The sequence below is a fragment of the Alistipes sp. Marseille-P2263 genome (genome assembly GCF_018101075.1).
Classification (GTDB): domain Bacteria; phylum Bacteroidota; class Bacteroidia; order Bacteroidales; family Rikenellaceae; genus Alistipes; species Alistipes dispar.
Map to the genome: position 1 here is coordinate 115,344 of NZ_JAGQEJ010000001.1, position 57,671 is coordinate 173,014.

Annotated in this window: 36 protein-coding genes, 1 tRNA gene and 1 other RNA gene (2 of these 38 cut by a window edge); 22 read left to right on the forward strand and 16 right to left on the reverse strand. The window is 60.5% G+C overall.

Annotated features, from left to right (window positions below; translation table 11 throughout):
• The 7 genes from KB554_RS00490 to purT all read left to right on the forward strand — a co-directional run.
• A protein-coding gene (locus KB554_RS00490; protein ID WP_211034605.1) for an efflux RND transporter permease subunit crosses the window boundary here: on the forward strand, positions 1 to 1,233 show its 3' end. It extends 1,905 nt beyond the left edge of the window; 1,233 of the gene's 3,138 nt are visible here — the last part of the coding sequence; its start codon lies off the left edge, out of view; the stop codon is at positions 1,231 to 1,233.
• Complete coding sequence (locus KB554_RS00495; protein ID WP_211034606.1) at positions 1,230 to 2,729, forward strand: efflux transporter outer membrane subunit; 1,500 nt, start codon at positions 1,230 to 1,232, stop codon at positions 2,727 to 2,729. Before KB554_RS00490 ends, KB554_RS00495 begins: the two co-directional genes overlap by 4 nt.
• Positions 2,730 to 2,789: 60 nt before the next feature.
• A complete protein-coding gene (gene feoB, locus KB554_RS00500) occupies positions 2,790 to 5,354 on the forward strand; it encodes a ferrous iron transport protein B (RefSeq protein ID WP_211034607.1) in 2,565 nt (854 codons plus the stop codon).
• A gap of 293 nt (positions 5,355 to 5,647) precedes the next feature.
• Positions 5,648 to 6,019, forward strand: a complete 372-nt coding sequence (locus tag KB554_RS00505; protein ID WP_211034608.1) for a CidA/LrgA family protein — start codon at positions 5,648 to 5,650, stop codon at positions 6,017 to 6,019.
• The gene (locus KB554_RS00510) at positions 6,009 to 6,704 is read left to right on the forward strand and encodes an LrgB family protein (protein WP_141429690.1); all 696 of its coding nucleotides are present in this window, start codon (positions 6,009 to 6,011) and stop codon (positions 6,702 to 6,704) included. Before KB554_RS00505 ends, KB554_RS00510 begins: the two co-directional genes overlap by 11 nt.
• A 129-nt stretch (positions 6,705 to 6,833) precedes the next feature.
• Positions 6,834 to 8,498 (forward strand): putative transporter, encoded by a 1,665-nt coding sequence (locus tag KB554_RS00515; protein ID WP_211034609.1) that lies wholly within the window; start codon positions 6,834 to 6,836, stop codon positions 8,496 to 8,498.
• Between the two features lie 22 nt (positions 8,499 to 8,520).
• Entirely contained in the window at positions 8,521 to 9,702 is a 1,182-nt protein-coding gene (gene purT, locus KB554_RS00520) for a formate-dependent phosphoribosylglycinamide formyltransferase (RefSeq protein ID WP_211034610.1), read from the forward strand.
• A 111-nt stretch (positions 9,703 to 9,813) separates the two neighbouring features.
• Here the strand turns inward: purT and KB554_RS00525 are convergent, their stop codons facing one another.
• On the reverse strand, positions 9,814 to 11,001 hold the full coding sequence (locus KB554_RS00525; RefSeq protein ID WP_141429687.1) for an aminotransferase class I/II-fold pyridoxal phosphate-dependent enzyme: 1,188 nt from the start codon (positions 10,999 to 11,001) through the stop codon (positions 9,814 to 9,816).
• A gap of 372 nt (positions 11,002 to 11,373) precedes the next feature.
• Here KB554_RS00525 and KB554_RS00530 point away from each other — a divergent pair, with 372 nt between their 5' ends.
• Positions 11,374 to 13,560, forward strand: coding sequence for a GH92 family glycosyl hydrolase (locus KB554_RS00530; protein ID WP_211034611.1), 2,187 nt, complete (start codon positions 11,374 to 11,376; stop codon positions 13,558 to 13,560).
• 138 nt (positions 13,561 to 13,698) lie between these two features.
• On the opposite strand, the gene ssrA is transcribed toward KB554_RS00530, so the two are convergent.
• Positions 13,699 to 14,102: a transfer-messenger RNA gene (ssrA, locus tag KB554_RS00535) on the reverse strand.
• A gap of 235 nt (positions 14,103 to 14,337) precedes the next feature.
• Between ssrA and KB554_RS00540 the strand changes: the two genes are divergently transcribed.
• The 3 genes from KB554_RS00540 (at position 14,338) to udk (ending at position 17,895) form a co-directional block, all read left to right on the forward strand.
• A complete protein-coding gene (locus KB554_RS00540; protein WP_141429685.1) occupies positions 14,338 to 15,078 on the forward strand; it encodes an ATP-binding cassette domain-containing protein in 741 nt (246 codons plus the stop codon).
• 100 nt (positions 15,079 to 15,178) lie between these two features.
• Positions 15,179 to 17,134, forward strand: coding sequence for a DNA topoisomerase (ATP-hydrolyzing) subunit B (gyrB, locus tag KB554_RS00545; protein WP_141429684.1), 1,956 nt, complete (start codon positions 15,179 to 15,181; stop codon positions 17,132 to 17,134).
• 140 nt (positions 17,135 to 17,274) lie between these two features.
• Positions 17,275 to 17,895 (forward strand): uridine kinase, encoded by a 621-nt coding sequence (gene udk / locus KB554_RS00550; RefSeq protein ID WP_141429683.1) that lies wholly within the window; start codon positions 17,275 to 17,277, stop codon positions 17,893 to 17,895.
• 101 nt (positions 17,896 to 17,996) lie between these two features.
• Here udk and mutS read toward each other — a convergent pair whose 3' ends face one another.
• The 3 genes from mutS to KB554_RS00565 all read right to left on the reverse strand — a co-directional run bounded on the left by mutS (position 17,997) and on the right by KB554_RS00565 (position 22,898).
• Positions 17,997 to 20,630, reverse strand: coding sequence for a DNA mismatch repair protein MutS (gene mutS / locus KB554_RS00555; RefSeq protein ID WP_211034612.1), 2,634 nt, complete (start codon positions 20,628 to 20,630; stop codon positions 17,997 to 17,999).
• Positions 20,631 to 20,917: 287 nt separating this feature from the next.
• A complete protein-coding gene (locus KB554_RS00560; RefSeq protein WP_211034613.1) occupies positions 20,918 to 21,493 on the reverse strand; it encodes a uracil-DNA glycosylase family protein in 576 nt (191 codons plus the stop codon).
• Entirely contained in the window at positions 21,486 to 22,898 is a 1,413-nt protein-coding gene (locus tag KB554_RS00565) for an AAA family ATPase (protein WP_211034614.1), read from the reverse strand. The genes KB554_RS00560 and KB554_RS00565 overlap by 8 nt, the downstream gene beginning before the upstream one ends.
• 50 nt (positions 22,899 to 22,948) lie before the next feature.
• Between KB554_RS00565 and KB554_RS00570 the strand changes: the two genes are divergently transcribed.
• The 4 genes from KB554_RS00570 to KB554_RS00585 all read left to right on the forward strand — a co-directional run bounded on the left by KB554_RS00570 (position 22,949) and on the right by KB554_RS00585 (position 24,836).
• Positions 22,949 to 23,584 (forward strand): hypothetical protein, encoded by a 636-nt coding sequence (locus KB554_RS00570; RefSeq protein WP_141429679.1) that lies wholly within the window; start codon positions 22,949 to 22,951, stop codon positions 23,582 to 23,584.
• 40 nt (positions 23,585 to 23,624) lie between these two features.
• A complete protein-coding gene (locus KB554_RS00575; protein WP_211034615.1) occupies positions 23,625 to 24,179 on the forward strand; it encodes a hypothetical protein in 555 nt (184 codons plus the stop codon).
• Positions 24,170 to 24,706, forward strand: coding sequence for an RsmD family RNA methyltransferase (locus KB554_RS00580; RefSeq protein WP_141429677.1), 537 nt, complete (start codon positions 24,170 to 24,172; stop codon positions 24,704 to 24,706). The genes KB554_RS00575 and KB554_RS00580 overlap by 10 nt, the downstream gene beginning before the upstream one ends.
• A gap of 56 nt (positions 24,707 to 24,762) precedes the next feature.
• Positions 24,763 to 24,836, forward strand: a tRNA-Asp gene (locus KB554_RS00585).
• Between the two features lie 416 nt (positions 24,837 to 25,252).
• Here KB554_RS00585 and KB554_RS00590 read toward each other — a convergent pair.
• The 11 genes from KB554_RS00590 to KB554_RS00640 form a co-directional block, all read right to left on the reverse strand.
• Entirely contained in the window at positions 25,253 to 27,151 is a 1,899-nt protein-coding gene (locus KB554_RS00590; protein ID WP_211034616.1) for a hypothetical protein, read from the reverse strand.
• Positions 27,152 to 27,235: 84 nt separating this feature from the next.
• Positions 27,236 to 27,736, reverse strand: coding sequence for a lipocalin family protein (locus KB554_RS00595; protein WP_141429675.1), 501 nt, complete (start codon positions 27,734 to 27,736; stop codon positions 27,236 to 27,238).
• Between the two features lie 5 nt (positions 27,737 to 27,741).
• Entirely contained in the window at positions 27,742 to 28,569 is an 828-nt protein-coding gene (locus tag KB554_RS00600; RefSeq protein ID WP_242116194.1) for a DUF1573 domain-containing protein, read from the reverse strand.
• A gap of 13 nt (positions 28,570 to 28,582) precedes the next feature.
• On the reverse strand, positions 28,583 to 30,712 hold the full coding sequence (locus tag KB554_RS13370) for a S8 family serine peptidase (protein WP_211034617.1): 2,130 nt from the start codon (positions 30,710 to 30,712) through the stop codon (positions 28,583 to 28,585).
• 26 nt (positions 30,713 to 30,738) lie between these two features.
• Positions 30,739 to 32,703 carry a BACON domain-containing carbohydrate-binding protein gene (locus KB554_RS00610; protein ID WP_211034618.1) on the reverse strand — a complete coding sequence of 655 codons (1,965 nt, stop codon included), beginning with the start codon at positions 32,701 to 32,703 and terminating at the stop codon, positions 30,739 to 30,741.
• Positions 32,704 to 32,730: 27 nt separating this feature from the next.
• Positions 32,731 to 35,517: a DUF4458 domain-containing protein gene (locus KB554_RS00615; protein WP_211034619.1), complete on the reverse strand. Its 2,787-nt coding sequence runs from the start codon at positions 35,515 to 35,517 to the stop codon at positions 32,731 to 32,733.
• Positions 35,518 to 35,552: 35 nt separating this feature from the next.
• Entirely contained in the window at positions 35,553 to 37,292 is a 1,740-nt protein-coding gene (locus KB554_RS00620; protein ID WP_211034620.1) for a DUF5003 domain-containing protein, read from the reverse strand.
• Between the two features lie 19 nt (positions 37,293 to 37,311).
• Positions 37,312 to 38,226: a DUF4984 domain-containing protein gene (locus KB554_RS00625; protein ID WP_242116196.1), complete on the reverse strand. Its 915-nt coding sequence runs from the start codon at positions 38,224 to 38,226 to the stop codon at positions 37,312 to 37,314.
• An 11-nt stretch (positions 38,227 to 38,237) separates the two neighbouring features.
• Positions 38,238 to 39,773 carry a RagB/SusD family nutrient uptake outer membrane protein gene (locus tag KB554_RS00630; RefSeq protein WP_211034942.1) on the reverse strand — a complete coding sequence of 512 codons (1,536 nt, stop codon included), beginning with the start codon at positions 39,771 to 39,773 and terminating at the stop codon, positions 38,238 to 38,240.
• A gap of 16 nt (positions 39,774 to 39,789) precedes the next feature.
• The gene (locus KB554_RS00635; RefSeq protein WP_211034621.1) at positions 39,790 to 42,750 is read right to left on the reverse strand and encodes a TonB-dependent receptor; all 2,961 of its coding nucleotides are present in this window, start codon (positions 42,748 to 42,750) and stop codon (positions 39,790 to 39,792) included.
• A 748-nt stretch (positions 42,751 to 43,498) separates the two neighbouring features.
• Complete coding sequence (locus KB554_RS00640) at positions 43,499 to 43,657, reverse strand: hypothetical protein (protein WP_211034622.1); 159 nt, start codon at positions 43,655 to 43,657, stop codon at positions 43,499 to 43,501.
• A 464-nt stretch (positions 43,658 to 44,121) separates the two neighbouring features.
• On the opposite strand from KB554_RS00640, the gene KB554_RS00645 reads away from it, so the two are divergent.
• From KB554_RS00645 to KB554_RS00675, 7 genes are all read left to right on the forward strand, one after another.
• Positions 44,122 to 45,903, forward strand: coding sequence for a right-handed parallel beta-helix repeat-containing protein (locus KB554_RS00645; RefSeq protein WP_211034623.1), 1,782 nt, complete (start codon positions 44,122 to 44,124; stop codon positions 45,901 to 45,903).
• 154 nt (positions 45,904 to 46,057) lie between these two features.
• Positions 46,058 to 46,612, forward strand: coding sequence for an RNA polymerase sigma-70 factor (locus KB554_RS00650; RefSeq protein WP_162852165.1), 555 nt, complete (start codon positions 46,058 to 46,060; stop codon positions 46,610 to 46,612).
• Between the two features lie 57 nt (positions 46,613 to 46,669).
• Positions 46,670 to 47,701 carry a FecR domain-containing protein gene (locus tag KB554_RS00655; RefSeq protein WP_211034624.1) on the forward strand — a complete coding sequence of 344 codons (1,032 nt, stop codon included), beginning with the start codon at positions 46,670 to 46,672 and terminating at the stop codon, positions 47,699 to 47,701.
• A gap of 92 nt (positions 47,702 to 47,793) precedes the next feature.
• A complete protein-coding gene (locus KB554_RS00660) occupies positions 47,794 to 51,270 on the forward strand; it encodes a TonB-dependent receptor (protein ID WP_242116199.1) in 3,477 nt (1,158 codons plus the stop codon).
• A gap of 13 nt (positions 51,271 to 51,283) precedes the next feature.
• Positions 51,284 to 53,071: a RagB/SusD family nutrient uptake outer membrane protein gene (locus KB554_RS00665; protein WP_211034625.1), complete on the forward strand. Its 1,788-nt coding sequence runs from the start codon at positions 51,284 to 51,286 to the stop codon at positions 53,069 to 53,071.
• A gap of 83 nt (positions 53,072 to 53,154) precedes the next feature.
• Entirely contained in the window at positions 53,155 to 54,063 is a 909-nt protein-coding gene (locus KB554_RS00670; RefSeq protein WP_211034626.1) for an endonuclease/exonuclease/phosphatase family protein, read from the forward strand.
• 1 nt (position 54,064) lies between these two features.
• Positions 54,065 to 57,671 carry the 5' portion of an alpha-N-acetylglucosaminidase TIM-barrel domain-containing protein gene (locus tag KB554_RS00675; protein ID WP_211034627.1) on the forward strand. The gene runs 1,085 nt beyond the window's last position, so only the first 3,607 of its 4,692 coding nucleotides appear in the window; its start codon is at positions 54,065 to 54,067; its stop codon lies off the right edge, out of view.

Genomic DNA, 57,671 nt, shown 5'->3' on the forward strand with positions numbered 1-57,671 from the left:
GCCCGAATCGCGCAGCAGCTCACCGGAACGCTCTACGTCGCCGTCCCGGGCGCCGAGTGCTACGCCTTCATCCCGCCGGCCATCCCGGGACTGGGCGTCACGTCGGGCATCTCGCTCGAGGTGCAGGACCTCGAAGGGCGCGGCACGGCCTACCTGCTCGAGCACGCCGAACGGTTGTTGGATTCGCTGCGCGCCCTGCCTTCCGTCGCCTCGGCGACCACCCCCTTCGACGCGGACGTGCCCCAACGGCGGCTGCGCATCGACCGGGAACAGGCGCTGGCCGCGGAGGTGGACCTCGGCACGCTCTACGGCGAGCTGACCACGCTGCTCGGCGGCACGTACATCAACAACTTCACGCGCTTCGGAAAGCTCTACCAGACCTACATGCAGGCCGCGCCCGACTACCGGCGCGACGAACGTTCGCTGAACAACTACTACGTCGCTTCGGCTTCGGGCGAAAGCGTTCCCGTGGCCTCTCTCGCCGAGGTGATCGACACGGTGGGCACGGCCTACGTCTCGCAGTTCAACCTCTACCGATCGGTCTCGCTCACCGTCTCGCCCGCTGCCGGCGCCTCCACGGGCGCAGTCATGCAGCAGATCGAACGGACCGCGGAGACCGTGCTGCCCGACGACATCGGCACGGCGTGGAGCGGCGTCTCGTACCAGGAAGCCAACGCCTCGAAACGGGGCGGAACGGTCTATCTGCTGGCGGTGGTCTTCGTTTTTCTCGCCCTGGCGGCGCTCTACGAATCGTGGGGGCTGCCGCTGGCGATCCTGATGAGCGTGCCGGCCGCCGTGCTGGGCGCGGTGTGCTTCATCGGAGGGGCGCACCTGCTCGACCCGCTCTTCATCAACGACATCTACATGCAGATTTCGCTGGTCATGCTCATCGGACTGGCGGCCAAGAACGCGATTCTGGTCGTCGAGTACGCCGACCGGCTCTTCCGCGAGAAGGGGCTGTCGCTGTTGGAAGCCGCCGTCGAAGCGGCCCGCATCCGTCTGCGGCCGATCATCATGACCGCCTTCTCGTTCATTCTGGGCGTCCTGCCGCTGGTCTTCGCCAGCGGCGTTTACTCCACCGCGCGCAACATCATGGGCGTCGCGCTCGTGGGCGGGATGCTTTTCGCCACGCTGCTGGGCATCTTCATCTATCCCGCGCTCTACTACCTCGTGGGACACATCGGAGGCTTCGAACGCCGCCGCACTCGATCTAAACAGGAGGAACAGGCATGAAACTGAAAATCGCAATGGCCGCGGCCCTGCTTGCGGGCGCCTGCTCGCCGCGGCTCTATCCGCCCGAAACCGCCGTCCCGGACCGTTACGTTTACTCCGAAGGCTTCTCGCAGGACACGACGGGCATCGGCAGCCGCTGGTGGGAAATGTTCGGCGATCCGACGCTCGACACCCTCGTCGCCCGCGCGCTGGAACGCAACCGCGATCTGGCGGCGGCCGCCGCGCGCGTCGAACAGGCCCGGGCCAATCTCGGGGTCGTGCGGGCGCAATACCTGCCGCAGATCGGGTTCGGTGTGCAGGCCGGAGGCAAATACGCCGAAGCCACGGGAATCGTGCAGTCCTACGCCGTCGAGCCGACCCTCTCGTGGGAGGTTTCGCTGTTCGGAGCGCTGCGGCGCGCCAAAGAAGCCGCCAAGGCCGAAATCGCCGCCTCGGCGTGGGCGCTCGAAGGAATGCGGCTCTCGCTGGCGGCCGAAGTGGCGACGACCTACTTCACGCTGCTCGAATACGAGCGCAACCTCTCGATTGCCCGGCGCACCCTCCAACTGCGGCGCGAGTCGGCAGCACTGATCGACTCCATGTTCCGCTACGGCATGTCGGACGGCGTGGCACTCGAGCAGGCCCGCAGTCTGGTCCGCACGGCCGAAGCGGACATCCCGCAATACCGGCGGGCCGTCGTGCAGACGGCCCTCTCGCTCGGCACGCTGCTCGGAGAGCTCCCGGCGCAGGACACGCTTCGGGGCGAAGGGCTGCCCCTGCGCACCGACACCTACCCCGCGGAGATTCCCGTGGGACTGCCCTCGGAGCTGCTGCGCAGACGACCCGACATCCGGGAAGCGCACTACGGCGTGGCGAAAGCCGCGGCACAGGCCGGACAGGCCCGGAGCGCGCGGTTTCCGTCGATCTCGCTGACGGCCGGCGGAGGTGCGGCGTCGGGTTCGATCAAAGGGCTGACCTCCGGCGACCCGTGGGTCTGGAATGCCGCCGGGGCGCTCGTCGAACCGCTCGTCGCCTTCGGAAAACTCCGGCGCGCCGAACAGGCGGCCGTGGCGGCCTACGACGAAGCGGCGAGGAACTACGAGCAGACCGTGCTGACGGCCTTCGCCGACGTCGAAAAGGCCCTGACGGCGATCACGACCTGCCGCGAGCAGACCGAACGCAGCCGCGAACTGGTCGAATCCAACGGACGTATCGCCACGATGACCCGCGCGCTCTACCGCAGCGGACTTTCCGACTACCTGGACGTGATCGACGCCGAGCGCAGTCTCTACCAGTCGCAGATGCAACTGGCGAGCCTCGTGGCGCAGCAGTACATCAATTACGTCGCGCTCTGCAAGGCGCTGGGCGGCGGATGGAAGCGACCGTCCGGACCGCCGGAGAAGGTCTCCGGCGGCGCGCCGCCGGGACGGAAGCCCGAAAGGGCCGCCACGAAGGCCGGCGCCGGAAAGGGCCCCGCTCCGGGGACGTCCGGCCAGGAGCCGGCGGATACCTACTAATGGGGATTGCGCGTGTTGCCGCAAAATCGTATATTTGCGGCCGAAATCATTTCTGGCAACATGCGTCTATCCGAACTGAAAACCGGCGAATCGGCGACGATCGTCAAAGTGACGGGACACGGAGGATTCCGCCGTCGCATCATGGAGATGGGGTTCGTCCGCGGCCAGCGCGTCGAGGTGATCCTGAACGCGCCCCTGAAGGACCCGATCGAATACAAAATCATGGGGTACGACATTTCGCTGCGGCGCAGCGAAGCCGACATGGTCGTCGTGCTCTCCGACGCCGAGGCCGGCGAGTATCTGGCTGCGCAGCGCGGCCGCGGCGAAGCCTCCGGTTGCGTCCGGAAATGCGGAGAGGGTACGACGCCCTGCGATTGCTCGGGCCGCGGCGGAAAGCCGTGCGCGACGGTGGACGAGGTGGTGGCGCGCAGCAGCCGCACGATCTCCGTGGCGCTGGTGGGCAATCCCAACAGCGGCAAGACGTCGCTGTTCAACGCCGTCTCGGGCGGCCACGAGCACGTGGGCAACTACGGCGGCGTGACCGTCGGCGCCAAGATCGGCTACCGCAACTACCGCGGTTACCGTTTCGAGGTGACGGACCTGCCCGGAACCTATGCCCTGACGGCCTACACGCCCGAGGAACGGTATGTCCGCAGCCATATCGCCGAGAAGACGCCCGACGTGGTGATCAACACGGTCGTGGCGTCGAATCTGGAACGCAACCTCTACCTGACCACCGAACTGATCGACATCAATCCGCGGATGGTCGTGGCGCTCAACATGTACGACGAGCTGGAGCGGAGCGGAGCGAAGCTCGACTACGACAGCCTGGGCCGCATGCTGGGCGTGCCGATGGTTCCGGTCGAGGCGCGCAACAACCGCGGCATCGAGGCGCTGCTCGACACGGTGATCGACGTTTTCGAGAACCGCGACGACCGCGTGCGCCACATCCACATCAACATGGGCCCGGTGATCGAGGAGGGACTGCGGCGGCTCAACGGCGACATGAGCGACCACCGCGAGGAGCTGCCCAAGGCCTTCCCGCCCCGCTACTACGCCATGAAACTGCTCGAGGGCGACCGGCAGGCGGAGGAGATGCTGCACGGCTGCGCCCGCTACGGCGAATGGATCGAAATCCGCGACCGCGAGACGCGCCGCATCGCCGAGGCGTTGGGCGAGGATATCGAAACGGCGTTCGCCGACCAGAAATACGGCTTCATCCAGGGTGCGCTGCGCGAGACCTACATACCCGGGCAGCGCGAACAGGCGAAGGCCACGGCGCTCATCGACGCCTTCGTGACGCACAAGCTCTGGGGATTTCCGATCTTCTTCGCGCTCATGTGGCTCATGTTCTGGTGCACGTTCAGTCTCGGAGCCTATCCGCAGGACTGGCTCGACGCGCTGGTGGGATGGATCGGCGACGGAGTGAACTCCCTGCTGCCCGAAGGACCGCTGCGCGACATGCTCTCGGACGGCGTGATCGGCGGCGTGGGCGCGGTGATCGTCTTCCTGCCCCAGATCATGATCCTCTACCTGTTCATCTCGTTTCTGGAGGACTCGGGCTATCTGGCCCGCGCGGCCTTCATCATGGACCGCGTGATGCACCGCATCGGCCTGCACGGCAAGTCGTTCATTCCGATGATTATGGGGTTCGGCTGCAACGTGCCCGCCATCATGGCCTGCCGCACGATCGAAAGCCGCAGCAGCCGGCTCATCACCATCCTGATCCTCCCCTTCATGTCGTGCAGCGCACGCCTGCCGATCTATATCCTGCTCACGGGAACCTTCTTCTCGGCCCATGCCGGGCTGGTGATGACGGGGCTTTACGTGCTGGGAATCCTCGTGGCGGTGGTGACGGCGCGCCTCATGCGGCGGTTCTTCTACCCCGAGGACGAAACGCCGTTCGTCATGGAGCTGCCCCCCTACCGGATGCCGACATGGAAGACCACGCTGCTGCACATGTGGGACAAGTGCGCGCAATACCTGCGCAAGATGGGCGGCATGATCCTCATCGCCTCGATCGTCGTCTGGTTCCTGAGCTACTACCCGCGCGAACGCACGGACGATGCGGCCGTGACGAATTACGAGAACTCCTATCTGGGACGCATCGGGCAGGCCTGCGAGCCGGTCTTCACCCCGCTGGGACTGAACTGGAAGGCCGGCGTGGCGCTGATCTCGGGCATCTCGGCCAAGGAGATCGTCGTCTCTACGCTGGGTGTGCTCTATGCCGAGGAGACGCCCGCAGCGGCCGGAGGCGGTCCGGAAGGAACGGCCGACGCGACCCGACGCATAGCTTCCGGTGAAGCGTCACAATCCGCTGTCCAGAAAACGATTATCGGCGGAGCGGACGGTGAGACGGCGATCCGCGTGGCCGACGTTCCGGAGGAGGAGGCCGACGAGGAACGGACGCTCGGGCGGAAACTGCTCGCCAGCGGCGACTTCTCCGAAGCCGCGGTACTCGGGTTCCTCACCTTCATCCTGCTCTACATCCCCTGCATCGCCACGGTGGTGGCCATCGGTTCTGAGGCCGGATGGCGCTGGGCCGCGGCATCGGTGATCTACGACACGGCCGTGGCATGGCTCATGGCCTGGGCGGTCTATCACATAGCTTCGCTTTTCGCATGACGGGCTGGCAGGATTACGCGGTGTGGGCCGTCTGTCTCGCGGCCGTCGCGGAAGCGCTCCGGCGCACCGCAAGGCTGCTGCGCGGCCGGAGCCGCGGGTGTTCGTCGTGCGGATCGGCGAATTGTCCGCACAAAAGGACGAAGGAGTGAAAAAATCGCTATATTTGCCGCCCGAAAACGACGGCGACACATCCCGCTCCGGGGCCGAGTCGGCTCCGGAGCGTCGTTTCGGGGAGCGGACCGCCCGCAAACCCCGGCAGGAAGGGATGCCGCGTCGCCGAAACGAAACGACCGATGACCGGACTGTTCTACATTCTGTTTTTCTGGCTCGCGGGCAACGCCCTGAGCCTCGCCACGGGCGGGTACGTATCGGGCAACATCATCGGGATGATCCTGCTCTTCGCCTCGCTCTGTCTGCGGTGGGTCCCGGCCGACAGGGTGCGCCCCGCGGCGCGGTTCCTGCTCGGGTCGATGGCCCTCTTCTTCGTCCCCTACGGCGTGGGGCTGATGGTCTCCTACCGGGTGATACTCGAAAACCTCTGGGCCATACTCGTCTCGGGCGTGATCTCCACCGTCCTCGTGATCTTCGTCGCGGGCAAAACCTTCCAGAGTCTCAACCGCCGCGCCCGCATGCGGCATATCAGACACATGCGCCATGCCGAATGACTTTCTCAGCTCGGACCTCTTCCTGCTGACGCTCACCGTCGGCCTCTACTGCGCCGGAAGCGCCCTCTACCGCCGGGCGCGGACCCCGCTGCTCCACCCCGTGCTGCTCACGTTCGCCGCGGTGATCGTCTTCCTCAGTGCGACAGGCATCGGCTACGAACGCTACCGCGAGGCCACAGGCATTCTCAACTTCGCACTCGGCATGTCGGTCGTGGCGCTCGGCTACCTGCTCTACGAACAGATCGAACGCCTGCGCGGCAGCCTCCTGCCGGTCGGGGCCGCCACCCTTGCCGGATGTTTCGCCGGAGTGCTGAGCGTGGTCTATATCGCCATGGCCTTCGGCACGGAGCGCCGCATCCTCACCTCGATCGCCCCCAAGTCGGTCACCGTTCCGATCGCCGTGTCGGTCGTGGGACCGCTCGGCGGCGACGTCTCCGTCACCTCGGTGGTGGTCTTCTGCGTGGGAATATTCGGCAGCGTCTTCGGCGAGTGGATACTCAAACGCTGCGGCGTCCGCGATCCCGAGGCACGCGGATTCGCCCTGGGAGCCGCGGCACACGGCATCGGCACGGCGCGGGCCATCGAGATAGGCGCCGTGGAGGGAGCCCTGAGCGGTCTGGCGATGGCCCTGATGGGGCTGGCCACGGCGCTCTTCCTGCCCCTGATCGAAAAGTACCTCTATTAGAGCCTCGAGCGGCCCGGAGGAGAGGCGGCACGGCGGGCCGAAATCTTTTCGGACGAAAATTTTTAAAATTCTGCAATAAATGCTACTTTTGCGAAACCTTACGCCAAACGGCATCAAAATCGGTCTCTTATGGAGTGGCTCTATTCGCTCTTCTTCGGCAGCGGCATCGCCCATGCGGTGCTGATTTTCGCGCTGGTAATCACCGTCGGCATCCTTCTGGGGAAGGTCAAGATCGGCGGGGTCTCGCTCGGCATCACGTGGATACTCTTCGTGGGCATCCTCTTCAGCCATTTCGGCATGACGGTGGACGGCGAGGTGCGCCACTTCGTACAGGAGTTCGGATTGATTCTCTTCGTCTTCTCGATCGGCCTGCAGGTGGGTCCCGGCTTCTTCGCCTCGTTCAAGCACGGCGGCATGACGCTCGTGGGATGCGCCGTGGCGATCGTCCTGCTGGGCGTCGTGACGGCCTACGTGCTCCACGCCGCGACCGGAACCCCCATACCCACCATGGTGGGCATCCTCTCGGGCGCCGTGACGAACACCCCGGGACTGGGTGCCGCGCAGCAGGCCTACGCCGACGCCACGGGGTGCAACGACCCCTCGATCGCGTTGGGATACGCCGTGGCCTATCCGCTGGGCGTCGTGGGCATCATCTTCACGATGATCTTCGTCCGCTACGCCTTCCGCGTGAAGTTCGAAAAGGAGGACGAGGCGCTGGCCGAGCTCGCGCACGAACAGAAATTCGCCGACAAGGTCTCGGTGGAGTTCACCAACGGAATGCTCGACGGCCGCACGGTCGAATACATGCGCGATCTGGTGAACCGGCAGTTCGTCATCTCGCGCATCATGCACCCGGACGGAGAGATTTCGATGGCCGACGCCGACAGCAAGGTGCATGTGGGCGACCGCCTGTGGGTGATCTGCCAGGGCGAGGACACGGAGGCCGTGGTGGCCTTCTTCGGCCGGCGCGTGGAGCTGACGGACGAGGACTGGGGCAACAACACGCCCAACGCCGAGCTCATCTCGCGCCGCATCCTCATCACCAAGCCGTCGATCAACGGCAAGAAGTTCTCCGACCTGCGGCTGCGCACGAAATACGGCATCACCATCACGCGCGTCAATCGCGCCGGTATGGACCTGATTCCCTATCAGGGGCTCGAGTTGCAGGTGGGCGACCGCGTGATGGTCGTAGGCCCGGCGAAGTCCGTGGCGCAGGTGGCCGACGTGCTGGGCAACTCGCTCAAGAAACTCGACCATCCGAATCTGATCACCATTTTCGTCGGCATCGCGCTGGGCGTGCTGCTGGGCTCGATTCCGCTGCTCAACGTGCCGCAGCCCGTCAAGCTGGGCCTCGCGGGCGGACCGCTCATCGTGGCGATCCTCATCGGACGCTTCGGCACGCACTTCCATCTGGTGACCTACACCACGATGTCGGCCAACCTCATGCTGCGCGAAATCGGCATCGCCCTGTTCCTCGCGGCGGTGGGAATCGGCGCGGGAGACGGATTCATCGAAGCGATCGCCGACGGCGGATACCGCTGGATCGGCTACGGATTCATCATCACGGTCGTACCTCTGCTGATCGTTGCGGTAGTTGCCCGCAAATGGCTCAGGATGAACTACTACACATTGATGGGACTGATCGCCGGATCGACCACCGATCCCCCCGCGCTGGCCTATGCGAACGCCACGGCCGGAAACGACATGCCCGCCGTGGGATACTCGACCGTCTATCCCGTCGTGATGTTTCTCCGCGTGCTGACGGCGCAGATATTCATTCTCTTCGCTCTGTAACGAACCTTATCCGAATAAGACCATGACCAAAAAGATACTGCTTCTGGGCTCGGGAGAGCTGGGCAAGGAGTTCACGATCGCGGCGCAGCGACTGGGACAGACCGTCGTGGCGTGCGACGCATACGCGGGAGCGCCCGCCATGCAGGTCGCCGATGCGGCCGAAGTCTTCGACATGCTCGACGGCGCGGCGCTGGAGACCGTCGTCGAGAGACACCGCCCCGACATCATCGTTCCGGAAATCGAGGCCATCCGCACCGAACGGCTCTACGACTTCGAACGCGCCGGGATACAGGTCGTCCCGAGCGCCCGTGCGGTGAACTTCACGATGAACCGCAAGGCGATCCGCGACCTCGCGGCGAAAGAGCTGGGGCTGCGCACCGCACGGTACTTCTATGCCCGGACGCTCGACGAGCTGCGCGATGCGGCCGACAGAATCGGCTATCCGTGCGTCGTCAAGCCGCTGATGTCCTCCTCGGGCAAGGGGCAGTCGGTCGTCAAAAGCCCCGGCGACGTGGAGCACGCATGGCGTTACGGATGCGAGGGTTCGCGGGGAGACATACGCGAGCTGATCGTCGAGGAGTTCATCCGCTTCGACAGCGAAATCACGCTGCTCACCGTGACGCAACGGCACGGCCCCACCCTTTTCTGCCCGCCGATCGGCCACGTGCAGCAGGGCGGCGACTACCGCGAGAGTTTCCAGTCCCCGCGGATCACTCCCGAGCACCTGCAGGAAGCGCAGCGCATGGCGGCGGCCGTGACCGGGGCGCTGACGGGCGCCGGGCTGTGGGGCGTGGAATTCTTCCTGAGCCACGAGCACGGCGTCTACTTCTCGGAGCTGTCGCCCCGTCCGCACGACACGGGCATGGTGACGCTGGCCGGAACGCAGAATCTCAACGAGTTCGAGCTGCACCTGCGGGCCGTGCTGGGGATTCCGATTCCGGAAATCACCTTCGAACGTCCCGGTGCGAGCGCGGTGATCCTCTCTCCGGTAGCCTCCGCCTCGGCTCCCCGCTACGAGGGGATCGAACGGGCCGCGGCAGCGGATGCCCGTCTCGACGTGCGCATCTTCGGCAAACCCTCGGCCCGCGAGGGACGGCGTATGGGCGTCGTCGTGGGCTACGATGCCCCGGGCTGCGATCTGGAGGCGCTGCGCCGGAGGGTGAAGGCCGCGGCCGCCGAAGTGCGGGTGGAACTGCCGGAATAACCGGGCCCCGAACGATTCTTACCGAAAACAGACCGCCCCTGCCGTGAACGTGTACGGCAGGGGCGGTTTTCATACGGCGGCGGGACGGCTTGAGCCGGCCGCCGCAAAGGGTCACTTGCGGAACTTCGCCACGACGTTGTCCGTGGCTCGTCTGAGCAGCTCCTCGGGGCAGCAGAGCGTGATACGGATGTAGTTGCGGCCCTCCGAGCCGAAGATCCCGCCCGGGGTGAGGAAGACGTCGCATTTGTCGATCACCTCGTCCGAGAAGGCGAAGCTGTCGCCCTCGTAGCCTTCGGGCAGTTCGGCCCAGACGAACAGGCCGGCTTGGTTCTTCCGGTAGCGGCATCCCAACGCGTCGAGCAGCGCATAGGCCTGCTTCTCCCGGCCGTAGTAGATGGCGTTCAGCTCCCGGAACCAGTCCTCGCCCAGTGCCAGCGCCGTATCGGCCGCGGCTTGGATGGGATAGAACATGCCCGAATCCATGTTCGACTTGAAGGTGAGAATCGAGTCGATCCACTCTTTTTTGCCCACCACGACGCCCACGCGCCAGCCGGCCATCGAGTGCGCCTTCGACAGCGAGTTCATCTCCAGCGCCACCTCGCGCGCGCCGTCCGCCTCCATGATCGAAATCGGATGCGCAGCGTTGCGGATGAAGCTGTACGGGTTGTCGTGGACGATCAGGATGTTGTGCCTGGCGCCGAAGTCGATGATCCGCTGGAACAGTTCCGGCGTGGGGGTCTGTCCCGTCGGCATGTTGGGATAATTGACCAGCATCATCTTCACGCCGTCGAGTCCCGCCCGTTCGATGGCCTCGAAGTCGGGATAGAAATTCGTCTCCTTGTTGAGCGCATAGGGCAGCATCTCGCCTCCGGCCAGCCGCACGGCGGCCGAATAGGTCGGATAACCCGGGTTGGGGACCAGCACCTTGTCGCCCGGATCGAGGAACGTCATGCAGATATGCATGATGCCCTCCTTCGAACCGATCAGCGGCAGCACCTCCGAATTGTAGTCCAGCTCGGTGCGGTACCACTTCCCATACCAGTCGGCAAAAGCCTTGCGCAGAATCGGCTCGCCCTTGTAGGACATGTATTTGTGGACGTCGGGGCGCTGGGCTTCCTTCGCCAGCCGGTCGATGACCGACCGGTGGGGCGGCAGGTCGGGACTGCCCATGGCCAGCTTGATGATCTGGCGGCCCGTGGAGGCCTCGAGCTCCGAAAGTTCGCGCAGGCGGCGCGAGAAATAGTACTCCCCGATACCGTCCAGACGGTGCGAACGGGCGATGTTTACTGCTTTTGCCATAGTCTCTGTTGCGTGTTTGGGATTTGCTTCGGACAAAGATAGGGATTAATTAAATAATATTAAAATATTGCCGCGACAAAATGGCCGGAAAGCCTCTCCGCACCGCGGGAAGGAGCCGTCCGCTTTCGAATGCCGGCCTCCTCCGGGAACGGCCTGCCGGAAGATGCGTTCCGGCGGAGCCCCGGAGGAACGGGAAGCGAATTTGGAGATCGGGGGTATTTTGACTAATTTTACACGGATTTTGCGGCGGCGCGCCGCGGCGGCACCGGAAGGGCCGAAAAAACGGGATGTCCGTCCGGTTCCGCTCCGACGCCCCCCGGAAAAAGGTCCGCGCACCCGCCGCACCGGTCCCGGCTTAACCCGAACGAAAATATGATCCGAAAAAAACTACTACTCCTGTTCGCCCTCCTGCCGGCGTGTGCGCTCTGCGCGCAGAAGCAGCAGGACCTGACCGCGTATGTGAACACGATGCAGGGATCGCACAACACGCCCGAATTTTCCCACGGCCGCTGCACGCCGCTCGTCGCCCTGCCGCAGGGCGTGAACAGCTGGTCGCCCGTCGGATTCTCCTACGTCGGACGCTCGGCGGCAGGCGTAGGAGGCTGCGGCATCGTGCTCCGCCCGCTGACGGAGGCGCCGTCGCCGGAAACGGCCACGGCGACGGTGGACACCGCGTCGATCGTCGGCCGCCCCCACTACTTCCGGATGCGGACCTCGGACGGCATTCTCTCCGAAATGAGCCCCACGGAGCGCTGCGCCGTCTTCCGCTTCACCTACCCGCGCCGGAGCGAGGCGCTGCTCGCGCTCTCGGGCGAGGAGATGGACGGCGTGGAGGCCGATGCCGCGGCACGGTGCGTCACGGGCTATGTCATCCGCCGCTCGAACGTCAGTCAGGCGGCAGACAAGACGTGGTTCCTGCTCCGCTTCGACCGCGACTTCACCGTGGACGAGGACCGGAAGGGCGGGACTCTGCTGCTCCGCTTCGGGCGGAGCGGAACGGTCGGCGTGCAGGCCGCCGTGTCGAAGATCGACGCCCGGCAGGCCCGCGTGACGTTCGGCCGCGAGCTGGAGGGGAAACGCTTCGGGGAGGTCTGCGAGGCGGCCCGGGAGCGCTGGAACGGAATGCTCGGCCGGATCGAGGTCGAGGGCGGCACGCCGGAGCAGCGACGCACCTTCTACTCCTGCCTCTTCCGGACGATGCTGCGCCCGGCGCAGGACTACGAAACGGACGCCGAAGGCCGCGAACGCTTCGCCTACGACGGCGAGGTGTACGAGGGGCGCTATCACGTCAATCCGATTCTGTGGGACGCCTACCGCTCGCTCTTCGCGCTGCACAACATCATCAACCGCGCCGAGGAGGAGCGGTACGTGCAGTCGCTCATGCGCACCCAGGAACTCACCGGGTGGTGGCCCTCGGGGCACGTGATGATCGGCAACCACGCCATATCGGTCCTCGCCGACGCGTGGGCGAAGGGCATCCGCACGTTCGACCCCGAGGAGGCGCTCGGCCGCTACTACCGTGAGATCACTCGCTCGGCGGTCGATACGCTCAATAACGGCGACTACAACCGCGAGCACGTCCGCGGCTACGGCCGGCTGGGCTTCGAGGACTACTTCGCCATGGGCTACATCCCCTATCCGCAGGGAACCGACCGCGTGATGGAAACCACGTCGAAAACCATCGAATACAATTACGACGACTTCTGCGCCTGGCGGCTGGCGCGGATGACCGGAAACGACTTCTACGAGCGGATCTTCGCGCGCCACATCTACAACTACCGCAACGTGTTCGACCCGGCGGACGGCTTCTTCAAGGGCCGCGACCGCGAGGGACGCTTCGACGAGGACTTCAACCCCTACGAGTGGGGCGGTCCGTTCGTCGAGGGCAACGGCTGGCAGTGGCGCTTCTCGGTGCAGCAGGACGCCCGCGGCATGATCGGCCTCATGGGCGGCGAGGAGGCATTCCGGCGCAACCTCGACGAACTGTTCGCCGTGCGTGCCGACTCGGTGCTCCACGGCGGCTACGGCTACCGCATCCACGAGATCAACGAGGCCGTGGCGGGCAATCAGGGGCAGTATGCCCAGGGCAACGAGCCGTGCTTCCACGTGATCCACCTCTACAACCACGCCGGGCAGCCCTGGAAAGCGCAGCGACTGCTGCGCGAAAGCCTCACGCGGCTCTTCAACTCGGGACCCGAAGGATTCCCGGGCGACGAGGACGGCGGCGCCATGTCGTCGTGGTATGTCTTCAACGCCATGGGATTCTACACCGTGACGCCGGGCGTCGGGCAGTACGTTCTGGGCAGCCCGCTCTTCGACCGGGTGACGATCCGGCTCGAGAACGGGCGGAAGTTCGTCATCACGGCCGACGGCAACGCCCCCAACCGGCCCTACATCCGTTCGGCTACGCTCAACGGCGCCCCCTGGACGAAAAACTGGTTCGACCACGAGACGCTGATGGCGGGCGGCGAGCTGCGGCTGGAGATGAGCGGATGCCCGAATACGGAGCGCGGCACGGCGCCGGAAGACCGCCCCTATTCGATGAGCGATCCCGAGTAAACGAATAAAAAGGCAGGAGCCTGCATTTCGGGTTCTCCTCTCCGGAACAGAGCGAACGCCCGGGAGACATTCCCGGGCGTTCGCTGCGGTATGCGCGGACGAAAAAGCGGCGTCCCGGAGAACCGGAACGCCGCCGAACGGTGGAGGTGGCGGGAGTCGAACCCGCGTCCAAACAGGGAACCCGAAAGCTTTCTACACGCTTATCCGCCGTTTCGTCCTTCTCCCCGGGCCTGGCAGGCGGCGACCGAACCCGGGGCCCAGTCCCTTGAATTTCGCGCACCGGCCGGGACCCTCCGGCACGCTATCTCTAAATTGATGATACCCCGTATGAAAAACCGTTAAAGAGCGGAACGGCCTTTCGGGATACTCGTCGCCGAGGCTCCTGGGCCCCGGGGATTAAGCCAATTTTCCTTGAAAATTAGGCAGCGAGTGCGTAGCTGTTATTGCCATTTGATTCTTGAGCGTCGGGATTAACGAGCCGCCACACAGCGCTCGACGTGCTTACGATCAAACTCTGCCTGCTGTCAAAACCGGGCACCCCCAATTCTGTCCGCAATCGGCAAAAGCCGCGGGACAAAGATAACGCTTTTTCCGCAAAAACAAACACCCCGCGGCGAAGAATGTCGCCCGCAGGAGGCAGCGCCGCTTTTTTCGGTTCCGAAACGCCTGCGAACCGGGAAAATTTCGTATATTTGTCCGACGGAAAGCCCCCGGCAGGCGACGGGCCGCGCAGCTTCTGCGGGCGACGGCGGCAGACGGAGGAAAAACACGCGACGCATGACTAAAGACAGATACGTGGTCGAACTGCGGGACGCAGCCATCTACCACGCGGACGATCCCTTCGGCAGCCGCTCGGAGGAGAAACTCATCCGGCAGGGCGAAATGGTCCTCTCGGAGGTCAATCTCACGGTGGCCCCGGGCGAATTCGTCTTCCTGATCGGACGGGTCGGAAGCGGCAAGAGCACGCTGCTCAAAACGCTCTACGCCGAGGTGCAGCTGCTCTCGGGCCGCGGGCGCGTGGCGGGATTCGACCTGCGCCGCCTGCGCCGGCGGGACATTCCCTACCTGCGCCGCCGCATCGGCATCGTCTTCCAGGACTACCAGTTGCTCACGGACCGCAACGTCTTCATGAACCTGCACTACGTGCTCAAGGCCACGGGCTGGAAACGCGAGCAGGAGATCCGCGAACGCATCGACAAGGTGCTCGAAGTCGTGCAGTTGGGACACAAGAGCTACAAGATGCCCTTCGAACTTTCGGGCGGCGAACAGCAGCGCCTGGTCATCGCCCGCGCGCTGCTGAACGACCCCGAGGTGCTGCTGGCCGATGAACCGACGGGCAACCTCGATCCGGTGACGGCCGACGGCATCATGCAGCTTTTCCGGCAGATCGCCGCACGGGGATGCGCCGTGGTCATGTCCACGCACAACACGGCCCTCATAGAGAACTACCCCGCCCGCGCCATTCTCTTCGCGCAGGGCAAGATCCGCGAAGTGAACCTCGAAGAGGAGCTGGGATAGGCACGCGCCGCCCCGCGGCCGGAAGCGGCGCCGATCCGCCGCCCCGGGTTGCGCAATCCGGAAAAAATCCGTATATTTGTACGATATTTAAACGACAACGATGAGTACCGAACAAGAAAACGTTAAGAAACAGGAAGAGGCGTATTCCGCGTCGAACATCCAGGTCCTCGAGGGCCTCGAAGCGGTGCGCAAACGCCCGGCCATGTATATCGGCGACATCGGCGAGAAGGGTCTCCACCACCTCGTCTACGAGGTCGTGGACAACTCGATCGACGAGGCGCTGGCCGGATACTGCACCGATATAGACGTGACGATCAACGAGGACAACTCGATCACCGTCAAGGACAACGGCCGGGGTATCCCGACGGACTTCCACGAGAAGGAGGGCAAGTCGGCGCTCGAAGTCGTGCTGACGGTGCTGCACGCCGGAGGCAAGTTCGACAAGGGCAGCTACAAGGTCTCGGGAGGTCTGCACGGCGTGGGCGTCTCGTGCGTGAACGCGCTCTCGACGCTGCTCATCGCCGAAATCCACCGCGACGGCAAGATTTTCCGCCAGACGTACAGCAAGGGAAAACCCACGTCGCAGGTCGAAATCGTCGGCGAATGCACGGACCGCGGAACGATCGTGACGTTCAAGCCCGACGGCGAGATATTCACCCACACGACGATCTACAAATACGAGATTCTGGCCAACCGCCTGCGCGAGCTGGCATTCCTGAACAAGGGCATCCACCTGAACCTCTACGACCGCCGGCCGGACGAGGAGGGCAAGACGCACGAGGACCACTTCTATTCGGAAGAGGGCCTCAAGGAGTTCGTCCAGTACCTCGACGCCACGCGCGGCACGCCGATCATCGAGCAGATCATCTACCTCGACACCGAGAAGAACGGCGTTCCGGTCGAAGTGGCCATGCAGTACAACGACTCCTTCTCGGAGAACGTACACTCCTACGTGAACAACATCAACACCATCGAAGGCGGCACGCACCTGACGGGATTCCGCCGCGCGCTGACGCGCACGCTCAAGAAATACGCCGAGGACTCGGGAATGCTCGCCAAGCTGAAGTTCGACATCAACGGCGACGACTTCCGCGAGGGACTGACGGCAGTCGTCTCGGTGAAGGTGGCCGAACCGCAGTTCGAGGGACAGACCAAGACCAAGCTGGGTAACGACGAAGTGGCCGCTGCGGTCGATCAGGCCATGGCCTCGGCACTGGGCGACTACCTCGAGGAAAACCCGAAAGACGCCAAGGCGATCGTGCAGAAGGTGATTCTGGCCGCCACGGCCCGCCACGCCGCCCGCCACGCCCGCGAGCTGGTGCAGCGTAAGACGGTACTCTCGGGGTCGGGACTTCCGGGCAAGCTGGCCGACTGCACGAGCCGCGACAGGTCGGTGGCCGAGATCTTCTTCGTCGAGGGCGACTCGGCAGGCGGTACGGCCAAGTCGGGCCGTGACCGCAACTTCCAGGCCATCATGCCGCTGCGCGGCAAGATTCTCAACATCGAGAAGGCACAGGAGCACAAAATGTGGGAGAACGAGGAGATCAAGAACATGTTCCTGGCGCTGGGCGTCAAGATCGGCACGGAGGAGGATTCCAAGGCGCTCAACCTCGAAGGACTGCGCTACGACAAGATCATCATCATGACCGATGCCGACGTGGACGGAAGCCACATCGCCACGCTGATGCTCACCTTCTTCTTCCGCAAGATGAAGGAGCTCATAGAGAACGGCCACGTTTACATCGCCACTCCGCCGCTCTATCTCGTGAAGAAGGGCAAGCAGGAGCGTTACTGCTGGACCGAGAAGGAACGCGACGAGATCACCTCCGAATTCGGCAAGGGCGCGCACGTGCAGCGTTACAAAGGTCTCGGCGAGATGAACGCCCACCAGTTGTGGGAAACGACGATGAACCCCGACACACGCATCCTGCGCCAGGTGAACATCGAGAACGCCGCCGAGGCGGACCGCATCTTCTCGATGCTCATGGGCGACGACGTGCCGCCCCGCCGCGAATTCATCGAACGCAACGCCCATTACGCGAATATCGACGCATAAGGCGGCCGAACGGAGAAAGGATTGCCCCGACCAGAAAGGGAGGGCGATCCTTTTTTCGTACCGGGCGGCAGGCGTGAGCGGCTTCTGCGGCACGGAACGGAGAAACGAAAGGAAAACAGCCAAACCCAATCCATAAAACCATGAAAGTAACCGTAATCGGTGTGGCCGGAGGAACCGGCTCGGGAAAATCGACGCTCGTAAAACGTCTGCAGGAAGCTTTCCGTGGCGACGACGTCGCCACGCTGTGCCACGACTTCTACTACAAGGCCCACCCCGAACTGACGTACGAGGAGCGCACGAAACTCAACTACGACCATCCGCAGGCGTTCGACACGCAGATGATGGTGGACCATATCAAGGCGCTCAAGGAGAACGTACCGATCGAACACCCGGTGTACTCGTTCGTGGACCACGACCGGCTGCCGGAAACCGTGCTGGTCAAGCCGTCGAAGGTGATTATCGTGGACGGCATCCTGATCTTCGAGAACCGGGAGCTGCGCGACCTGATGGATATCAAGGTCTATGTGGACACCGATGCGGACATTCGGCTGGCGCGGCGTATCCTGCGCGACGTCTGCGAACGCGGCCGCACGATGCAGTCGGTCATCACGCAGTACACCTCGACCGTCAAACCCATGCACGAGGAGTTCGTCGAACCGTCGAAGAAATACGCCGACGTCATCATCCCCGAAGGCGGATTCAACTCGGTGGCCGTAGCGATGCTCATCCAGAATATCCGGTCGCTCATCGACCGGAACTGACAGAGGCTCCCCGATCCATTGACGAAAACAGGAGGTCCCCGCAAAGGGCGAACCTCCTCTTTCGTCTTGTCCGGATAACGGCATCCGGCACCCGCACCGGGTCAGATACCTGCGATCTTCTTGATCTCGTTGAGTTTGTTGAGTGCCTCGATCGGCGTCAGGGCATTGATGTCCAACCCCTTGATCTGGTCGCGGATCTGCACCAGCACGGGATCGTCCAGCCGGAACATGGAAAGCTGCATGTTCTGCGGCACACCGCTCTCGGCGGCTTCCTTCACGGCCTGCGCCGAGGGTTTCTTTCCGCGATCCTTGAGGCTGCGGCTCGGGACGATCTCGTTCGAACCATATACCTGCTCGAGGTTGCGCAGAATCTCGTCGGCACGCGCCACGACCGACTGCGGCATTCCGGCCATGCGCGCCACGTGGATACCGAACGAATGCTCCGTGCCGCCCCGCTCGAGCTTGCGCAGGAAGACGATCTGGTTGCCCATCTCCTTGACGGCGACATGGTAGTTCTTCACGCGCGGACACATCTGTTCCATTTCGTTCAGCTCGTGGTAGTGCGTGGCGAAGAGTGTTTTGGCGTGCGCCGTCGGATGGTTGTGCAGGTATTCGACCATCGCCCAGGCGATCGAAATGCCGTCGTAGGTCGAAGTGCCGCGGCCGATCTCGTCCAGCAGGACGATGCTGCGGTCCGAAATGTTGTTGAGAATGCTGGCCGACTCGAGCATCTCGACCATGAAGGTGGATTCGCCCTGCGAAATGTTGTCCGATGCGCCGACGCGCGTGAAAATCTTGTCCACGACGCCGATATGCGCCGAGGCGGCGGGTACGAACGAGCCCATCTGTGCCATGAGGATGATGAGCGCCGTCTGCCGCAGCAGGGCCGATTTACCCGACATGTTGGGACCGGTAATCATCATGATCTGCTGCTGCCGGTCGTCGAGCATGACGTCGTTGGGAACGTACTCCTCCCCCACGGGCATCAGCGTTTCGATGACCGGATGGCGTCCCGAACGGATGTCGATGCGCTTGCCGTCGTCGAGCACCGGACGTACGTAGCGCCGCTCGCAGGCCAGCCGCGCGAAGGATTGCAGGCAGTCGATGCGCGCCACGACGGCCGCGTCGTGCAGCATCGGCTGGAGCGACGAACAGATGAAGGCCATGATGTCGGCATAGATGCGCTGCTCGAGAACGAGCATCTTCTCCTCGGCGCCGAGAATCTTCTCCTCGTACTCCTTGAGCTCCTCGGTGATGTAACGCTCGGCATTGGCCAGCGTCTGTTTGCGTATCCACGTCGCGGGGACCTTGTCCCTGTGGGCGTTGCGGACCTCGATGTAGTAGCCGAAGACATTGTTGTAGCTGATCTTGAGCGACGGGATGCCCGTTGCCTCGCTCTCGCGCTGCTGGATGCGCGAAAGGTAGTCCTTGCCGTGAAGCGCGATGCGGCGCAGGTCGTCCAGTTCGGGATCTACGCCGTCGGCGATGACCCCTCCCTTCTGAATCTGGTTGTTCTGCGGATCGGGATAGATTTCGCGGGCGATGCGTTCGCGGACCCTGGCCAGCGGGTCGATGCCCGCGGCCAGCGCATGCAACCGGTCGTCGTCCGTGGATTCGAGCGCGGCCTTGAGCGTTTCGATCGCCGCGAGCGAATTTTTGAGCTGCACCAGTTCGCGCGGCGTGACGCGCTGCGCGGCGATACGCGACGCGATACGTTCCAGATCGCCCACCATCGCCACCTGCTCGCGCACGGCGTCCGCCAGGTCGGCCTCCTTCGTGAAGCGCTCCACGACGTCGAGCCGCTCGTTGATCTTCGCCGGGTCCTTGATCGGCATGGCGATCCACCGCTTCAGCAGACGGCCGCCCATCGGCGTCAGCGTGCGGTCGATGACGTCGGCGAAGCTGCACTTCTCGCGTGCGCCGTTCGAGGAGAAGAGCTCCAGGTTGCGGATCGTGAACTTATCGACCCACACGTAATCGTCCTCGTCGATGCGCGAGAGCGAGGTAATGTGTCCCGTCTCGCGGTGCTCGGTGAACTCGAGGTAGTAGAGAATGGCCCCGGCGGCCGAAATGCCGCTCGTGAAGTGGTCCACGCCGAAACCTTTCAGCGACTTGGTCCCGAACTGCCTGCAAAGTTTCCCGCGATTGACCTCCTCCGAGAAGACCCACTCGTCGAGACGGTAGGTGTAGAGCCGCGACCCGAAAGCGTCGGCGAAACGGTCCTCGTAGCCGCGCTGGTAGATCACCTCTTTGGGCTGAAGATTGGAGATGAGCTTGTCCGCGTAGCTGTCCGTGCCCTCGGCCACGTAGAACTCCCCGGTCGAGATGTCGAGAAACGCCACGCCCGTCGCCCGACGGCCGAAATAGACCGAGGCGATATAGTTGTTCTCCTTGTTGGCCAGAATGTTGTCACCCAGAACGATGCCCGGCGTCACCAGTTCGATGACACCGCGCTTGACCAGTCCCTTGACCAGCTTGGGGTCTTCGAGCTGCTCGCAGATCGCCACGCGTTCGCCTGCCCGGACGAGTTTCGGCAGGTAGGTGTCGATGGCATGGTAGGGAAATCCCGCCAGCTCCACGTAGGTCGCCGCACCGTTCGCACGGCGCGTGAGCGTGATGCCCAGAATGCCGCTGGCCTTGATCGCGTCGTCGCCGAACGTTTCGTAAAAGTCGCCCACACGGAAGAGCAGAATGGCGTCGGGATGCACGGCCTTGATGGAGTAATACTGCTTCATCAGGGGCGTTTCGACGTATTTTTTTTCAATTTTCTTCTCCGAAACCACAATAAAATATTGTATGAATTATCCAACAAAGATAACGGTTTTTCGGCAGTCGTGCAAAAGGCGGAGGCCAAATTTTTCGGCCCGGGTCTCCGGCGGCCGCTGCGGAAAAGAATCCGCAAAAGGGAAAGCGACCGGCCGATCCGGACGGGGAGGGAGGGCCGGAAATCCAGAAACAGACGGAAACACCGGCAGGCGTTTCCCGCCCGCGAGCGGCTGCCCGAAACGGACGGATCAGCGGATCAGATAATGCCGTTCTCGGCGAAAACGCGGCGGTAAAATTCGGCTTTCCACTCGACCGGACGCGGGTAAGCCCGCGACGAGGAGGGCATGCGCCAGAGACGCAGGTCGCGGCCCGCATAGCGCACCGCCACGGACTCCCCCACGGCGGGGCTGTCGCAGCCGGTCAGCGCACGGAGCGTATCGGTGGCCTTCTGGCCCGTCGTCACGATGGCCCGGCAGGCGGGAATGCGCGCCAGCAAGGCCGCCAGATCGACCTCGCGCACCACTTGAAGAAAATTATCCGACGCATTGTCTTTCAGCCGAACGACCTCGACAGCCGTATCGTAAAGCGCAATCCCCCGTTCGCGGCAGAACGCCTCGATGCGGCCGCGGTCGAACCGCCGGCCGCCCGGCAGGAGGAAGTGCTGTTTGTCACCCGTGGCGAGGTAGCCCACGATCCGCCACATGTCGTTTTGCAGATTGGGGTAGAAAAATTCCATCGACCAGCGGATACGCTTGGGCGGAAAACTGCCCAGCATGAGAATCCGCGCGTTCCCGGGCAGGAAGGGTTCGAGCGGGTGGAGTTCGCTATTCATAGAATCGTTCGTCGAAATTCACGAGATAGAGTTTGTCCGTGGCGCGCGTGAGCGCCGTATAGAGCCATCGCAGCATGTCGCGCGTCATCGGCTCGTCGCCGAACAGGCAGCGGTCCACGAAGACGGCGCGCCACTGCCCGCCCTGCGCCTTGTGGCAGGTGACGGCATAGGCGAATTTCACCTGCACGGCGTTGAAGTGCGGATTCTCACGTATCTCCCGGAAGCGTTTCAGACGGCTTTTGATGTCGAGGTAGTCCTTCTCGACCTCGCAGAAGAGCCGCGAGGACTCCTCGCGCGTGAGCGACGGGGATTCCGACGCGATCGTATCGAGCAGAATCTTGCACTGAAGCTCCGTGTCGTAGTCGGGAAATTCGAGCACCGCCTCGGCGAAACGGAAGCCGTAGAAATCCTCGAAGCGGCGCAGCCGCCGCAGCCGTGCGATGTCGCCGTTGGCGATGAAGTTCATCGGACAGTCCTCGGCATGTTCGGGAAAGTAGTAGTTATTCTTGACCACCATCAGCATATCGCCGCTCTCGATCTCCTCCTCGGCCGAAAGCACGTTGCGGCGGATGCCTTCGTTGTAACGGTTGGCGCGCTTGTTCGACCGCGTGACGACGATCACCTCGTCGCGGCCGTACCGCGCATAGCAGTCCTGCAACTTTTCGAGAAACTCGCCGCCCCCGACCGCCTCGACGTCCGGAAAATCCATCCCGAAGCGCGGAATCTCGTAAATGCCGTTCTCGAGCATGCAGCGCACCAGCGTCGCATTGAACAGGATGCCCGAGCTGGCCTCCTGGCGCACCACCTCGTCCATCGTGCCGTAAACCACCTCGCCGTAGGCGGACAGCGACGCAGGGTCGAGCGCCGGACTGAAGTCGCTCCCCACGGGCGGCAACTGCGCACTGTCGCCGACCAGCACCAGGCGGCAGCCGCGGCCGTTGCGGACGTACTGCACCAGATCCGCCAGCAGCGAACCGCTGCCGAACAACGCCCCGTCCGACGCGCCGTCGGAGAGCATCGACGCCTCGTCCACGATGAAAACCGCCCCGCGTTCGGGATTGAGGTTCAGCGAAAATTTCGATTCGTAGTCGGCATTGGTGCGCTGGCGGTAGATGCGCTTGTGAATCGTAAGGGCCTTCTCGCCGGCATACTGTGCCAGCACCTTGGCCGCACGCCCCGTAGGAGCGAGCAGGACCGGTTTGACACCCAAGTCCTTAAGCGCCCCGACCACTGCCGCGACGAGCGTCGTCTTGCCTGTTCCGGCATATCCGTTGAGCACGAAAATCCGCGAAAAATCGTCGTCAGCGAGGTACTCGGACAATTTTTCTACGATTTTTTTTTGTCCGGGAGTTGTTTCGAAACAAATTTTGGCGTAAATTTGGGTCGCGATACGTGTACTGAACATGCGGTCGGTTATTTGCTGCACAAAATTAATAACAAATATTTATTTATAAAATGAAAAGAATTTTTCAAATCATTCTCGGCGTAGTCATCGTAGCGCTGGTCTACATCATCTACGTCCAGATCTCGACCCCGCTTAATTTCAACAAGGAACTCGCTGCGAAGAAAGCCGCCGTCATCGAGCGCATCAAGGACATCCGCACCGCACAGCGTTCCTTCAAGTCGAAGTATCAGCACTTCACGAGTACGTTCGATTCGCTCGAGGCCTTCATCCTGACCGATACGCTCGAGCTGGAGCGCAAGCTCGTGGACGAGGACGACTCGGTGGGTATGGCCATGCTGAAGAAGAGCGGCAAGAAGAATATCGAAAAATTCAAGATCGCCGTGATCGACACGATCTTCTCGCCCAAAAAACTCTCCGTCGAGCAAGTCAAGCAGTTGCGCTACATTCCGGGAACGGACGACAAGGCGCAGTTCATCATGGAGGCCGGCTATACGACCGCATCGAACGTCGTCGTGCCGATCGTCGAGTGCCGCGCTCCCTACAAGATGTTCCTCGACACGGTGGCCTATCGTCAGGAGATCATCAACCTGATCGACGAGGAGGAAAATATCTTCAACCGCTACCCCGGCGTCAAGTTCGGTTCCATGGAGTCGGCCAACAATGAAGCGGGCAACTGGGAAGACTGATACGCCGCAACCCGGCTACAAGGTGTCCATTCAGCAATCGTTGGATGGACACTCTTTTTCGGTGGCCGCACCTCCGGCATTCCCCGCAGAGGCGGAGCGGATCGAAGCGGAGGTGCTGACGCCGCGCACGATGCTCGTACCCGTAGAATACTTCGCCGGGGAGCGCGCGGCGGCACTGCTCGCCGCGAACGGAATGCCAGCCCTCAGCGGCGAGGAGACCGTATGCAGCGATGCGGAGGAGGAGATCGTGGCCGTCATGGCCCTGCCGGGCGAAGCGCTGCGGCAGGCAGCCGAGGCGGCTGGCGGACGTCCATTGCGTTTCACCACCCCGCTGCTGCACCGTCCCGCGGCGGATGGAAACACCGTATGGCTTTGCCGGCGGGCGGGACTGCTTTATATAAAGGTGTACGACGACGGACGACTCCGGGCGGCCGAAGTCGTCGCGGCGGCTGACGAAGCCGAGATCCGCTACCTCGCCGAACGGCTCGACGCCGTATTCCCGTTGCACGGCTACACGCTCCTCGCAGCGGGCGACGATCCGAAGGCACTGCGCAAGCTGCTCGGAAAACGGTTCAGAAAGGTCGTATGCGAATAATCAGCGGCAAATACAAGGGCCGGGCGATCAATCCGCCCCGCAACCTCAGAGCGCGTCCGACGACGGACTTCGCCAAGGAGAACCTCTTCAACGTGCTGGGAAACCTCGTGGATTTCGAGGAGTGCGACGTATTGGACCTCTTCGCCGGGACCGGCTCGATCAGCTACGAGTTCGCCTCGCGGGGAGCCCGCAGCGTCACGGCCGTGGAGATCAACCCGGTGCACTACAACTTCATCCGGCAGACGGCCGCGCAACTGGGCATCGGCAGCCTCCACGCCGTCAAGGCGAACGCGTTCCTCTACCTGAAAAACTGCAACAAGCAATTCGATATCGTGTTTTCCGACGCCCCCTACGATCTGGAAGGCAGCGAAGAGATCGTACGGCTGACGCTCGAAGGCGACCGCCTGCGCAGCGGAGGGCTGCTGATCTTCGAACACTCGAAGAAAGCGGACTTTTCGGACAATGCCTGTTTCTGGCAATTAAGAAGTTACGGAAGCGTACAATTTTCTTTCTTCAAAAAACCGTAAAAAACATTGCCGATTCAAAAAATTCGACTATCTTTGCACTCGCAATACCGAAAAACGGTGCGTTAGTTCAGCCGGTTAGAATACGTGCCTGTCACGCACGGGGTCAGGGGTTCGAGTCCCCTACGCACCGCAAGACATCATGACAAAAAAAGCGAAAAGCCTTGTAAATAAAACATTTGCAAGGCTTTTTTCTTTTCTTGGAAGTGCAGGAAAATGCAGTTCGGGGCATGGTATGAAAAGGACAACGTGGCCCGCGAACGATTCGAGCGGAAAACGGGCGTTAGTTGTATCGCCATCGAATGCAAGACAAGTCTTGCAACTCAGAAACGACGACGAAGAATAAAATCGGAAAGAGCGACCGGAACAATCGCTCTTTCCGATTATCATGAACTTTTTATTTTCCGGACACGGTCGGTTCGCAGTAGATTCGTTTTATAACTCTATGGCAAGAAATGTCCACTGGCATTGATTTCAAACTTTTCTAAAATTCCCGTTCGGAACCATGTCCGAACGGGAACGATAGAATTGCAAAACAGCCAAACGACCTTATTCCTTGTCGCCTGTTCCGGCCAAGTAGTAATCCGCGATCTTCAGCTTGCCATCCTTGTCCACCGTCACGATCGCGACGATATTGCCACCCCATTCGGAATCGTAGTTCGTCAGATATTCCAGCGTCTCCGACTCCGTATCGCCGTCGGCGAACGTCAGCTCTTTGTAGGAACCCGAAATCGAGTTGGGATAGTCAGCAAAAGCCGTTTTCAAATCCTCCTCGAGCGTCTCCTCGTAGGCCGTGCTGGCCGTGCGGATACGGTAGGCCTTGACCGTATTGGCGCCTTTGGTCACGGTGTATTCGATATTCGTCGAATATTCGTCTTTCTCGGTCTCCGTAACTTTGAGCGTCGCTTCGCCCGTGCCGTCGAACTTCACTACGATCTCCTCCTGCTCTTCGGGCATCGTCTTGAACATCGCATCTTTGTCCTCGCTTTCCCCGGCGAGCTGTACCAGGTTCACCGGATAGCTCACGTTGCCCTTCGCATCGACCGTGGCCCCGTAGATGCAGTAATCGTCCCCGGGATGCAGAATGCTCAGAGACAGCGTTCCGGAAAACTCATCCTTCGCATACTCGTCCGTCCACGACGCATTGTTCTCGCGGTCGTATATCGCCCACTCCAGTTCGGCCGGGTCGCCGACGATATTGTAGCACTCGTTATACGACCAGCAGAAGACGCGCACCTTCTCGACGTCGCCGCTCGTCGTCAGTTTCAACTCGATGGCCTCGGGAGTCGTCTGGGAGAGTTCGGCGGAAACGATCCCGCCCGTACCATCGAAGACCGGCTTCTTCGTCGTGAAGTCCTCGTAGGTCACCTTGCCGATCGTACCGTCCTCGGCGATAGGCACGGCATAAAGCCGCCACGTCGTATTAGGCGTCATGTTATGCGTGAAATCCACCTTGTAAGGCTCCGTATAGGGAAGCACCTGCCGATTGTTGCCGAGTACCGTGAGCAGTTCCTTCCGCTTCGCCTCGTCGGTGATCTCGTCGAAAGGATCGTAATCCGACGCCCCGATCAGGGAAGTGAAGATCTTTTTGCAGCCCGCGCCCGCCGTGATGGTCGCAGCCACCGACGTCAGCGTGATGTCCTCGTCGGCGATGTCGATCTGCACCTCGATCGAACCGTCGTAATCGGAGGGTTCCGGAACGGTGAAATCCTGAGTAAAGACTTCAGCCTGCCCGTCGCCTGCAGGCAACGCATAAACGCAAACCACCATCTTGTTCATATCGTCGTCTTCGCTCGAAGTGAGCTTAACGCCTTCGCTCTCGGGATCATCCGCCATCCTATTCTTGACCAACGTATGTTCGGTGAACGTCGCGCTCTCGTCGCTCCAGTTGAACGGCTGCATCGGATAATCCGGATTCGGACTCAGCGACGTTTCGGCCGACTGGATGAAGTACTCTTCGTTATAAGAATTCTTCTGCATGGCTGTGATCACGTATTTGGAGCACTTGATGCTCTTCTTCACATCCACGTCCAGCGAAAAAGCCGTCAGGTTCTTCACCGTGAGTTCCACCAGTTCGCCCTTCAGCTCTGCCGAGCTGATCTTAAAATCTTTCGTGACGACATCGCTTTTCCCGTCCGCATTCTCGGCATAGACCGAAACGACGTAGTCCACATCCACCGTCACGGTCAGGTCGAGCGTCGTCGCCTCGTTTCCGGTCACCGATTCGTAATCGGCCTCCTCCCCGGCCGGAACGCATTTCCAATACCAGGTCTCGGTGTTTTCGGAGGGACGGACCTCGACTTTGGCCGTGCCGTCCTGTTCGGAGAACGAAACCTCACCTACCTCGATGGAAGGAGGATTTTTACCCCCCCCCTCGCCGTTGTCATCGTTGCAGGCTCCTCCCAACAGGAGCATCAACGATGCCATCGAAAGCAAAAACTTTTTCATAGGAACATTTTTTTTAGGGGGAACTTCGGATTCAAAAACTCCCGACACCCGGGGATTCCCCCCCCCACGGAGTCGGGAGCATCGTCAGAAAATGACGGATAACTTTACAGCGTCTGCCTCCGTATCGGATTTCGCTTCGTCCACGATCTCGTCGGGAACCTTCTCGCAGCGGACGAAACGGTGCACGTCTCCGGCATCGTCCTTCGCCGTCCATGTCATCGCGTCTTCGAGCCGATCGGAGACGACGTATTCGCGGGTCCAGTCGCCGTTCTCGTAATCGTAGTCGCCGCTGATGACATAGCCCAGTTCCTTGTCCTCTTCGACATTGAACGAACCGGTGACGAGCCGGGCGTACATGCTGTCGAAATTGTGGTACATTTCATAGGTCCTCTCCCGGCGGTTGAACGTAATGTAGAGGTAAAGTCCGTCGGCCAGGGGCGCCCCGTTCCACTCGGCGAGCGTCCAGGTCCCGTTCAGATAGGCCGGGGTGACCTCGATCTCCGGAGTCCGGGATTCGTCATCGTCGCACGCGGCGAAACAGAGCAGGCAGGAGGCCAGCAGGGCGATCTTAAAAAGATGTTTCATATCATTCAGTCTGTTATGTTCTTGTTTTTTCGATTTATCTTGACGGTCAGGGTTCTCTCCGACGGCCTTCCGTCCACGCCTGCGACGATGACGGGAAACGAGAAATCCGTTTCCCGCGCGGGAGGAATTTCCGAGGCGTCAACCGTAATCACGATGTCGGCCTCGCCGCCCGGCGGAATCGTTTCCGGCTCCGTGCGGAACGCCGCGAAATCGGGAATCAGCTCCGCCGACAACCGCAACGGCCGTTCGCCGGCATTGCCGCAAAGGATACGTTCCGTAGCCTTCGCTCCGGATTCCAGTCCGCGGAACTCCGCGCCCTTCTGTTTGAGCCGCAACGCCCCCATCGCATGCGGGAAGCGCGCCCAGGGATTCGCCGCAGGCAGTACTTCGCCCGTGAACGTCAGCCGCGCAGCGGGCCTGCGGTCCGGTCCCGATACATAGACGAAAGCACTTACGTCGATCCGTCCCGGATGGTTCTCGGGGTCGTACGTCAGCTCGATCGCACCTTCGGCTCCGGGGGCGATGCCGCCCTTCGGCCACTCGGCCGCGAGACACCTGCACCCGACGCTGACCCGGACGATGGCAATCGTTTCGTCGCTCCGGTTCTTGAATACGAAACGCCGGCGTACGGGGGCATCCTCCTCGCGGAGTGTCCCCAGATCGGCCGTCGCGCGTTCGAAGCGCAACGGCCGGACCGCGGCGAGCGGAGGATCGAGCAGCGAATCGACGGCTGCCTCGGAACGGTCGGGAAGTTCCTGCGCAAAACCCGCAGAGGACATCGCGGCCGCCGAGCAAAGGGCCGCGACAAGCCATATCTTTCGAATCCGCTTCACAGGCCATTCAATTCTACATCCAACCGCTGTCGCCGGCATTTTTCCGCACGGTGACGATCATCGTCTGCTCCTGTCCGACGGAGGGTTTGACGGTGATTTTCGTCGATCCGGCAGCCACGCCTCCGACCGTCAGCATCGTTCCGGAAACCGACGCTTCGGCGATCTGCGCATCGGCCACCGAGACCGTATAGGTCAAGTTGCGGCCGTTCTCGAAGTAGAACGCCAGATCGAGCGTCGCCGATCCGTCCGTCGAGACGTACATGTTCGGAAGCTTCATCTCCAAACCGGCCCCTTCGACCGCTTTCAGCAGCTTCCCCGCATCGACCATACCCGTACCCATCTTACCGCGGTAATCGGCCAAAGCCATCTTGGTAGCCGGAGCGCTCGCATAGTTGTGAGTGTAGTAGTAGAGTTTGTTGCCTTTCAGGTAGGTGTCGTCGATCTCCTTAACCGACTGCTTCAGCAGGGAAACGAATTCGTCGGCCTTGAAATGGCGCCGCTTCTGCACGGCATACGACAATCCCAGCGCCGCCACACCCGACACATGCGGGCAAGCCATCGAGGTGCCATCCATATAGCCATAAGCCGGCTGGCCGTCGATGAACCACGTGGAAAGGACCGAGCCGTAGCCCATGACGGGCGTACCGCCTTCGTCGAGCCACCCTTCGGGATCCTCCTCGCCGACCTTGCCGTAGTACTCCATGTCGCCGCCCGGAGCGCTCACGTCCACCCCGACACCGTAGTTCGTAAAGCTCGAGGGAGTGAACCCTGCATCCAGCGCTCCGACGGTCACGCACTTGGAATAGGCTCCCGGGAAGGAGGGGGTGGCGGCGTACTCGTTGCCTGCGGCGAAGACCGCAATGCCGCCCTCGATAACACCGTTGGGCGATCCGGCATTTTGGATGAAGTAGTCCAGCGCCTCTTTCTCCAGCGGATAGGTCGCTTCCCACTCCTCCTCGGTGGCGGGGCCCAGCACGGTGCCGAAGATCGCCTGGTTGGCATCGGCCGAGATATATCCCCAACTGCATTGCAGGATGACCGCGCCGTTGTCGGCCGCATACTTGATCGCTTTGGCCTCCTGGTCCAGCGTGGAGCTCATGTCGCCCGCAAAGACCTGGCACGACATGATCTTCACACCGCTGCCGCTGCCGTCGTGTCCGCCGGCGATGCCGCAGACGCCCCGGCCGTTGCCGTTGACGGCGGCGATGGTTCCGGCGACATGCGTGCCGTGGCCCGTGTTGCCCTCGCCCGTCCAGGAAATCAGGCCCGTGTCCTCCACGAAATTGTAGCCGTAAACGTCGTCCTCATAGCCGTTGCCGTCGGCGTCTTTGCCGGCATTGAGCACCTCGCCGTCGTTCTTCCACATATTGGCCTCCAGGTCGGGGTGGGTGTACATCACACCCTCGTCGAGCACGGCGACGACGATCGAAGGATCGCCCGTGCACATCTTCCACGCCTCCACGCAATTGACGTCGCAACCGGCGACGACCTTCGCGTCCGGATTGTTCTCCTTGAACGAATAGTCGCCCGTATTGTTGTAATGCCACTGGTACTTCAGCGCGGGATCGGCTTCGAACGGCAGTCCCAGCCCCGAAAAGTCGATGTCGTCCTCGGCAGCGCGCGTCGCGGAGAGGCGCTGTGCGGCGGCGTTGCTCATGTAGGTTTTCAGCCGCTTGGCATCGTAAGCGCGCTTGATCCGGTGGTTGCCCTGCACGGCGGAGATTTCTCCCAGCAGGCTCAGCCTGCGGGCAGCTTCATGCAGATCGGCATTCTCGTCGAATTTCACCTTGTACCAGAGATGGAGCCCCGCTTCGCGGGTCCGCGCCTCGTTCCGCTCGTCGCGCGGGAAGATACGCTCGAAATGATAACCGCCGAGAATATCCAGAATCTCATCGGTCGAAGGAATGCCCGAACGGGTCATCACACCGCTGCCGCCGTTACGGGTAGCCCGAGTGAACGTCCGGTCCAGAATATCCGACATCTCGGGTTTGAATTTGATCAGCAGCTCCCCCGCTTCGGCGTCGGCCGGGAGCTTCACTTCCGTCCCGGGGGCCGGAGCAGGGGTTCCCTGCTCCAGATCCTCCTTGACGCACGACGTCAACGCAAAGGCGAAGAGCGCCGCATATACATAATATCTCTTCATCAGATCCATTGGCTTTTTATCGTTCTTTACTGCTGGTCGGGCCACGTGCCGCCTTCGTCGCCGCCTCCCACGTACTTGTTGTAGTACATCGGATAGGCCGCTTCGCTGCGGTTCGCCTCCTTGCCGTTTCCGTAATAATATCCGTATCCGAAATCCGGGTTGTTCTTCACATTGTCGAAACCTACGGAGTTGCCCTGCGTATCCTTGCCGTCTTCCCATTGGTTGAAGATCATCGAGTCGGGATTCCACTCCTGAAGATAAGGATGGAACAGAATCCAGTCGGGTACGTCGCCCGTCAGGAAGTTCAGGTTGATGGCGAATACTTTGGCGTAAGGCAGCACGCACAGCACCTCGCTGCCCTTCACCTTACGGTTCATGCCGGGAAGTGCCACCTCGCGGTCGGTGAGCAGCCAGCGGCAGGTGTCCTGCAACAGCGGATACTTCTCTTCCGCCTGCGGCGTCTCCTTGTAGGTCACGAATCCGGCGGCGGCCATCTCTTCGTCGGTCGGCAGGGAGCCTTCGAAGAGTTCGTACGACAAGCTGAGCTCTTCCAGCGCATCCCACTTCAGCAGGTCGATGAACGCCTGTCTGTCCGTAGTCAGATTCTGATACATTCCGAGTTCTCCGCCGGTAAGCTCTTCCCGGTTTTCCGTATTCAGTTCGCCGGTCGTATCGTTGCGGCGGTTGCCGGAAAGTTTCAGCACCTTGAGTTTCGGGAAGTTGGTCTTGTTCACGACCGTCGTGATGTCGGTCAGCTTCGCGAAGTTATTGGCGCCCAGATCGAGTTTCTCCAACGTCTGTCCCAACCGGACGAAGTTCGCCGGCAGACCCTTCAGACCGTAGGAATTCACCGTCAGGCTCTTCAGGTGTTCCAGTTCCCCGATCTCCTCGCCGAGGTCCATCTCCCGGATCTGACGGTTGGTGTTGCTTTGAAGCGTAACCGATTCGAGGTATTTCAGATAACGTATCTCACGCGGGAAAGTCTCGCCTTCCTGAAGGTTGAACATCGAGAACGTCACGGAACGGACGCGGCCCACGGCCTCTTCGGAAGGTTTGTCCTCGTCGGTCTCCTCCCAAAGCGTCACCACGTCCCAGTTGGTCATGTTCTCGCTCGTATCCCACGAAATCATGCTCTGGATCTTCTCGTTGATCATCACCACGGCCAGCGAGTCGCCCGCACGGTCGTCCGTAATGCGCTGTGCGGATTCCTGAGTCACGGTAATATATACCTCTCCGGTCGGATTGCCGTCCTTATCCACCAGTTCGACATCCGGATCGGTCGGGACCAGTTTGATCTTCGCGATACGCGTATAGGGAATCGTGTTCATCTCCCACGGAATCCGGATGTCGAACGACCGCGGGCGATCCTTGCTGTCCAGTTCGGCATTCTGTTCCTCCGCGCTGGGAATCTTTATGCCGTCCATGCGGATCCAGTTCTTCAGGTCGCTCTCCGACAACGACGCCTGGTCCTCGGGCGTCAGTTCCTCGCCCAGTTCATACTCGACCGCCGGATCGACCTCGAAAGCCACATTGGTCGTAATCGTGGCATCGATGTAACGATCGTCATAGGACGCCGAACTCTCGATCTGCACCTCCGGCTTTCTGGGCAGAATCTGTTTTCCATAGCCGAACTGCGTAATATTGATGATTTTCCGCTCGCTTTCGTCGTTGCGGTTCATGATGCGGACCTGCGCCGTGCGGGAGCCCGCCTCCAGCGTGGAGTCGATGACGAACGTCACCTCGGCCGACCCCGTGCCATTGGCAGGCGTCGTGGACACGAAGAACCTGGAAGAGCTGGTAACCCATTCGAGATCGTCCGATGCCGTGACCAGAACCGTCTCGTGAATGCGGTCGGGACCCACGAGGATCTCCTCGCGGTCCACTGTCAGCGAATCGCCGGAGATCGTCGGCCCGTCCTCGTCTTTCTGGCACGAAGCCAGCGCAAATGCACCGAGGACCAGACCATACACTATCTTATTCTTGAATTTCATCCGATTCAGTTTTTATGTTATACGTCCTTACCGCTCGATATCCAATGCATCGCAGCCTTTGATATCCTGCGTCTTGTCGTAGATGAGCAGCCACATTCCCTGCTGGATGAGCGAGCAGACCGCCGACACGTCGAGCGAGATGTTCGGGTTGTCCTTCACCTCGACGATCCACAGTTTCGAGGTCATCGCCTCGTTGACCTTGCGGATGTCGTTCCCTCCGATCTGCAACTGCAACAAACTCGGACAATTCGTAATACCCTCGGGCCACTCGCGCAGGATGCGGTTGCCCTGCTCGTCGCGCTGGTGGCGGACGCCGATGGCCTGGAGCTCGTAGCAGTTGAGCACGTTGGTCGGGAACTTCGCACACCGGTTGTAGCTGATGTCGAAACCCTGTAGGTAGGGAATCGTCGTGGCCCGGAAATCGTCGGGCAGCTCCGAGAGCCGGTTGAACCGCAGGTCGATCGAGGTGATCAGATGCGTGTTCTCGCCCTGCAGATCGCCTTCTTCGATCTCGGCCAGCATATTGGCCATCAGGTTCAACGTCGTGATCGGAGATCCCGTCGAGAAGAGCTGCTTGGGAAAAACGCTGATCCGGTTGTTCGAAAGATTGAGCTCGCTGGTATTGATACCGTTGAAGTCGTCATCGAACGCCTTGCCGTCCGTCGCGCCGAGCTGGTTGTTCGAGAAATCCACGCTGCCCATCACGTATTTGGATTTGGCGTCGAAGATGTTGGGAATCTTCTTCAGCTTGTTGTGCGTGAAACTCAACGTCTCGGTTTCGTTCGTGAACCCGCAGAACTCGGAGGGAATCTCCTCGATTTCGTTGTAGTCGAGGCTCACCTGCGCCAGCTTGATTTCCGTACCGAAAGCATGCAGTTTCTTCACACCGCTGTGGATGCAGTCGATCATGCCCAGCTTCTTCATCCTCCGCAGCACGTCCGATTCGGGAAACTCCGGCAGGTTGTTGTAGCTCAGGTACATCATCTGAAGCTTGGCGGCCACGGCCGTCTGGGTCTCGTCGTCGCCCATGACGAGACGACGCCACTCCCTGCCCATGTCGGCGATTCCCTTGTTGCACGCCACGTTGAGCACCTGCAGTTCGGGCAGCTCCCGGAGGAACGCCGGCAGCTCGGTGAAATTCGGGTTGTTGTAGAGTTCGATATCCGTCAGATCGGTCAGGTCGCCCCATTTCCAGTTCTTCGACTCCTCGGCCCACTGCTCACGGTAGGCCGTATTCTCGCCCTGCCAGTCGGTGAAGACATCCCCGGCCTCGATCGGCGCGTTGGCGATGAAGAGCTGCTGCAAATTCTTGAGCCGCATCACGGCTTTCGAGATGGCCGTAATGCCGTTGGTCGTATTGCCTGCCGGCACGTCTTTCGGCTCGATACGGCTGCTCTTGACGATCTTCTTCTGTTTCGGATCGCGGTTGATCACCCACTGCAACATTTCGGAGAGATCCTCGCGCGAATCGCGGCGCACGAACATATCGTAGTAGTGCATCCGCATCTTCTGTTTCTGCGCATCGGTCATGTCCGGATGAATACCGTTCGGACCGAAAAGCTGACCGCCGCCTTGCGCGCCGCCGATCTCTTCGTCATGGGAACCGAACGACAGAATCCGCAATTCGGTCAATTGGCCGATGGCATCGGGGACGACGCCCTTGGCTCCGAATCCGGCCAGCGACAGCGACGTAACACGCCCCTCGCTGTTCAGCCCCACGCCGGGCTGGTCGCCCCACATGTCGATCTCCTTGTTGAAGTTCCAGTTGGCGCCGGCCGGAGAGCCCTCGCCCCGGTAGCTCCAGTTCTTGCCGTCGAGCGCCTCCCATATTTCGCGCAGCGCCTTGTAGTCCTTGATGTTCTCGGCCTCCTCCGAAAGCTGCACCGGAATCTCGGCATCCTCGGTCAGCTCGTTGTCTGCGACCGTGAACTCCTTGCCCTGAAGCCCCATACGGGTATCCAACGCCGTTTTCGTGCTCCCCGATTTGGAATAAACCGTATACGCCGTTACCCGGTACGTTCCCGTCGGCAGCCATACGACGGAATCGCACCTGGCCGTGCCGACATCCTTGTATTTGTCATCGGGATCATCCGCCGAGGGCGACTCTTCGTATTGCTCCTCATAGGTCACTTTCAACTCCTCGAAATCAATCTCGTCCTGCGTGAACGTGTTTTTCACAGTAACGCTCACCAAAGCGATATTGCTGAACAGGAACGATTTGTCCCCGTCGTCGGCAGCGAGCGTCGCAGCAGCACGCCCGATCTCCGGCAACCCCTCCTTCGTCAGGCGGAACTGCACCATGCCGCGGGCCTGCACGTCGGCCGTCAGGTCCTTCACCGTCAGTCCGTTCGCCACGACCGTGAACGCTTCGTCGATGGGAGCCGCCGCGTTCGGTATCTCCTCATCCAGTTTGTCCAGAAGCCGGTAGCCTACGATCCGGTACTCGCCGGCGAGCAACTGCAATTTGTCGGTCCGCAGGCCGAACTCGGCGTTTTCCTCATTGTAAGAGTTCAGGATCAGCGTCTGCGTGATGCTGGTCTCCCCGTAACGGAGCTCGATCTCCATTTTCCGGATATCGCCCAGCTTGTCCGCCCCGGCACGGGTAAACGCCTGCGAAGTCTGCCGCTGCGTCGTCTCCCCGCCGGTATCCTTATCGTAGGATGCCAGTTTGTAGAGCTTGAACTGCACGTATCCGTACTTGCCCGGCTGTAACCCGTCTTCCTCATCGGAACAACCCGATGCCACGACACCCCACAGAAGTGCGCAAAGCGGGAAGAGGAACAGGCGGCTCACTATATTTCTCATTCGATTCATATCGTTCATTCAATTCGGTTTTCCATTCGTGCGGATCAGTCGGTGACCTCCACCACGCATACAGCCTCTATAATCCCGCTATTCTGATTCATGATGACGACCTGATATCCGGAGGGTTTCCCGCCGTCAGCGATATAGACGCTCCAGAGCGAAACCGTCTGCCCGCCCGTCGTCGGGGCGGAGACCGCTTCGCCGGTGATGCCGCTCACGGGGAAAGCCTCTCCCAGCATCGCACCTTCCGGCATGCCGACGGCCGCGATACCCAGGCGGTTGCTCGCGTCACCCATCATTCCGGCCGGAACGGTCGCCTTCCAGACGTTCTTATTCGGCATCACGGAAAGCCCGTAGTCCGAAAAGATCGCGTCGCCTTCGGGAGTGTCGCTGATGTTCTCCATCTTAGGCTCGAGTCCCGCACCCATACCGGCGACCTCTTCGAAAGTCATCGCCATGGCCTCCCCGTCGAAACTGGTGTAATAGTAACCGGCGAACGAAACGCTTCCTTCGGGCTCCGCACTCTCCGATCCCTGCGTGAGTTTGGCCATGATATACGTGTTGTAGGCGGACTTGATGTCGTGGGTCGCCTGGTCCCCCTCACTGTCGATGATATTACCCTGGAGATCGTCCTTGATCTCATCGTAAACGGCCTTCGGGAAGATCATCACCGTCGCATTGCGCGGCTCCTCCCCTTCGGGAAGCTCGCTGACCGTCAGCCTGACGCGATTCTTGACGTTGGCATCGGTCTCGCCGGCGATCTTCGAAGTCGTGACCCAATCCAGATCGCCGTTCGCCGAGAAATCATAGTTCACCTCCGTCGGAGTCCCCCACTGGTCGTATGTCGCCGTGTAGGCGATCTCCACGATCTCAAACGCATCGTTGCGGGTCGTAACGGTGGAAATCAGTTCACCGCCGTAATCGACGCTCTCACTGCCGCTCACACCGCCTTCACCGGTCATCGTCCGCCCGTCTTCGCTCACCGTTACGCTCATGTAACTGGGGTCTAAGATCAAAGCGCCCTCGGCATAGCCCTCATAGTAAATGGGAATGGCGACCTCGGCGACGGTACTGCCGTTCTTCTGGGCCGCGAAAGTGATTACGGCATTCTCCTCTGCCGGGATCGCGTATTTCGGGTTCTTTCCGTCGGCATTGTCGTCCTTGAAACTGACCGCATAGTCGTTCGTGCCCGTTAGCGCCGTAACCGTCACCCACGAAGCGGTTTTGTCCGTCAAAACACCGAGCTGGGCACTTGCGTCGTCGATCTCCAGCGTGACCGTCGTCTGGACCGGCGAAGTGATATTCCCGCCCTTGACGAGCAGCGGATTCTCCGCATCTATCACCTTGCCGCTCTCATCCTTCACGATCAGGGACGACGCTCCCTTGCGCGGCCGCGTGATCTCGTAAATCACCTGCGACTTACCGCCCATAGCCATTGTAATCTCAGCGACATCGTCCTTCTCGGAATTTTGGTTGTCATCCGAAACGCGGATCGTAACCGACTGGTCGCCCGCTTCACCGCTGATCGTGGTCTGCACGAAATCCCCGTCCACGAAACGGCACCAACTGGCGTTGCTGGTCAGTTTCCACTCCGCATCGGCGGAGAACGTCAAAGTCCGGTCCTGCCCGGCATCGACCGTTATCGCATCCTTCTCGGGAAACGTCACATCGCCCGGGCCGTCGTTGTCGCTATCGCTGTCCGAGCAACCGCCGACGCTCAGCGCCATCGCCAGCATCGCCGTCCAGGCCATCGCCCGGCCTATCATTCCATTCAACGTTTTCATAGTCGTATGATTTTTATGATTAATATCCCTGTTCCTTCAGTTTTTCGGCCTCGGCGTCGCTGATCCACTCGATGATATTCACATAGGTTCCGAGCGAACCGTAGATCGAGCCGTCCTTGTTACGCACGATCATCGTGAAATACTGCAATACGAAATTCTCGCACGTGCTGTAATAGGAGGTATAGGTCGTCGGCTGGTACATCACCACCCTGCCGTCGCCGAAGAGCGATCCGATCACCTCGCCGGTCGAACCGCACGCCTGCTCCTCCATATTCACAGCAGGCTCCAGCACGTCGCTGCTGTCGAACGAAATCTCCACGTCGTAGCCGTCGTAAAGGAGGTCGTGCAGCACGACCGTATTCTCCTTGCCTTCGACCGCATCCGAAGTGATCAGCCGCATGGTGTTGGTACTTTGCACGAAGTCCGACATGAAGAACGTCGAGGTGACCGTACAGTAACCCGTGAAATTGTTGATGTCGAACGGGCAGACTTTCTGCATCACCACCTTGGTACGTGTTCCGTAGTGATCCCACTGTTTATCCTCCGGCACGATCAGGTTCAGCGCGAAGCCCAGCGAATCCGTCGCACCGATATTTTCATAGATGCCCTGCACCGGCACATCGACGGCGAGCCGCCCCGCAGGAATGGTCACCGTGCTGGCGAGCAGCCGGTAGTGACGCCCCTCCACGGCGTTGCTCTCGCGGTCGACGATCTCCACGCCGACCTTGCGGTCGTAATCCGCCGCCCGGGTAGCGGATACCCGGACGTTGAAGATCTCGTTGCTCTGCTGCACCCCGTACCGGTACATGGTGTCGGCGAACATGAGGTAATCGGGACCCGTATAGGTGAAATCTCCGGTCTTGCAGCCGACGGACAACGCTGTCACCGCAGCCACGACCGCATATTTCATGAATCGTATATTCATCGTATTCATATTCCCAATGTTTATTTGTTACTTTCGTTGGGTTCGATCTCCGAGCCCGGAGCGTCGAGTTCGTGCTGCGGGATCGGCCAAACGAACAGCGGATCGTCGGCCTCGACCTTCAGGCTGCTGCCGTTGGAGAGCGACTGTTCCTGCGGCTCGCGCTCGAAGCCCTTGTGCCAGCGTTTGAGATCGTGCAGGCGGAAACCCTCCATGTAAAGCTCCTTCACGCGCTCCTGCTCGATGATGTCCATGGCGTTGTCCGCAGTCATGGACGTCGAGCTGCCGTAGCTGGAGTAACGGGCCGTCCGCAGTTTGGTGATGTCCTTGCCGGCGCTGTTGTAATCGCCCTGCTGCACATAGGCCTCGGCACGGATCAGGTATTGCTCCGAAAGGCGGAACACCTTGGGCATCGTAACGCCGTAGATATTGTTGCTCGTAAACGACAGATTGCCGAAATACTTGGTCAGCAGCGGCCATGTCAGCCCGTGGCTGTAACCGGTGGTCACCTCGCCGAAAATCGACGTGGCACGCAGGTCGTTGCTGTCGTACAGATCGTAAAGGACCCAGTAGGCCGGCACGTAGTCGGGACGGTAGCTCGTATTGTCGTAGTTGGCGAAAACCGTTCCCAGGGCACCGCCGTAGGAGTTGATCGTAAAGGTTATCTGCCAGATGGTTTCGGTCGATACGTCCATCGCCCACATATACTGGTACAGATTCACCTGCGAACCGCTGACCGTCGTATACTGATTGCAACTGGTGAGCGTGTAATAACCGCTGTCGATTACCTCGGTGGCGTATTTCACGGCATCCTCCCAGTTTTTCATGTAAAGGGACACGCGCGCCCGCAGGGCATAAATGGTGTATTCGTTGAAATACCCCGTGCTGTAAAGCTGGGTGTTCGAGGGAGTGAAGTCGTCCTCCAGCTTCAACAACTCCGCAGCCTTGTCGAGATCATCGAGCACGAACTTGTAGGAGTCCTCCAGCGAGGCGCGCCGCATCGGCTCGTCGCCCTTGTAGTGCTTCGTAAGCACGACTCCCGGACGTTCGCCGTCTTTGCCGTCGTTCTCGTAGGCTTCGCAGAAGCATTTGATCAGTTCCGAGTATGCCAGCGCGCGGGCGAAATAGGCTTCGCCGCAACATTGGTCCAGCAGGTCCAGCTCCTCATCGTCCGTAGTCGCCGCACGGACGGCATCGACACGGTCGAGAACGAAGTTACAGCGGTTGATAACGGTGTACAGAGCTCCGTAAACCGACTCGATCTCCGGATTGGTGGAGAGAATGTCGTTCCAGCGCCAAACGTCGCCGTAAACGCCCGTATTGCCGTTCACGCCATAGACCAGGTCGGTCTGGATATCGGGAAGCAGCGTCAGGTTCCCGGAATAGAGGGAGCTGCTCATGAAGGAGGCGTAAATGCCGATGATCGCCTCGTTCACCTCGCTGACCGTCGTAAGCGCACCGTCCGACGGAATCGAATCCTCCGGATACTTGTCCAAACAGGAGGAAAGGGTGAACGCCGCGGCCGTCAGCACCGCATAGGTTTTTATTTTCTGAATCATCATCGTATGTCGCAGTTTAGAATGTGATGTCGATTCCCATCGTGTATTGGCGCGTGGCCGGATACTGTCCGATATAGACGTTGCCCGCATACTCGGGGTCCAGTCCGGTGAAATCGGTAAAGGTCAGCAGGTTCTGTCCCTGCAGGTAGATGCGCACGGCCGAGAGGAAGCGGGTCTTGCGCAGCAGCTCCTTCGGGAAAGAGTATGAGATCGTGAGGTTCTTCAGACGTATGAACGACGAGTTCTCGAGGAAACGGTCGTCCTGCTGCGCCACCACGCCGTAACGCGGAATGTCGGTCACGTCGCCCGGCTGCTTCCAGCGGTCGTACAACAGCCGCTTCGACTGGTTGTAGCCCGAATAGTTGCCGTTGTTCTCCTCGAAATAGCGGTCGTTGTTGAAGACCCAGCGGTCGGCCATCCACGAGAATTGAGCCGAGAGCGAGATCCCTTTCCACGAAAGCGTCGTGCCGAAGCCGCCCATCCACGGGGTATTGTACGACTTGCCGGTCATCACCTTGTCCTCCTCGCGGTATTCGGTGGTGATTTCGCCGTCCTTCGTGTACCAGAGGGCATCGCCGTTGGCGGGGTTCACGCCGGCGAAGCGGTTGAAGAAGTACTCGCCGACCTCGTGGCCCACCTGATACTTCAGCCCCGTCGTCGAATTGACGTATTCCGTCACGCCGCCGTAAAGCTCCGTCAGCTTGTTGCGGTTGTAAGAGACGTTGGCGTTCAGATTCCAGACGAAGTTTTTCGTACGGAATACATCGCCGTTCACGTTGATCTCCACGCCGCGGTTGACCATCGCGCCGATATTATCCCAATATTGGCCCTCGCCCGTAACTCCGTAGGACTCCGGCACCAGCATCAGCATGTCGGTCGTCTTCTTGTTGTAGAACTCCACTTCGAGATTCGCACGGTCGAAGAAGCCCAGACGCAGAGCCAGGTTCGTGGACCAGGTCTTCTCCCACGTGAGGCTCTCATTACCGCTCTGCGACGGATACGTACCGGCGCTGCCGTCGTAGTTCGGACCGCCGCTCACCAGCGCCAGGTGGTCGAAATTCGGAATCGAGGAATTACCCGACGTACCGGTGCTGAAAGCCACCTGCGCGTTGGTCAGCCAATCGACATTCTGCAGGAAGCGCTCCTGACGGGCGTTCCACATCAGACCCAACGACCAGAAGCCCGCCCAGCGGTTGTTCCTGCCGAAACGCGACGAAGCGTCGGCGCGCACCGAGAAGTCGGCGTAGTAGCGGTTCCGATAGTTGTATTCGGCACGGCCGAAGAACGAAAGATAGGCATACGACGTGGTGACGTCGTTCCAGCTCGAAGCGCGCGTGCCCGACGATACGTTCGTGAGGTGGTCGTTCGTCTGACCGGCGGTCCAAACCTGGAACCCTTCGGAGGTATAGTCCACGCCTTCCTGCCCCACCATGAAATTGAAATCGTGATCTCCGTTGATATTCAGGCGGTAGTTGATCGTCGTGGTTTCCGTGAGGTTCAGAATGTCGGTGGAGCTCCGTCCGGCGCTGCCGTCTCCGTTGTTGATGATATAGCTGGGATAGGATTGCCCGAATCCCGTCGAATGGGAGAAGTCCACACCCAGTTGGGCACGAATCGTGAGGTTTTCGACGGGGGTCACCTCGCCGTAAATCGTCGAGATCAGTTTGTACTTCTTATTTTTCACGGGATTGTTCGCCATGTACTCCAGGGGATTCACGCCCGTTCCCGTCCAACTGCCGTCGCCCTGCGAAGCGATCGAACCGTCCTCGCGGTAGGGATTCCAGTAAGGAAGCATCAGGCGGCAGGCGAAAATGGGGCTCGACAAGGCGGGTTCCCCCTCGTCGGCCTGTTCGGCCTCTTCGTAGGTCAGCATGGTGTTGGTCCCCATCTTGAGCCACTTGGCCACCTTCGCATCGGTATTGGCCCGCAGCGTGTAGCGCCGGAACGAGGAGCTCTGGGCGATGCCCTCGGCATCGTAGAAGCCGCCCGAGACGTAATAGTTCAGGTTTTCCGTGGCGCGATTGACCGACACCCCGTAACTTTGCAGCGGGGCGCTGTCGTTGAAAACGGCATCCAACCAGTTTACATCCGTACGCGAAAGCACGTCGTAGTCCTGGCCCGCGTCCAGCCCGACCTCTTTCTCGAACCGGATGCGCTCGGCGGTATTCATCATGTTCCATTTCGCACGCGCCAGCTGCGAGAAACCGTACTGCGCACGGAACGCCACCTGGGCCTGATCCATGGAATGCCCCCGCTTGGTCGTAATGACCACAACGCCGTTGGCGGCACGGGCGCCGTAGATCGAGGTCGATGAGGCGTCCTTCAGCACCGTGATGGACTCGATATCGCCCGGGTTGATCGCATTGAAATCCGAACTCTCGATGGGCACGCCGTCCAGAATGAAGAGCGGCGAGGTCCCCGAATTGATCGAGTTCGTTCCGCGGATCTGGAACACGGCCGCCTTGCTCGGTTCGCCCGAATTGGAGATGACCGACAGACCGGGAGCCTGTCCCTGCAACGCCTGATCGAAGGCCGCCGTGGGGGTATCCGCGAACTTCTCGGCCTTGACCGTGGACACGGAGCCCGTGATCGAGCCTTTCTTGCGCACGCCGTAGGCGATGACGACCACGTCGTCGAGCGTCTGGGTGTCGCTCTGCATCTCCAGATTATAGGTCACACTCGTCTTCCCCTGCGGAACGAGATATTCCACGGGCTTGTAACCGATGTACTGGAACGTGAGTTTGGTGCCGGGGGCGACCTGAATCGAATACTTTCCGTCCGCAAGGGTCGTGACGCCGCTCGACGGGCCGGAAATCACACTTACCCCGATAAGGGGTTGCTTGTCCTCCGCGGAGGTGACTACTCCGCTAACGGTGACGGATTTCCCCCCCCCCTCGGTCCGGACGGCCGCGGAGCTTCGGGAAATCGCGAATACCGTAAATGCAAGCAAGCTTAGTTTGAGTAGAATTCTTTGCATGTAATTAAATTGCTTACGCGGCAAATGTAGAGATTTTGATTCACATAAAAAAGCAGGGGCCTATTTCAATTCTTAACAGAAAATCATGCACACAGTGGCATATCGCGGCGTTTATCGTCCGTTGCATTTCCGCATCTTTCTAATAAACAGAAAGAAAAATCCGGGTTTCAGTTTTCGGCGGATTCCGGATTTCGGAACGACTTTTCCGGAGATGCGTTATGAAATATTGATCTACCCCCCCCGAATATTTTAACAAATTTTAATAAATACCTTGCCGCGATTTTATCCAACAATTCGTAAGATGATGAAAAAGCCCGTCAAAACCGGAATTTTGCTTTCCCTATCACAAGAATATCCAGAAATCGACCCGTCGTTTTGAATAAAATGTTAATCGCTGTCCATTCAAACCGCCGACGGCCGAAAATACGCATCGGAAAACACGTTCGTACAATTTGTAAGCATTATCGCAGAATTTAGTTACTGTTTTTAACATATTTTCTGGAATTACACCGGAAAAAATCGCAAATTTCGCCTCTCAACGAAAAAATAATTTCTCCTTTCCCCCGTACGACGCGTAGAATTCCGCAAAAATCGAACGATTGCAATTTGAAACCGGATTGTTCCCGTATCCGGATCAGCGGACACCGGCGAACTCCAGACGGTCCGGTTTTTTCCAGGCTCCGCGCGTGAAGCCGGGAATCTCGACGGGACGGCTCCCCGCAAGCACCGACGGCTCGCACAACTGCTTTCAGCCGTCCGGACCCGTACACTCCGCAGCCTCCGGCCTCGACTTCTCCCGGAGCACGGCCCGGCTGCGTGCGAGATTCGCCTCCTCCGGATCGCAAAAGGCCGCGGCCTCCATGCTGTCGAGGTACATGAACCGTCCGACGGCACCGATGCCGCGCATACCCGGCCCGATGAACCCGCCCCGGACGACAGGTATCGGATCGCAGGCGAAGGCTATGACGTCGGACTGTCCCGCCGGGCGTCCCTGCGTACGGTCGCAGCCGGCCGAACAGCCTCAGAGACGGCAAAAGGAAACCGGAGAATTGACAAATTTGTTTTCCGGACGTAAGGGTGACAGATATTTTTCGTGTCATTATCATGAAACAAATGTCCCGCATCGCCGCCCGAACCACGGTACTGCCGGCATTTGCGCAACTGCGACGGCCGTGCAGAAACCATCCCGAACCGAATGAAACGAATCTGAAAACTTCGAGCCTATGTAGAACCGCAATACGATTCCGAAACTTCCGTACACCGGAGCCAGCGCATCCGCGGCCCCGCAAAACGACCATCACGACAGCCGGAACGGAGCGACCGAACGATCGCTCGTCCCGGCGCAAGTCAAACCTTTAACACGAAACTTTTATGAATTTCAGAAAACTGGGAACAATCCTTCCGGGACTTTCGGCCGCACTCATGCTCTCCTGCTCCGACAGCGACACGGGCGATGGTCCCGCAGCCGGCGACGGACTCACGGTCAGCCCCCTGACCATCGAGGCGGTGGCAACGGCCGAAACATACGACATCGAGATCAAGACCAAAGCCCCCTGGGAGGCACAGGCGAACAAGGATTTCATCAAAGTGAGCCCTTCGTGGGGCATCGGCAACGCCACGATGGTCATCACCGTCGAAAAGAACCGCACGCAGGAGGAACGCAGCGCCGTCGTCGTGGTATGGATCGACGAAGAGAACGCCCGGGAGATCACGATCACCCAGGCCGCCGGGACCGAAGCCCCGGCCGGCGAACGCAAATTCTACGTGACGGAGAACGGTTCCACCGACAATTCGGGTCTCCATTGGGACGAACCCACGACCTTCGAATGGGCGCTCGGGGAGGCTGTTGCCGGAGAAGAGATCCACATTGCGGCCGGAACCTATACCCCGACCAAATTCCTGACGGGCACCGAAACCTCCGGCGACGACAACAACAAAACGTTTGAAATCGACAAGAACATCACGCTCATAGGCGGCTATCCTGCCGCTCCGGAGGAGGGCGCCACCGCCGATCCGGCGATCAACAAGACCATTCTCAGCGGCAAACTCTCGGAAACGGCGAATGCCTACCACGTCATGGTGATCAGCGCTCCGCTCGCAGAGGGCGAATCGGTGAAAGTCAAAGGACTATACATTCAGGACGGCGTCGCGGTGGCCAAACTCGGCCCCACGGTCAACGGAGAAGCCTGCCAGACCCGCAACGGCGGCGGACTCGTCGTGCAGGGAGCCACCAGAGCCGAACTGGAGGACTGCGTCATCGCCAACAACACGGCAGAGACCCACGACGGCGGCGGCGTGTACCTCAAAAAGGCGACAGAGGTGCGATTCACCCGCTGCCGGATCCGTGACAACAAGACGAACGGCGCCGGAGCTCCCGCAGCCGGCATCTGCAACGACTGTTCGGTAGTTTACCTGTACGACTGTACGTTCGAGAACAACCAGGCGGGCGGTAACAGCGCAGCCATTCAGGCGGCAGGAGGCGGAGGCATCACGGCTGAAACCTACGCTTTCAACTGCACGTTCAACAAGAACAGTTCGGGAGTCCTCGGAGACAACCGGGATGCCGCCGGATATTACAGCCTGTGGACCGCCAAAGCAGCCTTTGTGAACTGCACCTTCTACGAGAACAAGGTCATCGGCGGCCAGCGGGGCGGCGCCCTGAACGTGAACTCGGGCGATCTCGACGTCATCAGCTGCACCATCCACAAGAACGACGGAAAGAGCACGGGCGGAGGTGTCCAAATACGCACCGCCGACGCGAAGGTGCGGATCTACAACTCGGTCATCGCGGGGAACATCGCCACGACGGCCGGAATGGAGGATATCGGCTACGACAACGAATCGGCCGCCAGGGCCGTGATCCGCAACTCGGTGGTCGGCGCGGCGGTTTACGACGCCGGCGGAAGCATCGCCGAGGGAGCACAGTTCGATGCGGCGACGATGTTCGGCTCCTTCGGGGACAACGGCGGCCACACCAGCACGATCGCCCTGACCGGTTCGGACAACCCGGCAGTCACGGGCGGTATGAGCGCCAGCGAACTGAGCGCACTGGCGAAGGACACGCTCGTACCCGCGGCCGACGCCGGCCTCGTCACCAAAGACCAGACGGGAGCGGACCGTTCGGGCAGACAAATGGGCGCCTGCGTCCGGTAAGCAAACGTCCACGGGCGCACTACGCCTGTGCCCGTGGACCGTTTCGCCCCGTTCGTATCCCGAAGAACGAAAATTTTGATATATTTGTATCGTTGCCCTTCGCCTGAACGGAAAGCGAAACGATGATATTCACGAATCCGAATACCCGAACGTTTTGAAAAAGTTCAACGATCGCCTGTTGCTTGAACTGCTTAAAAAGGATGACGAAAAAGCATTCAGCCTCCTTTTCGAAAGCTATTATGTTCCCTTGTGCCGGTATGCGAGACTGATTCTGAAATCCGAACAGCCGGCAGAGGAGGTGGTGATGAACGTCTTCATCCACATTTGGGAGAACCGGACCCGGATCGGAATCAAAAGTTCGTTGTGCGCTTATCTGTTCCGGTCGGTTAGAAACCGGTGCATCAATTACCTTCGCGACAACGGTCCCTCGGTATACCTGAGCGACGTGATGGTCGAACTATGCTGCGAGGAGAACCGCGACATGGAGGTCGAAGAGCTGAACCATTTCATCGAAGAGGCCATCCTGTCCCTGCCCGACAAATGCCGGGACGTATTCCTGAAGAGCCGCAACGAGGAGATGTCCAACCGCGAGATCGCCGAACAACTGAACATTTCGGTCAAGACGGTCGAAGCACAGATCACCAAAGCGCTCAAAGCGATTCGCAGCTACATAACGGACAAGATGGTCCTTTTATGTATGTTTTTTTGAAATATGCGGCTTTTCGCGTAAGGGTTGCATCTGTTTTTCGTGTCCTACCTGTATATTATGGATAAGATGAGTATCGGCAAAGACATACCTTGGGATGAAATAATCGCCCGCCTGAAACGAACCTCCACCCCCGAACAGGAGGCCCGCCTCGAAGCCTGGCTTGCGAGCGGCTCCAACGCACGCATCTACCGCGAGCTGACCGGGCTGTGGGAGGGCATTTCACGGCAGGCGGCTTATGAACCGGATGTCGAAAAGGGTTGGCGCGAACTCTCGGCCCGTACGATCGGTGCGACAGCGAAAAAAGCATCGGAACCCCGACTGCCGGCCAGACGCTCCGGAAAACTGCTCCGTCGGACCATTGCGGCGGCGGCCGCCGTCTGTCTGATCGCAGGCGGACACGTGCTGTCGCAACTCGCCGGCCGGTCCGCAGCGGAAGAGGAACTCCGCATACAGCAGTACTCCACGATCCGCGGGAAGTCCGAAATTCTGCTGTCCGACGGAACCAGAATCTTCATGCGCAACAACACGACACTCACGCTGAACACCGGTATCGGAAACGGCGAACGGGTGGTACGGTTGTCGGGCGAGGCATTCTTCGACGTGGCGAAGGACGAAAAACGACGTTTCGTCGTGGAGACCGAAAACCTGACGGTTGCCGTACACGGCACGGAGTTCAACGTCCGCACGAACGAAATGTCGGGCAAGACGGTGGTCGGTCTCATCGAAGGATCGGTATCGCTGAATCGGGCCGGGAAAGAGTTTTTCATGGTCCCCGGCGAGATCGCCGACTGCGACTCCGCAGGACGCATCACCATCTCGCAGGGAAATGTCGAGCTCGAACGGTGCTGGTCGAAGGAAAAGCTGGTCTTCCGGGAAAAGGACCTGCAATACATCAGCCATTACCTTTCGCGGTGGTACGACATCCGGATAAGCGTCGATCCCGCGATAGCGACCGAATACGTTTACACGTTCACCCTCGGCAACGAACCGATCGAAGAGGTCCTGCGGATCATGGCCCGTCTGAATCCCATAGAATACCGCTTTACGGAAGACAACTGTCTTCGCATATCGAAAAAACGGGGTTTGTAACTCCGCGATGCGACATATCGAATCTGCAATCAGGCAGTTGTCGGAAAAGCCGGCAGCCAGCCTCCTGCAACGCTAACTTTAACCTTAAAAATATGAAGTCAAGACTTTTCCTCGTTACCTTTCTGCTCGTCTTGTGGGGGGGGGTAACATTCGGCCAGGGCCGGGGGACGGAGAAGAGGATCACGGCCAGTTTCTCCGGAATCCCCCTTTCCGAAGCCATCGGCACCATCGAAAAAACGAGCGGATACACGTTCTTCTACGACGTCAAAAAAACGGATCTGACCCAAAAAGTCTCGCTCTTGGCGCGGAATATGCCCGTCGCGGAAGCGATCGGCCGCATGCTGAAGACGACCAATCTGGGATTCGAAATCGCCAACATGCAGGTCGTGCTTTTCCTGAAAGAGAAGAAACCCGCGGCTCCGCAGTCGAAAGAGATCGACGTAACGGGCAAGGTAACCGATCACGAAGGCAATCCGCTGGTCGGCGTCACCGTCATCACGGAGACCGGCAACCGCGGCACCACGACGGGAAACGACGGACGCTTCTTCATCCGCGTACCCCAGGGCGCATACCTCATCGTCTCCTACCTGGGCTATGAGAACCAGGCACTCAAAGCCGTACCGGACATGTCGGTCACACTCAAAGAGGACAGCAAGAGCATGGAGGCGGTCGTCGTCGTGGGTTACGGCACGCAGAAAAAGGCCAACCTGCTGGGCGCGGTATCGCAGGTAACCTCCGAAGAGCTCAAGGACCGGCCGGTATCGTCGCTGGGCAAGGCCCTGCAAGGCGTGATCCCCAACCTCAACATCACCTACGGCTCCGGTCTTCCGGGCGCCGAGACCAACCTCAACATCCGCGGCGTGGCGTCGATCAACGGCAGCGGGGCCCCGCTCGTGCTCATCGACGGCATCGAGGGCAACATCGACCGGGTGAACCCCAACGACGTGGAATCAGTGTCGGTGCTCAAGGACGCCGCCTCTGCGGCGATCTACGGAGCCCGCGCCGGCTTCGGCGTGATCCTGATCACCACGAAGAACAACGCGGACGGCAAAATGCGGATCAATTACAGCGGCCGTTTCAGCGTCTCGGCCCCGACGGCCTGCACGGATTTCATCACGACCGGATACGATGCGGCCGTCCTTGCCGACGAATTCAACAAATCCTACAACGGCAGTCCCTACACGCGCTATGACGGAGAGGATTTCCGCCAGCTGTACCAGCGCCGCAACGACCGGACCGAGAACCCCGACAGGCCCTGGGTAGTACAGAAAAACGGCAAATACATGTACTACGCCAATTTCAACTGGTACGACTACCTCTTCGACTACACCCAGCCTACGTGGGATCACGACCTGAGCATCAGCGGCGGCAACGAGAAGTTCAACTACCTGGTCAGCGGCAACCACTACACCAAAGAGGGTCTCTACGCCCAAAACACCGACAAATACACGACCAACAACCTGAACATGAAGTTCGGCGGGAAGGTCAAACCGTGGCTCTCGATAAACGGAGCCGCCCGTCTGTTCCATTCGAACTACCGTTCGCCGGGTTACGACTTCGAGGACGGCGGCAACATTCCCAACTACACCTTCCACGCAATGCCTTTCATCACGCCGTACAACCCGGACGGCTCAAGCGTATACACCACCGAGGTCACGGGATCGGCTCCGGCCGACGGCATGGCGGCTGCGGTAGCGCAGGGCAGAGCCTTCTCCCAACTGAAACAGACCCAATACACCACGACGATCGGAGGCGTGATAACGCCCCTCGAGGGATGGAGCATCGTCGGGACATTCAGCTACAAGCGCTATCAAAGGGAAAAGACGTTCCGTTCGGCCAACATCTCCTACTCGGACGCCTACGGCGAAATGAAAACGGCCACGACCGGGTTTTTCAGCGACAAGCTGCGCGAAAACTCGGCCGTCGAGGAGCACTACACCTATGATCTCTACACGACCTACGAGCACAGCATCAACCGACACAATTTCAAGGTGCTTGCCGGTATGAACCACGAGGCATACCGCTACAAGCTCATCTACGGAGCCAAATCCTCGCTCCAGTCCGACTACCTCAACGACCTCAATCTGGGAACGGGCGTGGCCGAGGCGTCGGGCGGACAGAGCCGCTGGGCGCTGCTCGGCTTCTTCGGCCGCGGGACCTACGACTTCGCCGGAAAATACCTCGCCGAGGTGAACTTCCGCTGGGACGGTTCGTCCCGCTTCCCGAAACACGACCGGTGGGGATTCTTCCCCTCCGTAGCCCTCGGCTGGAGGATCAGCGAGGAAAACTTCATGGAGCCTTTACGCAAGGTGATCGACAACGTCAAGCTGCGCGCCTCGGTCGGATCGCTCGGGAACCAGGCCATCGCCGACAGCTACCCCTACATACAGTCGCTGAGCCCCTCGCTCTCGACCTCCTACCTGATGAACGGCAACAAGATCTACATCACGAGCCTCGGCGCCCCGCAGTCGGGCGACCTGACCTGGGAGACGATCATAACGAAGAACCTCGGCCTCGACCTGGGATTCTTCGGGAACCGTCTGACGGCCACCGCCGATTTCTACATCCGCGACACGAAGGACATGCTCATCCCGGGCAAGGAGCTGCCGGGCGTTTACGGCATGGCATCGCCGAACATGAACGCCGGCGACCTGCGCACCCGGGGATACGAAATCACGCTCGGCTGGCAGGACAGCTTCAGCCTCTGCCGAAAGCCCTTCTCCTACAACGTAAACTTCACGCTCGCCGACAGCAAAGCCAAAATCACGAAGTTCGACAACCCGACCAACTCGCTGCGGACCTACATCGTCGGCCGTGACGTGGGCGAAATCTGGGGTTACCACATCGAGGGCCTGTTCCGGACCGATGCCGAGGCTGCCGGCCGCAAGGTGGACCAGAGCTTCGTGAACCCGAACATCTACAACGAAGCGGTGGGCGCCTACCGCGGCCTGCAGGCCGGCGACCTCATCTATGCCGATCTGGACGACAGCGGCGAAGTCGATTACGGCGACTACACTTCCGACGACCCCGGCGACCTGCGCGTGATCGGCAACTCGCGGCCGCGCTACCATTACAGCATCAACGCCGGATTCTCCTGGTACGGATTCGACTTCTCCGTATTCTTCCAGGGTATCGGCCGCCAGCATATCTATCCGGGCGCCAACAACATGCTTTTCTGGGGTCCCTACGCCCGACCGTACTCCTCGTTCATCCCGACCACGTTCCTGACAGACGTGTGGACCGAGGACACTCCCGACGCCTATTATCCCAAGGCCCGGGGTTATGCCGCGCAGGGTTCGCGTTCGCTCGCCCAGATCAACGACCGGTACCTGCAAAACCTTGCCTACTGCCGTCTGAAGAACCTGACCTTCGGCTATACGCTGCCCTCGTCGCTGACCTCCAAGGTCGGGATCGAGCGAATCAGGGTCTATTTCAGCGGGGACAACCTCTTCACATGGACCAAACTGAAGAGCGATTACCTCGATCCCGAACAGATGACCTCCGATGCGAACGGACGCGTTTACCCGTTCTCGAAGACCTACTCATTCGGAGTCGATATCAGTTTCTAAACAACCCAAAGTCATGAAAAAGACATTCTATACCCTATGTATCGCCGCGGTGTTCGTTTCGTGCAATCTCGATGAATTCCCGCTGGACAAGCTGGCTCCCGAAAACTATTTCAACAACGAGGCGGAACTGAAAACCTTCACCAATACCTTCTACCAGCAGAACTTTCCCGAAGCGAGCAGCATCTACTCCGAAAGTGCCGACGTCATCATCGTGACGACGCTCCAGCCCGAAGTGTCGGGTACGCGCACGGTCGTCAACGAAGGCGGCGGCTGGGACATCGGAAGCTGGCAGCCGCTCACCTACATCAACAACTACCTCCACTATTCGCACCGCTGCAGCGACACGAAGGCCCGCGAGCGCTATGACGGCGTGGCCCGGTTCTTCCGCGCCTACTTCTATTTCGAGAAAGTGAAACGCTTCGGCGACGTACCCTGGTACGACCGGCCCCTGAAATCGGACGATCCCGATCTATACAAGGCCCGCGACCCCCGCGAACTGGTCATGTCCAAGATTCTCGAGGACATCGACTATGCCATCGACAAACTGCCGCAGGAACAGAACGTTTACAGCGTCACGCAGTGGACCGCCCTCGCCCTCAAGTCGCGGATCTGTCTTTTCGAAGGCACATTCCGCAAATACCACGGCATAGCCGGTCACGAGGAGTACCTGGACGAATGCATCGAGGCGGCCGAGCGGTTCATCGACGAGAGTCCGTATCAGATATACAAGGGTTCGCAGACCCCCTACCGGGACCTCTTCTCGTCGAACAACGCCATCTCCACGGAAGTGATCCTGGCCCGCGACTACGAAATCGGACTGAACATCATTCATAACGCCAACAACTACACGCTCTCCAACACCTACGGTATGCCGGGACTGAACAAGAAGATCGTGGACAGCTACCTCAAGGCGGACGGCAGCCGTTTCACGGACGTTCCGGGATACGCCACAATGGAGTTCTATCAGGAGATGCAGGACCGCGACCCGCGGCTCACGCAGACCGTCCGCGGACCGGGCTACACCCGCATCGGCCAGACGGACCGACTCTCGCCCGACTTCTCGTGCTCGACGACCGGATACCAGTTGACCAAATGGGTGACCGACCCCAGCCAGGACGGTTACAATAAGTCGTACAACGACATCATCCTCTTCCGTGCCGCCGAAGTTTACCTGAACTTCGCCGAGGCCAAGGCCGAACGCGGAACGCTGACCCAGACGGATATCGACAAATCCATCAAACCGATCCGCGACCGGGTGGGCATGCCGAATCTCGACATGGAAGAGGCCAACGACAATCCGGATCCGTATCTTACCAGCGACGTGACGGGGTATCCGCATGTCAGCGGCGAGAACAAGGGCGTCATCCTCGAAATCCGCCGCGAACGGACCATCGAACTGATCGCCGAAGGACACCGCTACTACGACATGGTACGCTGGAAAGAGGGTAAAATGTTCGAACAGGAGTTCAAGGGCATGTACTTCACGCCCGGCATGAACTCCGACGGATACCGCATCTATGACCTCGACGGCAGCGGCGACGTCAGCGCACTGGATGTCTGCCTCTACACGACCTCTTCGGCGCCGAAGGCCGCGGACCATCCGGAACTCGCCGTCATCAAGACGTTCCTCAAGATCGGCAGCGCCTTCGAACTGACCGGAGCCGCCGGAGGCAACATCATCGTCCACAACACCGAGACCGAACCGCGCGAGTGGCGCGAAGACAGGGATTATCTCTATCCGCTGCCGCTGTCGCAGATTCAGTTCGCTCCCGACAAGATCAAACAGAATCCGAACTGGTAAACCGCGTGGCATGCGGCGGTACGCAAAGCCGCACCGCCGCATGCCACCGTTCAAAGAAAAACAGCGCAAACAAGAATCTTGTTATGAAAAATTCAGGCAAAATCATCCTCGCCGTCATGCTCCTCGCGGGCATGCTTCCCCTCACCTCGTGCGGAAAATCGGAGACACCGAAGCTCAGCACCGGAGGCATCGGCGGCAACGAAAGCGGCACTTCCGAAGAGTACAAGTACCCCAAAACCCCGCAATCGGCAATCCGGCTGATGACCTACAATTCCTACTATTGCCGCAGCAACACAGGGACACCGGCCGTCTCGCAGACGAACACGGAAAACTTCGCCCGGGTGATCAAGACGCTCGACGCCGACATCGTAGCGATCCAGGAACTCGACAAAGGGGCGCTGAACCGCAACAAACGCGACCTGTTGCAGGAAATCGCCGACGCGACAGGCATCGACTATCAGGTCGTTTTCGCCCCGGCGGCGGACTACATGGGCGGCAAGATCGGCCCCGGGGTCCTCGTCAAGAAAGACCTGGGGGTTCAAAATGTGGAAACGGTCGAACTGCCGGGCGACGAAGGCCGCATGCTGATCGTCGTCGAAACGCCCGATTTCGTCTTCATGGGAACCCATCTCGACCTGAACGACGACGCGAGACGGCGGAGCGCTTCCATCATCAACGAAGTGTCGAACGGTTACCGGAAACCGGTGTTCCTCGCCGGCGACCTCAACGACTCCCACAGATGGTCGGGCGGCGGCGCGGCCTTCCCCATCCTCACGAACGAGTTTGCGATCCGGAGTTCGACCGAAGGGACGCTTCCCGGCCAGCCCAACGAAACCATCGACTACATCCTGTGCGACGACAACGGCCAAGCATCCGCAGTGGACTTTCTGGAAAGCGAGGTCGTAAAGAAATTGAATTTCAACGGCAAGGTCGAGGACCTCGACACCGTATCGGATCATTTCCCGGTCTATCTGGACATCGAACTGAAATAAAATGCTACGTCTGACTTCATTTTGCCGGACGGGGCTCCTCTTCCTGTCCCTGTCGATTCCGATCCTGGCCGGAGCGGCTCCGGAACAGCCGGATTTCAGCGGCGTCGTCCGGCTCGTGGAGCGCCGCATCCCCTTCCTGGCCGGCAAGGTCGATTTCCTTCCTGCGTCCGATGCCGCAGGAAGCTGCGACGCATTCACCCTCTCCGCACGGCAAGGACGGCTGACGATCGAAGCGTCCTCGTCCTCCGCGGCAGCCACGGCCGTCAATTACTACCTGAACCATTACTGCGGGATGAGCCTGTCGCACAACGGCGACAACCTGCACGATCTGCCGTCGCTTCCTGAGGTCGTACCTTCGGTGACGGTCCGCTCTCCGTTCCGCTACCGCTACGCCCTCAACTACTGCACGTACAACTACACCTACTCGTTCTACGACTGGAACGACTGGGAACGCGAACTCGACTGGATGGCCCTGAACGGCGTCAATCTCATGCTCGCCCCCCTGGGGACCGAACTCGTCTGGGCCCGAACGCTGGAAGACGCCGGATTTACCGAAGAGGAGATCGGCGACTTCATCCCGGGGCCGGCTTTCACGGCATGGTGGCTCATGGGCAATCTCGAAGGATGGGGCGGCCCGATGAGCCGCGGCATGATGGAAAGCCGGGCCCGGATGCAGCGGCGTATCCTGGCACGGATGGCCGAACTGGGTATCGAACCTGTATTGCAGGGCTTCTGGGGCATGGTTCCCAACAAGCTCCGGGAGAAATACCCCGACGCCCGGATCGTCGATCAGGGACTGTGGGGCCGCATCTTCCCCCGCCCCGCGATCCTGCTCCCCGAAGACCCGCTCTTCGACCGGATGGCCGACCGCTACTACTCCGTCCTGCGGGAACTCTACGGCGACTCGGTGAACTACCTCGGCGGCGACCTCTTTCACGAGGGAGGCGATACGACCGGGATGCACGTGACCCGCACAGCGTCGTTGATCCAGGCCTCCATGCAGCGGCATTTCCCCGGATCGAAATGGATGCTCCAGGGATGGAGCGGCAATCCGAAGAAGGAACTGCTCGCAGGACTCGACCCGGCATTGACCGTGGTCATCGACCTCTTCGGGGAGAGCGGTTCGACGTGGCGAAACACCGGGGAGTTCTATGGCACCCCGTGGATCTGGGCCACCGTAAACCATTTCGGCGGCAAGACCGATATGGGCGGCCAGCTTCCGGTGATCCTCGCGGGACCCCACGAGGCCCGTTCCGAATCCAAGAATCTCCTCTGCGGCGTGGGTATCCTGCCCGAAGGCATCGCCGCCAATCCGATCGTCTATGACTGGGCCCTGAAAACGGCCTGGGAGCCCGGAGCACCCGATCCCGACGACTACCTGCGCCGATACATCGCCTATCGCTACGGCACATGGAACGACCATGTCCACGAAGCCTGGCGGCTGTTGCTGGGGTCCGTTTACGGCGAGTTCGCCATCAAGGGGGAAGGGACCTTCGAATCCATCTTCTGCGCCCGCCCCGGACTGGACGTCACCAGCGTTTCGACATGGGGCCCCAAACGGTTCCAGTACGACCCGGCAAAGCTCGTCGATGCGCTGGTCCTGTTCCGCAAGGCGGCGGAGCAGTACGGAAACTCGCCGACATACCGTTACGACCTGGCCGATCTGGCACGCCAGGTGCTCGCCAACCACGCCCGGGACATCTACCAAAGGACCGTCAAGGCATACCGTCGCGGCGACCGTGAAGGATTCGGTCTGCTTGCGGCCGATTTCCTCGCGCTGCTCGGACTTCAGGACCGCCTCACGGGCACGCAACCGGATTTTCTGCTGGGACGATGGCTCGACAAGGCCCTGCATTACGGCGACAACGAACAGGAACGCCGTCAGTCGTTAAAAAACGCCAAGACGCAGATCACCTACTGGGGACCCGCCGATCCGAATACCCGCGTGCACGACTATGCCAACAAGGAATGGAGCGGCCTGCTCGCTGATTACTACCTGCCGCGCTGGAAGGCTTTCTTCGACTACCTGAGCGCCGATATGGAGGGCCGGAAAATCCCCGAACCGGACTATTTCGGCATGGAAAAGGCATGGGCCGATTCCGGAAAGGAGTACCCGACCGAACCGCGCGGAGAGCTGCTCGCCAAGGTGGATTCGGTGCTGCTTGCCGTGCGTCCGCCCTACAAGGACCGGAACCTCACGCCCCGGGAACGTGCAAACGATCTTCTGGGACGGATGACCCTGCGTGAAAAGATCGCGCAGATGCGCCACATCCATTTCAAACACTTCGACGACGGAGGAGAGGTCGATCTCGAAAAACTGGCGTCCTCCACCGGCGGAGTCGGCTGGGGATGCGTCGAGGCGTTCCCCTACTCCTCCGAACAGTACATGAAGGCCATGCGGCAGATACAGGCGTACATGCGCAGCGACACCCGCCTCGGCATTCCGGTCATTCCCGTCATGGAGGGGCTTCACGGTGTCGTGCAGGACGGCAGCACGATCTTTCCGCAGGCCATTGCGCAGGGCGCGACCTTCAACCCGCAACTCGTCGGCGGAATGGCCGGCCATATCGCCGACGAAATGGAGGCCATCGGTGCAAAACAGGTGCTTGCTCCCGTACTCGACATCGCCCGGGAGCTGCGCTGGGGACGCGTCGAAGAGACTTTCGGCGAAGACCCGCACCTGATCTCACGCATGGGCGCCGCCTACATGCAAGCCATGCACGCCAAAGGCATGATCACGACACCCAAGCACTTCGTCGCACACGGCACCCCCACGGCAGGGCTCAACCTAGCCTCGGTGAAAGGCGGCAAACGGGAGCTGATGAGCCTTTACGTGAAACCCTTCCGGGAACTGATCGCCGCGACGAAGCCGCTGTCCGCCATGAACTGTTACAGTTCCTACGACGACGAGGCGGTCACGGGTTCGAAATCCCTGATGACCGGACTGCTGCGCGACAGCCTCGGATTCAGGGGATACGTCTACTCCGACTGGGGTTCGGTCAGGATGCTCTCGCATTTCCACCGCGTAGCCGCTCCCGGAGGCGCCGCAGCCTGCATGGCCATCGAAGCCGGCATCGACCTCGAAGCCGGGAGCGAAGAATACCGACATGCGGAACGAATGGTCCGGGAAGGATTTCTCGACGAAAAACACATCGACCGGGCCGTCGGCAACATTTTATTCGCCAAATTCGCTTCCGGCCTTTTCGACGGGGAACCGGCGGACACGCTCGGCTGGCGGCGGAAGATACACGCTCCAGAAGCCGTGCGCCTCGCCCGGCAGATCGCCGACGAAAGCGCCGTACTGCTCGAAAACCGCAACGGCGTGCTGCCGCTGTCGCCCGGCAAACTGCGGTCGGTGGCCGTCATCGGCCCGAACGCCGACCGCGTACAGTTCGGCGATTACAGCTGGAGCGCGGAGAAGGACAAGGGCGTCACCCCGCTGCGCGGAATCCGGGAATACCTGGCCGGCTCCGGCGTGCGGGTGAACTATGCGGAGGGATGCGATCCCTATTCGCAGGACAAAAGCGGGTTCGGCGAAGCCCTGAAAGCCGCCCGCCGGAGCGACGTCGTCGTGGCATTCGTCGGGTCGCAGAGCGCCGTACTCGCCC

What these genes read in the sequence shown, in the direction of transcription:
- KB554_RS00530 (WP_211034611.1), top strand. Translation starts at nt 11,374, where the DNA reads ATGATCCGAAAAAAACTACTACTCCTGTTCGCCCTCCTGCCGGCGTGT.
- KB554_RS00645 (WP_211034623.1), top strand. Translation starts at nt 44,122, where the DNA reads ATGAATTTCAGAAAACTGGGAACAATCCTTCCGGGACTTTCGGCCGCA.
- KB554_RS00610 (WP_211034618.1), bottom strand. Translation starts at nt 32,703, where the DNA reads ATGAAATTCAAGAATAAGATAGTGTATGGTCTGGTCCTCGGTGCATTT.
- KB554_RS00515 (WP_211034609.1), top strand. Translation starts at nt 6,834, where the DNA reads ATGGAGTGGCTCTATTCGCTCTTCTTCGGCAGCGGCATCGCCCATGCG.
- KB554_RS00625 (WP_242116196.1), bottom strand. Translation starts at nt 38,226, where the DNA reads ATGAATACGATGAATATACGATTCATGAAATATGCGGTCGTGGCTGCG.
- KB554_RS00495 (WP_211034606.1), top strand. Translation starts at nt 1,230, where the DNA reads ATGAAACTGAAAATCGCAATGGCCGCGGCCCTGCTTGCGGGCGCCTGC.
- KB554_RS00670 (WP_211034626.1), top strand. Translation starts at nt 53,155, where the DNA reads ATGAAAAATTCAGGCAAAATCATCCTCGCCGTCATGCTCCTCGCGGGC.
- KB554_RS00540 (WP_141429685.1), top strand. Translation starts at nt 14,338, where the DNA reads ATGACTAAAGACAGATACGTGGTCGAACTGCGGGACGCAGCCATCTAC.
- feoB (WP_211034607.1), top strand. Translation starts at nt 2,790, where the DNA reads ATGCGTCTATCCGAACTGAAAACCGGCGAATCGGCGACGATCGTCAAA.
- KB554_RS00510 (WP_141429690.1), top strand. Translation starts at nt 6,009, where the DNA reads ATGCCGAATGACTTTCTCAGCTCGGACCTCTTCCTGCTGACGCTCACC.
- KB554_RS00590 (WP_211034616.1), bottom strand. Translation starts at nt 27,151, where the DNA reads ATGAAAAAGTTTTTGCTTTCGATGGCATCGTTGATGCTCCTGTTGGGA.
- gyrB (WP_141429684.1), top strand. Translation starts at nt 15,179, where the DNA reads ATGAGTACCGAACAAGAAAACGTTAAGAAACAGGAAGAGGCGTATTCC.
- udk (WP_141429683.1), top strand. Translation starts at nt 17,275, where the DNA reads ATGAAAGTAACCGTAATCGGTGTGGCCGGAGGAACCGGCTCGGGAAAA.
- KB554_RS00505 (WP_211034608.1), top strand. Translation starts at nt 5,648, where the DNA reads ATGACCGGACTGTTCTACATTCTGTTTTTCTGGCTCGCGGGCAACGCC.
- KB554_RS00580 (WP_141429677.1), top strand. Translation starts at nt 24,170, where the DNA reads ATGCGAATAATCAGCGGCAAATACAAGGGCCGGGCGATCAATCCGCCC.
- KB554_RS00635 (WP_211034621.1), bottom strand. Translation starts at nt 42,750, where the DNA reads ATGCAAAGAATTCTACTCAAACTAAGCTTGCTTGCATTTACGGTATTC.
- KB554_RS00615 (WP_211034619.1), bottom strand. Translation starts at nt 35,517, where the DNA reads ATGAATCGAATGAGAAATATAGTGAGCCGCCTGTTCCTCTTCCCGCTT.
- KB554_RS00630 (WP_211034942.1), bottom strand. Translation starts at nt 39,773, where the DNA reads ATGATTCAGAAAATAAAAACCTATGCGGTGCTGACGGCCGCGGCGTTC.
- purT (WP_211034610.1), top strand. Translation starts at nt 8,521, where the DNA reads ATGACCAAAAAGATACTGCTTCTGGGCTCGGGAGAGCTGGGCAAGGAG.
- KB554_RS00565 (WP_211034614.1), bottom strand. Translation starts at nt 22,898, where the DNA reads ATGTTCAGTACACGTATCGCGACCCAAATTTACGCCAAAATTTGTTTC.
- KB554_RS00570 (WP_141429679.1), top strand. Translation starts at nt 22,949, where the DNA reads ATGAAAAGAATTTTTCAAATCATTCTCGGCGTAGTCATCGTAGCGCTG.
- KB554_RS00665 (WP_211034625.1), top strand. Translation starts at nt 51,284, where the DNA reads ATGAAAAAGACATTCTATACCCTATGTATCGCCGCGGTGTTCGTTTCG.
- KB554_RS00660 (WP_242116199.1), top strand. Translation starts at nt 47,794, where the DNA reads ATGAAGTCAAGACTTTTCCTCGTTACCTTTCTGCTCGTCTTGTGGGGG.
- KB554_RS00640 (WP_211034622.1), bottom strand. Translation starts at nt 43,657, where the DNA reads ATGCGCGGCATCGGTGCCGTCGGACGGTTCATGTACCTCGACAGCATG.
- KB554_RS00620 (WP_211034620.1), bottom strand. Translation starts at nt 37,292, where the DNA reads ATGAAAACGTTGAATGGAATGATAGGCCGGGCGATGGCCTGGACGGCG.
- KB554_RS00595 (WP_141429675.1), bottom strand. Translation starts at nt 27,736, where the DNA reads ATGAAACATCTTTTTAAGATCGCCCTGCTGGCCTCCTGCCTGCTCTGT.
- KB554_RS00655 (WP_211034624.1), top strand. Translation starts at nt 46,670, where the DNA reads ATGGATAAGATGAGTATCGGCAAAGACATACCTTGGGATGAAATAATC.
- KB554_RS13370 (WP_211034617.1), bottom strand. Translation starts at nt 30,712, where the DNA reads ATGAAGAGATATTATGTATATGCGGCGCTCTTCGCCTTTGCGTTGACG.
- KB554_RS00560 (WP_211034613.1), bottom strand. Translation starts at nt 21,493, where the DNA reads ATGAATAGCGAACTCCACCCGCTCGAACCCTTCCTGCCCGGGAACGCG.
- KB554_RS00525 (WP_141429687.1), bottom strand. Translation starts at nt 11,001, where the DNA reads ATGGCAAAAGCAGTAAACATCGCCCGTTCGCACCGTCTGGACGGTATC.
- mutS (WP_211034612.1), bottom strand. Translation starts at nt 20,630, where the DNA reads ATGAAGCAGTATTACTCCATCAAGGCCGTGCATCCCGACGCCATTCTG.